Here is a 57,671-nt window from a genome sequence, read left to right as displayed (position 1 = left end):
CTTTACTTTAGGGTATATGTCTTCTAAAATTTTAGTTTCTTCTTCTAGTAATGGCGCACCTGCATCACCATCAATACAACAGGCTCCTTTGCATGCCGATAGATTACAAACAAAGTCTTTTTCTATAAGATCTTCTGAAACGATGGTTTTTCCTAATTGAAACATAAAAGATATTTAAAGTTGTAAGTTTATGTTAACTTCACGTAAATTTAAATGCAAAAATACTAGATTGTAACATTACTTATCTAATTTTGCACCTGAAAAACATTATAATATGAATTTTAACTTAAAAGAAATTTTTACTGCTTTCATGGTATTGTTTGCGGTAATTGATATTATTGGAAACATTCCTATTATTATTGATCTACGTAAAAAAGTAGGTCATATCCAATCAGAAAAAGCCTCAGTAATAGCAGGTTTTATTATGATTTTATTTTTATTCGTAGGAGAACGATTGTTAAGTTTAATTGGTATAGACGTTCATTCTTTTGCCGTGGCAGGAGCTTTTATCTTATTCTTTATTGCTTTAGAAATGATTTTAGGAATTACGTTGTACAAAGAAGACGAAGATGAAACCTTAACAGCAACAGTTTTCCCTCTTGCTTTTCCATTAATAGCAGGTCCAGGTAGTTTAACTACACTTTTATCTTTACGAGCTGAATTTCATATTGGAAACATTATTATAGCGGTTTTATTAAATGTATTAGTTATTTATATAGTACTAAAAACATCTTCTAAAATTGAAAAAATGATTGGTAACAATGGAATAAAAATAATTAGAAAGGTTTTTGGTGTAATTCTATTAGCAATTGCTGTAAAGTTATTTGCAACGAACATAAAAGTATTATTAGCATAGTATGAGTTTTGACACTTTAATTATTGGAGGAGGAGTCGCAGGAATGCAATGTGCTTTAGTATTGGGGTCAGCTCAAAAAAAAGAATATAGCAAAGGTAAAAAAGTAGGAATTATCTTACATCAACGATCTTCTCATTTACAAAATGCCTTATTCAATAATGTTTTAGGTTTAGCTCCTGGAACTTTAGGAAAAGATATATTAATTGATGGAAAAGAGCAATTAAAAACTCAATACCCAACCATTTCACAGTTAGAAAATGAAAAAGTAATCGCTGTTTTAGACGACAAAGAGGATACATACAAGGTAATTACCAACAAGAATGAGTATTTTAGTAAAAATGTAGTTATAGCATTAAATTATTCAAAACCCTTTGAAATAGCAGGCTTAGAGCAATATATTGAACCACATATGCGTGCTAATGCTATGAAAGACAGAATACAATTACGTAATTTTAACCATCTAATAAAAAAAGGTTTGTATGTTTGCGGAACTTTAGCAGGATGGCGTAGTCAATTTGCCATTGCAGCAGGTAGTGGAGCAAGTGTAGCTACTGATATATTAACAGAATGGAATGATAATATACCAACTAAGGTACACGATAAAATAATAACAAAGTAAATTTAAATAGTACATAGAACGATGAAAAGAATATTAATGTTAGGGGTTATAACCCTTTTATATATTAATTGTGGAGGAAATGATAGTGAAGTAGTAACCCCAACACCAGATGATAAAGTTACTGCAGTAAATGATTCTTACCAAGGAGAAGAAAATACTGCAAAGATTATCTCTGATTTCTTATCTAACGATACTTATAAGCAAGGTAATGTAAAGATAACTGTAGAACCTAATTCGTTAAAGAATGGAGCAATAACACAAAGTGGAACTAGTTTTACATATACACCAGCCAAAGATTTTGTAGGAAATGATTCTTTCAAATATACAATATGTAGTACAATTACAACATCTAGTTGTTCTACGGCTACTATTACTGTTACAGTAAAAGCTTCTAGTAACAATTCTAATAATTCTGGAAATTTCAATATTCCTTCATCATTAACTAGTTATTATAATGATGTAAACTTTAATTTAACAGGTTCTGCATTAAAAGACGCTTTAGCAACGAAAACAATTAGTGCACATACAAATCCAGTTTCATCTTATACACCTGGTGTTTGGGATGTATTAAAGCAATCAGATTTAGATCCTGCAGATAATAGCAAAGTACTTTTAATTTATGGATATGATGATTCAGATGGAAATACTGTAACGGACAGAACTAGAAGTAAAGACAGTAACGGAGGTACAGCAGGTTCTGATTGGAACAGAGAACACGTATACGCTAAGTCATTAGGAACACCAAAGTTTGAAAATAATGATGTAGCTGGTTCAGATCCACATCACTTAAGAGCTTCAGATGTTACTATGAACTCTAATAGAAATAATAAAAAGTTTGCTGATGGTTCTGGTACTGCTGGTGATGTTTCTGGTAATTGGTACCCTGGTGATGAATGGAAAGGTGATGTTGCTCGTATGATGATGTATATGTATTTACGTTATGGTAACCAATGTTTACCAAAGAACGTAGCTGTAGGTAATGTTAATTCATCAGATAGCAATATGATAGATTTATTATTACAATGGAATATAGATGATCCAGTTTCAGATTTTGAAAAAACACGTAATAATGTTATTGCAAGTAAACAAGGTAACAGAAACCCATTAATTGACAACCCATATTTAGCTACAGTTATTTGGGGTGGTGGAGATGCTGAAAATACATGGAAATAATAGAATGAATAATATAAAAGCTATTTTAAAATAGTTTTTATATTATTCTTATAAGTCCTTCCTATAGGCAAAGAAATATTATTAATAGATAAATTTGTTCCGGCAAGTTTATCTATTTTTTTTGTGTTTACTATATATGATTTATGAATTTGTACGAAATAATTCTTTTCTAAAGAATCTCTCCAATTTTTAAGAGAATCAATAATAGTTAACTTTTTTGAAGTTGTATGAAAAGTAATGTAATTTCTATCGGATTCTAAATATAAGATATCTGAAATATGTACTTTATGTATTGTTTTATCGATATTTAAAAAAAGTACATTTTCTTGTTTAATCTCTTCACGACTTAAATGTTTTTCAACTTTAGTTATTGCCTTTAAAAAACGATCAAAAGAAAAGGGTTTTACTAAATAATCAACAATAGTGTCCAGTTCAAAACTTGTAACAGCATAATCAGGATATGCAGTGGTAATAACAATTTTTGGTGGGTTCTTAATTGTTTTAATAAAATCTAACCCAGAAATGTCAGGTAAATTAATATCTAAAAAAACGGTATCAACAGTGTTTTTTTTAAAAAAATCATTGGCTGCTAGAGCTGTTTGAAAAGTATCAGTAAGATGAATACCAGGCACTTTTTTAATGTAATTTTTTAAAATATTTTGAGCAGGAAGCTCGTCTTCAATAATAATACAGTTCATAGCTTATTAACTTAAATTGAGGTTTAATGTTACCTTAAAAGTATCAGAGGAGTCAATATCTAATTTATAGTTGTCTTTGTACAATAAATCTAATCGTTTTTTTAAATTTCCTAAACCAATAGTATTATTGTTTTTAATAGTTTTTTTATCAAAGCTATTTGTAGTGATACAAACAAGAGTATTGTTTTTAGCAATAATTTCAATATCAATAATACTATTTACAGAGCTATGTTTAAAAGCATTTTCAATAATAGTTATTAAAAGTAAAGGAGCTATTGTATAAGTATCATTGTCTGAAGAAGTGTGATATTTAATCTGTTTTAATCCCTCAGTTCTAATTTTATGAAAGGTAATATAATTGTCTAGAAATTGTATTTCCTTTTGTAGACTTACCTTTTCAGCATTACTTTCATATAATACATGTTTTAAATTATCTGATAGCTTTAAAATTAAATCAGGAGTATTATCAGGTTTTTCTAGAGAATACGAGTAAATAGTATTTAAATTATTAAACAGTACATGTGGATTTATTTGAGATTTTAAAAATTTCAATTCCATAGCTGTTCTTTCCTGTTTTATTTTTTCTACTTCTTCGGATTGATCAATGTATTTGAAAAGAATCCATATAAATGAAAAAAACAGCAAGGGAGTTAAAGTTTGCCATAAATAATCACTCAAACATTTCATAATAGTACAACCGCAGCGAGTAAAAACATTACAATACAATTGTGTTGCTAAAAATGAAATAAGAATAAAAAGTAAAGAATACCACACATACCACTTCTTTTTGACAAAATAGGGTAATAAGATTTGATTATTTGTATATACAATAACTACAAGTATAAAAAAGTACTGTAAAAAAGGGTTTTCAGCCCAGTAATATTTTGTAAAGACAAATAGTGAGACAAAAGTAAATAAGACCCAGAAAAGTACATGAATTAAAGCCTCTGTGCTATTTTTTCTATTTAATGTAATCATAGGCTATGTAAGTAAGTAAAAATTCACCATTCAGCAAAAGAATAAGTACGAAAGGTTATTTCATCGGTACGTACTGCATATTATTTTGAATTTATGTTGTTAATACTGTTTTTTAAGCAGTATATACTTCAAGTTTTTTTCTAGAGTAAGAATGAAATAAATTCGAGTATAATTCAAAAAAAATGAAAAAAATATTACTTGGTAGCTTCTTCTTAATTAGCTGTATAATTAGTGCTCAACAGATTAATAAAACTACTTTAGACAGTAAAGGTAGAGTTATGTTGTTAGGAAAAACTAACAAAAAAGCTTTTGAAACAAAAGACTTTTCATGGTTTCAAAAAAACTATGAAGACTATATCACAAACAAAGATGTAATAAAAGAATTTAAAGAGCAATTAAAAGATTATACGATCAAGGTTTTTTATGGTAGCTGGTGTGGAGATAGTAAACGTGGAGTCCCAAAATTTTATAAAGTATTAGATGAGGCTGGATATGATTTAAAAAATTTAGACGCCATTGCGGTTGATAGAAAACCTGAAGCATACAAAGCATCACCTAATGGAGAAGAAAAAGGACTGAACATTCATAGAGTACCTACCTTTATTTTTTACAAGAATAATAGAGAAGTTGGAAGAATTGTAGAGTCTCCAAAGCAAGATTATGAAAGAGATATGCTTGCTATTACTCAAGGAAAAAGATATGCACCACAATATATCGTAGCAGAAAATTTACATAGTTTAATGAATTTTAAATCTTTAGAAGATCTAAAGAAAGAGGAAGAAAAATTGATAGTTTCTTTTGCTGAGTTTACAAAGGGGAGTAGGGAGTTAAATACTTTTGGATACAAGCTATTGCGTTCTAAACAAATAGAAAAAGCCTTATTTGTATTTCAATTAAACACAAAGATGTATCCATATAAATACAACGTTTTTGATAGTTTGGGAGAGGCTTATTACACAAATAAAAACTATGAAAAGTCGCTGCAAAGTTATCAGAAGGTTTTAAAACTTAAACCTAACGATGAAAATGCTATTGAAATGATTGAAAAAATAAAAAAAGAAATGATTTAATAATTTAAAACAGAAAATATGAAAACAATTTTACCTTTTTTAGTGCTTTGTTTTATTGGAGTAACAATGAATGCACAAGAGTTTAAGTTTGTAACAGAATCTATAGATTACGGAAAAATAAGCCAAGGTTCAGAAGGAACAAGAACATTTGAATTTACCAATATAGGAGATGCGCCTTTAATTATAACTGGAGTTCAATCTACTTGTGGTTGTGCTATACCGAAAAAACCAGAAAAACCAATTATGCCTGGTGAAAAAGGACAAATACAAGTTTCCTATGATACTTCAAGAATGGGAGGGTTTTCAAAAGCTGTTACTATTATATCAAATGCAAAACAATCGAGAAAAATGATAAAGATTAAAGGGTTTGTTAGTAAAGAGAAGCTTAATAAAGAAAAAGTTTAATTTACTGTTTGTAGAAAACCGAGTTGATTTCAACTCGGTTTTTAATTTTTATAAGTGATTTACATTTTAAATATCTCGTTTTATTTTTCAGAAAAAACGATAATTAAACCAATAATTGTAAGTATTAATAAACATAAGAAAAATATTTTCCAGAAAGAATAAGGTCTATTTCCTGAAATCTTACCAGTTTGACCATTTACATAAAAATGATACTTTTTACTATTAAATAAATAAGAAGAGATATACACTGGTAATAATATATGCTTAAAGGTTTCCTCAGAAAGCGTCATGTCTAAACTACTTACACGCTGTGTATCACCACCAATATCTCTACAAGCCCAATTAGTTGCTATTCTCTCAGCTTCTTGTTTAGATTTTAAATGACCATCTTCTAAAGGTAATGTATACTTCTCAGTAACAAAACCTGCTAAATATTTAGAATTAAAGGTTTCTAAGGCGGTTAAATCCCAATTAGCTATATTGTTTGGTAAAGAATTGTTTCTTTTCTTAGAAGCGTTAATAAGGGTGTCGTCGATAAAACCGCTAACAGATCCATAAGCTGGTGTCCATCTAGTTTTTCTAACTTGCCTTGTTTTTGTTACACTTTTTCCATTTTCAACAGTATTATAACTTTCAGTTACATAATAATAATCTCCTCGTTGACCAGTATAATTTGCAAATAATTCAGCATCAAAAGTCCAATAAGGAACATACAAACCTTTTGTTTTTTGTGGATCTAAAGCTGCTTTTTGAAGTTTATTAGGCGCAAACCATAAACTTTTTACCCATTTTCTAAAAATCTCATGAGATTGTTTATGTGTCAATTGAAAAGGAAGAACAGCACCAGGTAAAATCCAATCTTCGTCATAAGCATCTTCTACAACAAGGGGTTGACTACAATATACACAGTGTAAAGATTTATAGTTTTCTTCTATATGTTGATTTGCACCACAAGATTTACAATGCAGCATACTTATTTTTTCAGTATGAGATTGTGCCCCCATTTTTTCTAAATAAGGGTAAAGCTCTAGCTCTTCAAATACAGAATCTGTTTTTTCTATTGTTTCTTCATAACCACAATATTCACATTTAATTTCAGAAGAACCAGGTTTATATAGTAATTCAGCACCACAATTAATACATGGTTTTTTTTGTTCAGAATGTTGTATTGTTTCTTGATTCATTGATATTAGAATCATATAAAACTAACCCATTATTAAAGAATAATAGGTTAAGTTCTAATTATAGATTGATATTTTAATTATTTGGTAAAGGTGGAGGTACAGAACCTAATAAGTTTTGTAATTCAGGCACACTTTGTAAGCTAGTCCAATTGGCCATTCCTTGTTTCCAAACTAAGGTTTCAGCGTTTATACTTCTAGCCGCAAATAAATTTTTAAGTGCTTCAAAATTAACAGGTCCAGCTTGCTGACCGTTAGCAGCATAATAGTATTGAACTTGATTTGGCAGTGGTGGTGGAGTAGCTCCAGTTGAAGCAGGTTGATTTACTGTTTTTGACTGCGTTTGTTGGTTAAATAAGGTTCCCATTTGTTGAGCCATGGCAAAGCCCATTCCCATTCCCATACCAGCACCAGCAGCACCAGATTCATTAGAAGCAGCAGCTTCCATTGCTTTAGCAGCTTTGAATTTGGCTAACTTGTCTAAATCTACTTTATTAAGTCTACTGTATTCAAAAATTTCCTTTTTCAGTTCTTCTGGCATTGAAACATTTTCAATGAAAAACTTTTCTAAAGAAATACCTACTGAATTAAATTCAGGATTCATTACCTCTAAGCAAGTTTCCGATAACTCGTTTGTATTAGCAGCATACAATTCAATCGGTAAATTAGCTTCACCTATAGTATCAGTAAAACGAGTAGAGATTAAACTTTTAAGGTGTTCATTTATTTCATAATTGGTAAAATGGCTATCAGTACCAACAATATCTGTTATAAACTTACCGGCATCGTTAATTTTAAAAGCATAAGTACCAAAAGCTCTTATTTCTACAAATCCAAAACGATCATCGTTTAAAGTAATAGGATTTTTAGTTCCCCATTTTTCGTCTGTAAACATGCGTGAACTAACAAAATATACTTCAGCTTTAAAAGGACTATTAAAACCATATTTCCATCCTTTTAGAGTAGCTAGTATAGGTAAGTTTTGAGTGTTTAAAGTGTAGGTTCCTGGTTTAAAAACATCGGCTAATTGCCCTTCATTTATAAATACAGCGATTTGCCCTTCTCTTACTACTAATTGAGCACCATTTTTAATTTCATTTTGGTAGCGTTCAAAACGATGAACAATAGTATCATTTGTATTGTCAAGCCATTCAATTATATCAATAAACTCGTGGCTTAATTTCTTTTTAATTTCATCGAAAATTCCCATTTGATTCTTTTTAATAGATTACCTCTACAATATAAGTATTCTTAGCTTATTTTTTGTTACAAGTTTAACCAACAAAAAAACTCAAGCAAATAGCTTGAGTTTTTTAATTTTATATAAGGTGTTTTTTATCCTTTTAAAGAAGCTTTTATAAACTCAGAGTTCATACGAGCTATATTTTCTAAAGAGATTCCTTTAGGACACTCAATTTCACAAGCACCAGTATTAGTACAGTTACCAAAACCTTCTAAGTCCATTTGAGCTACCATGTTTTTAACACGTTCTGTAGCTTCAACTTGTCCTTGAGGTAATAAAGCATATTGCGAAACTTTAGCACCTACGAATAACATTGCAGATGAGTTTTTACAAGTAGCAACACAAGCACCACAACCAATACAAGTAGCAGCATCCATCGCTTTATCTGCAGCTTCCTTAGAAATTGGAATAGCATTAGCATCTTGTGTATTACCAGAAGTGTTTACTGAAATATATCCACCAGCTTGTTGAATACGTTCGAAAGAACTTCTATCAACTACTAAATCTTTAATTACAGGGAATGCAGCTGCTCTCCATGGTTCAATAGTAATTGTATCACCATCTTTAAACATACGCATGTGTAACTGACAAGTAGTTATCCCACGGTCAGGACCATGAGCTTCACCATTAATATACATAGAACACATACCGCAAATTCCTTCACGACAATCATGGTCAAATGCAACAGGCTCTTCACCTTTATTAATTAATTGTTCGTTTAATACATCCATCATTTCTAAGAAAGACATATGCTCAGAAATATCGGTCACTTTATAATCGACCATTTTTCCTTTATCACTTGCGCCTTTTTGACGCCAAATTTTAAGTGTTAAATTCATAATACTATCTTATTTGTATGAACGTTGTTTTAATTCAATATCGTTAAATTCTAATTCTTCTTTGTGTAAAACTGCATCAGCAGGCTCTCCTTTATATTCCCAAGCAGATACGTATGCAAAGTTTTTATCGTCACGTTTAGCTTCTCCTTTTTGAGGACCATCTAATTCTACAGATTCTTCTCTAAAGTGACCTCCACAAGATTCTGTTCTGTTTAAGGCATCTTTAGCAAATAATTCTCCTAATTCTAAGAAGTCAGCAACACGACCAGCTTTTTCTAACTCTGGGTTCATTTCGTTTGCACCTCCAGGAACTGTTACATTTTTCCAGAAATCTTCACGTAAAGCTTTAATTTCTGTCATTGCTTCTTTTAAACCTTTTTCGTTACGAGCCATTCCACATTTTTCCCACATAATAACTCCAAGTTTTTTGTGGTAGTAATCTACAGAATGCTCTCCTTTATTGTTTACGAAGAAATCGATACGGTCTTTAACAGCTTTTTCAGCTTCGTCAAATTCTTTAGTATCAGTAGGGATTTTTCCAGTACGAATATCTCCCGATAAATAATCACCAATTGTATAAGGTAATACAAAGTAACCATCGGCTAAACCTTGCATTAAAGCAGAAGCTCCTAAACGGTTAGCACCGTGATCAGAGAAATTTGCTTCACCAATAGCATAACAACCATCAATAGTAGTCATTAAGTTATAATCTACCCAAATACCACCCATTGTATAGTGAGTTGCAGGATAAATCATCATTGGTGTTTTATATGGATTGTCATCAACAATCTTCTCATACATTTGGAATAAGTTTCCATATTTAGCCTCAACAATTGCTTCACCTAATTCAGTAATTTTAGCAGCTGAAGGGTTTTCAATACCTTTTAATTTAGCTTGCTCTTTACCGTAACGCTCAATTGCCGATTTAAAATCTAAATATACAGCCTCTCCAGTAGCATTTACTCCGTAACCAGCATCACAACGCTCTTTAGCAGCACGAGAAGCAACATCACGAGGTACTAAGTTACCAAATGCAGGATATCTTCTTTCTAAGTAATAATCTCTTTCTTCTTCAGACAAATCAGTTGGTTTTTTACGACCTTCTCTAATTGCCATTACATCATCCATATTCTTAGGAACCCAAATCCTACCATCATTACGTAATGATTCAGACATTAACGTTAATTTCGATTGGTAATCTCCAGAACGAGGAATACATGTTGGGTGAATTTGTGTATAACAAGGATTTGCAAAATACGCTCCTTTTTTATGAATTTTCCATGCAGCAGTAGCGTTAGATCCCATTGCATTTGTAGATAAGAAATATACATTTCCGTATCCACCAGAAGCAATAACTACAGCATGCGCAGAATGACGCTCTATTTCACCAGTAACTAAGTTACGAGCTATAATACCACGCGCTTTTCCGTCGACAATAACTACATCTAACATTTCATGACGATTGAACATTTCAATCTTACCACGAGCTATTTGACGGTTCATTGCAGAGTAAGCACCTAATAATAATTGTTGTCCAGTTTGTCCTTTAGCATAAAAAGTACGAGATACTAATACACCTCCAAACGAACGGTTATCTAATAAACCACCATAATCACGAGCAAAAGGAACACCTTGTGCCACACACTGGTCAATAATATTTGCAGAAACTTCAGCCAAACGATATACGTTTGCTTCACGTGAACGGTAATCTCCTCCTTTTACTGTATCATAAAATAAACGGTAAAAAGAATCACCATCACCTTGATAGTTTTTAGCAGCGTTAATACCTCCTTGTGCAGCAATAGAGTGTGCACGACGAGGTGAATCTTGATAAGCAAATGCTTTTACATTGTATCCTAATTCAGCTAATGTTGCTGAAGCAGAACCACCTGCTAAACCTGTACCAACTACAATTACATCTATTAAACGCTTGTTGGCAGGATTTACTAAGTCAATTTTATCTTTATAAGATGTCCATTTATCTTTTAATGGACCTTTTGGAATTTTTGAATCTAAAGTAGCCATACTTATTAGGTATTAATGATTGAAATGGTGAAATAAAGCAATGATGATGAATCCTACTGGAATACCAATTGCATAAATTTTACTAAATGTTTTCAATCCTTTAGTATATTTATTATTTGCTCCAACTGATTGAAAAGCTGAATTAAAGCCATGTAACAAGTGCATTGCTAAGAATACAAATGCAACAACATAAGCACCAACTCTAATTGGACTTAAAAACTTGTGTTGTAACTCGTGGAAATATCTAAATTCTCCATCGTGTAAACCACTCCAGTCACCTTGAATAAACTTAGTGTTGATTTCTGGAAACCAAAAATCGATAAAGTGTAAAACAACAAAAGCTAAAATAGCTGCACCAGACCAAATCATGTTTCTACTCATCCAAGTAGAATTGGCTGCACCATTATTTTTAGCATAACTTACTTTTCTTGCACTCCAGTTTTTTGCTTCTAATACAAATCCCATTACAAAGTGAAAAATTACACCAAAAATTAAGACAGGTTGCATTACGTATTGTACTAACGCATTAGTCCCCATAAAGTGGGATAACTTGTTAAATGTTGCTCCATTGTCTGGAAAAATTGAAGTAATGTTAATTGCAAAGTGCTGTAATAAGAAAAACATCAAGAAGAACGCCGAAAGTGCCATGGCAAATTTTCTTCCTATCGAAGATTTTAATAATCCCATTATTTTGTTTATTGATTATATTATAATACAAATTTAAGAGCTAAAGGCTACACGGACAAACTTTACGAATTCTTTTCTTAAATATTTAGAATGGGTTTAAATAGAGGGTATAGTTTCTTAAAAAATAATTGATTAAATAATCTTTTCCTCTGACGAAATTATCATTTACTCAGTCTTTACGGGTTTGTTTATAGTAATTAGCAGCATAATTATTAAAAATAAATACCATGCTTAAAAAATATCCAAAACTAAAATGGACCTTAATTTCAATCCTTAGTTTAGTAATTCTTATTGTTTCTTTTGGACTTTGGTTTATAAATCTTTTACCTCTTGAAGAAATGAAAAAAGATTTAACAAAGAGCAGAGCAGAAAATATTACGTACTTATCTCAAAATGTAATTTCTAATAGAGGGAAAATATTAGCAGTTGTTACTAGTGCTAATACTATGGGGAATAGTGGAAAGAGTACAGGGTATGAATTAACTGAATTATCAAGGGCTTATTATGTTTTTAAAGCAAATGGTTTTGAAGTAGATGTAGCAAGTCCGTTAGGAGGAAAACCACCTGTAGTAATAGATAAAGATGATATGAGAGAATTTGACTATGTTTTTTTAAATGACCCAATAGCACAATATAAAACAAGTAATACAATTGCTTTAGATAATGTAATTGCTGACGATTACGAAGCAGTATACTTTGTAGGAGGTAAGGGAGCAATGTTCGATTTTCCAAATAATAAAGCAATTCAGGAAATTGTAAAAAAAATATATCAATCAAGGAAAGTTATAGGAGCAGTTTGTCATGGTCCTTCAGCATTAGTAAATGTAACTCTTGATAATGGAAAACATCTATTAGAAAATAAGACTGTAAGTAGTTTTACGAATAAAGAAGAGTTATTGTTAATACCTGATGCAGAATCAATATTTCCATTCCTATTACAAGACAAATTAGTGTCTAAGGGAGCTAAGTTTCATGAAGGAACGATGTATTTAGAAACGATAAGTCACGATAATAATTTAATTACTGGGCAAAACCCATGGTCTACATGGAAACTAGCAGAAACAATGGTGAAACAATTAGGATATATGCCTAAATACAGAAAAATAACAGGAGAAGAGAACGCCGTAAAAGTTTTACAGGTATACGAAAATGAAGGATCAAAAAAAGCAAAAGAGTTAATTGATAAGCTATTAATACATGAAAATAAATCAATAGATAGATTATTGTTAGCATCTCATAGTGTTATTGCAGGAATGAAAGGAGAGGTAGGTCGTTTCTTTGGTTTACTTGGGTTAACATCTTATGCTAAAGACAAAGCTAAAAATAAATAAAAAACACTTTTGATTGTTTTTAGAAGCATAGACCTACTATAAGGGTTTGTGCTTTGCTTTCTAGTAAATATTTATAAATTTGATAAAAATATTCTATTGAGTTTTTTAGAAATACTTCTTATCATTATCAGTAGTGCAGGTTTATTGCACGGAATTTTATTTGCATTTTACTTATGCCTTTTTAAAAAGAAAAAAACATTAACTAATTTATTATTAGGGTTGATTTTGATTTTCATGGCATTTAGAATAGGAAAATCGGTAATGATGAATTTTGGTGACGACTTGGAACCTATATTTATCTTTGCTGGACTTGCTTTTTTACTATTAATAGGTCCTTTTCTTAGGTGGTACACTTTAGGAATGACTAAGCCAAATTTTAAGTTTTTAAAGACTTATTTTTTAGAGTTAATTCCTTTTTTTCTCGTATTTGTAATGAGTTTTTTTATAACCAAAGAATCATTTGAAAATGATAGGATAGTTATAATTTTACTTTCAAGTGTACTTCTGTTCATTTATTTACATTTTGCTTTTTATATAGGGTTTTCATGGAAAATATTAAGAGATAAAAGGAGGGAAGTAAAAAATGAAGCACAAACAAAATCGCAAAAAGCGATATTTGATTGGTTAAAGCTAGTTGTTATAGGTTTTGTTGTTATTTGGGTTTCCTACTTTTTGAACCTTATAGAAGAATCAGTTCCTTATATTATTGGTCCTATAATGTATTCAGTAATTATTTATTTTCTCAGTTATAAGGCTTTTGAGTTAAAAGCTACAGAAATAGATGGAGATGTATTTAAACTTAATAACGACTTAGTATTATTTAATCAAATATCTAAATTGATTATAGATGATGAGTTGTATTTGAAACCAGATTTAACACTTTCCAAATTAAGTAATCTAATAGGGGAGAGCACACAAAAAATATCATCGATAATTAATGAATATGGAAAACGAAATTTTAATGATTTTATTAATTATTATAGGGTAGAGGAAGCTAAAAAAATGCTGTTAGATTCTAAAAACGAAAAGTTTACCATTTCATCAATTGCGTTTGAAATAGGGTTTGGAAGTTTGTCTTCTTTTAATAGTGCGTTTAAAAAGTTTGAGGGAATAACACCTTCCAACTTCAGAAAGAATAGATAGATTGTTTAATCTTTCAAGACAACATTCAAAATACCAGATAACTCTTTTGGTTTTTCTAAAGGAATCATATGACCACAATTTTTAATACTAATAAATTTTCCTTTCAAAGTATTATTAGCAGTTTTTTTGATTGCTTCTGAAGGAACCAAGGTGTCGTTTTCAGCAGAAATAAATAATATTGGAATATTTAATTGAGTAATTTGTTGAGATATGTCTACTCTAGAAGAAGTAGCTTTTAACTGTTGGATTAAAACTTTTTTTCCTAAATCACTATCCATTTTTTTTATAATTCCAGTAATTTTTGGATTGCTATGATTATCTGGATGTAAAAATTGTTGAATTCTAGCTTGAGATATTCCTTTGTAGCTGTGTTTTTCTAAAAAATCAATAGTGCTTTTTCTTAATGAGATTTCCTTATCATTTAAACCATTGGTGTTTGCCGCAACAATAATTAACTTTTTAATCTTATTAGGAAAATGAATAGCAAAATTTAAAGCAGAAAATCCACCTAATGAGAAACCAACAATAGTTACAGGTGTTTCAGTTTCAATTTTTGATAGAATTATACTGTTTATGTCTTCAAAAGAGTTAGCATTACTAATGTCAATATGGATAGGGACAATGTTTTCTACGTTTGGAAATACAAATTGCCATAAATCAACAGTACACATAGTACCAGAAATAAAATATACCTTTTGCATTATCTGTCAGTATTAGAGTTTACCAAACATTTATTGTTTTCCCATTTCCCTTTTAATGATTCCTGACTAATGAGCTCATTTTTACAGGTTAAGAAACGACCGTTTTTATCTTTTTTAATAATTTTTAATTTTCCAGCATGTATAGCGCTAATAATTCTATAAATCAATCCGTTTTTAGGAGTTTTACTTCCTTTGTAAGTAAGTGATAATCCGAATTCATTATTAAACAAATCCATTGTGGTCGAAATTTTATCAGGAACAACTCCGTCTTCTAGTTTTCGTTTCTTATAAGTTTTGTAATTTTCTCTTTCATGAGCTTTTCCTAGAGAACGTGCTGCATTAAGACCTATTTTTTGTCGTAAACTAGCCATCCAAAAAGCATGACGAAAGGCGTCTACTTGTCCGCCAGAAGGATCTCCGTCTAATAAAGGAGACTTTTTAATAGAGTCAGCAATTCTATTTGCTTCACGTGAAACATCCAAAGCTTTTTTAGCTTTAAATGGATGAAACATTACCCACATCTTTTTCTGATGAGATAATTTTTTAAACTTTTTCCAATTAGATTGTGAGAAAATAATGCTGTGAGAAATTAGAAAACAAATAAATATAAATCTCTTTATAAACATGTAATTAATTTTAGCCCAAATATAGCTTTGTTTTGTTAGCTAATCGTTTTTTTTCGACCAAGAATAAAACTATGCAAAACTATGGCTATACAAGAAGTAACCTCACACTCGTACAAAGATATCTTTAGTTTACAAACAATTCAGTTTGAACGAACTTGTGTTATAAACAAACCGCAACGAATAGATGAATATAAAATCTTTTGGATAAAAGAAGGTAGTGGAAAATATAGTATAGATTTTGAAACCTATTCTTTTGAAGGAAATGTATTGTGTTTTTTATCGCCAGGACAAATATTTTCAGTTGAATCAGAAAATATCAACAAAGCACATATGTTAAGTTTTGTTAGAGACTTCTATTGTATTCAAACACATGATTCAGAAATAGCCTGTAATGGAATTTTATTTAATAATATCTATGAAACACCATTTGTAAAACCTTGTGAAAAAGATACAGAAAAGCTAAACTTTATTATTGAAAGCTTAAAAGATGAATTAAAGAATACAGATACGGCTCAATATGATATGTTACAGGCGTATTTAAAACAGTTTATAATTCATTCGGTAAGAATCAAAAAAGAGCATGATATTATTAAAGAAGATTCCGAAACAAAGCTTTTTAAAGACTTTAGTTTGTTGGTAGAGCAAAATTTTAAAAAACTACACAGTGTAACCGATTATGCAAACCGTTTAGGTATTTCTCCAAAATCATTGGCAAAGCACTTTCAAAAGATAGGAGCAAAAACACCAAGTGATTTTATTAAAGATAGAGTGATAACTGAAGCAAAACGGCAACTTTTATATTCAACAGAAGCTATAAAAAATATTGCTTTCGATTTAGGATTTAATGATCCTGCATACTTTTCTCGCTTTTTTACAAAAGCAACAGGGCAATCGCCAAAACAATTTCAAAAAGAACAAAAGGCATAAAAAAACTCGCAACACACAAGGGCTACGAGTAAGGGGTATTATTAAAGGGGGTATAACATAAGGGGATATGTTATGTAATAATGAGACAAATATAACATTCTTTTTCAATCAGCCAATTAACATAGGTTAATATTTTAAAAAAAGTCCTAATCATAGGAACCTTTGTCCATTTTTAGAAGAGCATTCTCGTCGCATCTTTGTACTAGAATTTTAACCGATGGTTTTCACGGTTAATTAAAAACAAAAAAGATGAAGACAAAAGAATATCAATGCCCTAATTGTTGGGGATACCAAGAATACGAAAATCAATTTTCTGAAGGAGAATTGTGTGACAAACAAAAATAAGAACCTAAAAAAAATAAAGAAATGAGTACAAGAATTGAAACATTAAACCCAGAAACTACAACAGGAAAATCAAAAGAATTATTTGATGCAGTACAAAGCAAATTAGGATTTATACCTAATTTAATAAAAGTGTTTGGTAATTCACCTGCAACATTACAAAGCTATTTAAGCTTAGGAGAGTTAACTGCAAGTGGAAACTTTTCTAATAAGTTTAGAGAGCAATTAGCTTTAGCAATAGCAGAAGAAAACGAATGTAATTATTGTTTATCAGCACATACAGCTATTGGTAAAATGAATGGTTTAACTGAAGAAGAAACTGCTCAAAACAGACAAGGAATAGCAGCTGACGCAAAAGTACAGGCAGGATTAAACTTTGCACAAAGTGTAACTAAAAATAGAGGTAAGGTAAGTTCTGAAGAAATAGCAGCAGTAAAAGCAGCAGGTTATAACGACGGAGATGTATTAGAAATAGTATTAAACGTAGTATCAAATACATTAACAAACTATGTTAACCATATTGCTGAAACTGAAATCGATTTTCCTAAAGTAGAATCAGGAAAATTTAACGTAAACGCATAATAAAATTTGAGTTAGTTCTTGTAGTAATATGTGAGGCATAACTATAATAACGGAGTTATAGGCTACAAGGCTGCTCAACCCTTAAATAAATCATCCATAATTATAAAAACAAATCAAATGAAACGTATTATCGCAATTTTAGTATTAACATTAGGAATCGCTTTTCAAGCAAATGCACAAGATGTTAAAACAGTAGCTTTAGAGCAAACTAAAGGAGAGTTTACTCAAAAAGCATTAACCTTAAAAGAAGGAACTTATATTTTTGAAATCTCTAATAAAGGAGTAGGGCATGATGTAGGTTTTGTATTAGCTCCAAAAGGAAAAGTAGAAGCAAAAGATCATATCAAAAATGCATATGTAACTTCTTTAGTAAAGAATAACGGAAAGTCTACTTCTAAGAAAGTAACTTTAAAAAAGGGAGAGTATGTGTACTTTTGCCCATTAAACCCAACACCACAATACAGCTTAAAAGTAGAGTAAGCTTTTTTATATAGAAAAGAAAACCCCGCAATATTTGCGGGGTTTTCTGATTTTTATGTGAAAAGAGAATTCAATTTAATCAACTTGAATTACTTCTTTTTTTAATGTCAAGTCACTAACATTTGATGTCGAAACTTGAAGATAACCATTTTTGGTTTTCTTAATAATTTTACAAGTTAAAATCATTTCAGGAAGATTTTTATTCTGTGGATTTAATAAGTCCTCAACAGGCTTAAGTTGATAAGTACAATCGTTAATCCAGGTTACTACTAATTTTATCTTGTAATTATGTTTTTTATTTTCTTCAATTTGATATTTTGACGTTCTTTTGATATTAGTAATACCACTTAAATCATCTACTATTTTAAAATTACCAACTTTAAAAAGAGAACAATTTAAGTCTTTAATATTACTTTGGGAATAAGCAATAGAAGTAATGAAAAATAGTAATAATATTAGTTTTTTCATTTTTAATTATTTATTCATAATATCTTCAATCTCATCAGCTTCTATTGGAATATTACGCATTAAGTTGAATGGTTCTCCAGTTTCTTGGATAACTACATCATCTTCCAAACGAATACCAAAGCCTTCATCTGGAATATAAATACCAGGTTCAACTGTAAATACCATATTAGCTTGCATTGGCTCATGTAATAAACCATAATCATGAGTATCTAATCCCATATGGTGAGAAGTCCCGTGCATAAAGTATTTTTTATACGCTGGCCAGTTTGGATCTTCGTTTTGTACATCAGCTTTATCTAATAAACCTAAGCCTAGCAATTCAGAAGTCATTAGTTTACCAACTTCTACATGATAATCAGCCCAAATAGTTCCAGGAACTAATAATTTTGTAGCATCGTTTTTTACTCTGTTTACAGCATTATATACAGCTTTTTGTCTATCAGTAAAACGACCAGAAACAGGTACAGTTCTTGTCATATCAGAAGAATAGTTAGCATATTCAGCACCAACATCCATTAAAACTAAATCGCCAGCTTTACATTGTTGATTGTTTTCAATGTAGTGTAATACGTTTGCATTGTTTCCTGAAGCAATAATTGGTGTATAAGCGAATTTTTTAGAACGATTTCTAATGAATTCGTGGATAAATTCAGCTTCAATTTCATATTCCCAAACACCAGGTTTTATAAAATCTAAAACACGTCTAAAACCTTTTTCGGTAATATCACAAGCAGTTTGTAATAAGTCTAACTCAATTTGATCTTTTACAGAACGTAAACGCTGTAAAATAGGATTACTTTTAGCTACTGAATGTGCAGGGTATTTGGCTAATAACCATTTGTTAAAACGAGCTTCACGAGTTTCTGTTTCTACAGAAGCACGATAGTGCTCATTTGTGTTAATATAAACTGTGTCTGCTAAAGCCATCATTTCAGCTAATACTTTTTCTAAGTCTTGTAACCAAAAAACAGATTTAATACCACTTGTAGCTAAAGCTTTTTCTTTAGTCAATTTTTCACCTTCCCAAACAGCAATGTGCTCATTGGTTTCACGTAAAAATAAAACTTCACGTAAGTTTTCTTTTGGGCAATCAGGGAACACTACTAAAATACTTTCTTCTTGGTCTACACCACTTAAAAAGAAAATATCTCTATGTTGTTCAAAAGGTAAAGTACTATCGGCACTTACTGGATATATATCATTCGAATTAAAAACAGCTAAACTATTAGGCTTCATTTGTGCCATAAAGTTTTTACGATTTTTAATAAATAAATCTCTATTTATTGGATGGTATTTCATAATAAATTCAAATTAAATTATAAACTTGTTCCAAAAATAAGCAAACAAAATGTGCAAATATTAGCCATTTGGCGTTATTTTACATTTTTACGAATTCTACTCATATGCCTTGTTGAAATTCCTAAAAAAGAGGCTAAATACTGCAACGGAACTTTTTGTAATAATATAGGTTCGTTTAATAATAACTTCTGGTAACGTTCTTCAGGAGTTAATGTAAGTAAATTAATACGATAGTCGTCAATTAAAAAAATTTGATTTTCAATTAAATTGAAATAAAACTGATGAAAGCCTTTGTTATTTTTTAAAAGAAGTTTAAAATTAGTAACAGAAATTACCCACAAATTACAATCGCTTAAAGCTTTTATGTTTTTACGAGAAGGAGTTTGTTGTAAAAAGCTTTTTAAAGAGGTGGTACAAGTATTTTTTAAACCTAAATAAGTTGTTTTTTCTTCGTTAGAAACTTGAATAGCATGTTGTAAAACGCCACTTTCTATAAAGCAAAAGTGTTTACAAATTTTACCTTCTTCAACAAAGTATTCGTTTTTAGTAAGGGTTTTAAGAGAAAAGTGTTTTACAATTTCAGGTACAAATGAATTCAAAGTTTCATTGTTTATGATAGTTTGTATGTACTGTGTAAGATTTTCTTTTAAAACACTCATAGGTAGCTAATTTTGGTTTAAAAGTATAAAAAAAGGATGCTTAAACAAGCATCCTTTTTATAAGGTAATAGTATTATTTATTTAAACTCTCGGAAGCTCGCCTTTCTAATTCGGCTTGAAATTCTTCCATAACAGGTTTAACAGTACTGTCAGGAATGTCGGCTACTTTAATATACATTAATCCATCTACAGCATTGTTAAATTTAGGATCTACGTTAAAGGCAACCAATCGTGCATTTTGTTTTACATATTTCTTAATTAATACAGGAATACGTAATGCTCCAGGTTCAATTTCGTCAATAATTTTATCAAATTTTTGCATGTCTGCTTTAGTAGCATCAAAAACAAAATCTTTATCGGCATCTTTCAGACTTACCTTGAATTCTTTTTTAGGATGTATGTACTGAGCTACATATGGATCGTAGTAATGAGATTTCATGAATTCAATCATTAACGATTTTGAAAATTCTGAAAACTGATTACTAATACTTACTCCACCCATTAAGTATTTGTACTTAGGGTAACGTAAAGTAACATGAACAATACCTTTCCATAAAAGGAATAAAGGCATTGGTTTTTGCTGATACTTTTTTGATATAAAAGCTCTACCTAATTCAATAGTACTCTGCATCATTGAATATAATTCAGGTTCTATTCTAAATAAGGTATGGATATAAAATCCGTTGATTTCATATTTCTTAAAAATATCTTTTCCAAGTCCCATTCTATAGGCGCCTACCAATTCATTCTGCACATTATCCCATAAGAATAAGTGGTGGTAATACCTGTCAAACTTATCTAAGTCAATAGCTTTGTTAGTACCTTCTCCAACATCTCTAAAGGTAATTTCACGTAATCGTCCTATTTCATGTAAAATATTCGGAATCTCTTTCGCGTTAGAAAAAAAGACTTCATAGTTTTTACTTTGCAATAGTCTACTTCCTTTGTCTCTAAGCTCATCAACTTCTTTAATGAAAAGAGCAGAAGATTTTTGTGAAGTAACTTTTTTTGCCTTTTTAGGTATTTTAAGGTTTTGTGTTGATAAAATCTTTTGAGGTGTTTTCTCAAAAGGATTCGCCAACATGTATGTTTTTTTACGTAAGAATTGGTAAAATTCTGGAATTTCAGTGTAGGTATCTTGATCTTTTACTGAAATAGGTTTTCCAATTCTAACTTTAATTACTCGGCTTTTTTGTGAAAGTAATTCCGATGGTAATTTGGCAGTACGTAAAGTGTCGCTAATTTTAGATAAGAAATAAAATAACTGACTATTCTTAGCGTGGAAATAAATAGGGATTACAGGTACTTTAGCTTTTTTAATTAAACGTACAGCTCCTTCTTCCCATTCTTTATCAACCATTAATTTACCATCTCTGTACGTAGAAACTTCTCCTGCTGGAAAAATCCCTAAAGGTTTTCCTTCACGTAAGTGTAATAATGCATTTTTAATACCAGCAACACTCGATTTAGCATCCTTATGATTTTCAAAAGGATTTACTGGCATTACATAAGGCTTTAAAGGCTCAATTCTATGCAGTAAAAAATTAGCTATAATTTTATAGTCAGCTCTGTGTTCAACCAACAATTTAAGCAATAAAATACCATCTATACCACCTAATGGATGGTTAGAAATGGTAATGAAAGGCCCTTCTTTAGGAATACGTTTTAAATCTTCTTCAGGAATTTCAAATTCAATTTGAAATTCATTTAAAAGGCCATTTAAAAAAGGTAAATCCTTCTTATGTTTATGTTTATTATAAATTTTATTGGCCGTAGAAATGCGCAAAATTTTCATTAAAAGCCAACCAGAAAACGTTCCAAACGCTCCCAGTTTATCAGCTCCTATTGCCTTTGCAACTTCTTTTGGTGTTACTAATCCCATACACAGATATCAATTCGACTAACTGCAAATATAACGGAAATTTGCGAGCTTTAATAGCTTTTATTCGATGACCAATTGAGCTGTTTCTGTATTGATTTGACGTATAATAGCTTTACCTCTTTTTTGTATGGTTTTTATAGCTGTATCATTGAAATGACGAATGGTATAAAGCGTTACATTTTTGTATGATTTAATATTGAAATTTGTTTGTAAATCATTGTAAAAAGCATCGAAACGATCGTATTTATCTTCTATACAAACAGAAAAACTAATGGCTGAATTTTGAATTAAATTTACCTTCAATTTATACTCATGTAATTTTTTAAATACATCGCTAATGTTGTGTTCAACCATAAAAGAAAAGTCTTTAGCAGAAATTGAAGCTAAAATTTGATTTTTCTTCACGATAAAACAAGGTACTTCCGGTGTTATTTTTTTTCCTCTTCCCACACAAGTTCCGTTTTTAGTAATATCCTTAAAAGAACGAACAAATAATGGTATGTTTTTTTGTTCTAAAGGCTGAATTGTTTTTGGGTGTATTACAGAAGCTCCATAAAAAGCCATTTCTATAGCTTCGGTATATGATATTTCATGTAATAACTCCGTTTCAGTAAATACTCTAGGATCTGCGTTTAACACTCCGTCAACATCTTTCCAAATAGATACATTTTCAGCGTCTAAACAATAAGCAAAAATACCAGCAGTGTAATCAGATCCTTCTCTTCCTAAGGTTGTAGTTTCTTTTCCGTTACTACCTAAAAAACCTTGAGTTATATTTAGTTGAGAAGTATTTACATTTTCACTGATTTTCTTTTCAGTTAGTTTCCAATCAATTTTTGCATCCCTAAAATTAGAATTGGTTTGTATATAATCTCTTACGTCCAACCATTGGTTATTTACTCCAATTTTAGTTAAATAAGCACTTACAATATTTGTAGATATAAGTTCACCAAACCCTACTATTTGATCATATACATAATTATAATCAGTTGAGGTATTTTTAGCCATAAAACCACTTAACTCACCAAATAAAAGATTTACTTTATTAGTAATCTCATTATTTTCTTCAAACAAATCATTTATAATGTCTTGGTGATAGTTTACTACAAAATCTATTGAGTTTTGTAAGCTGTCTTTTTTATAAAAATAGTTGTTTATAATTTCTTCAAATGCATTGGTCATTTTACCCATTGCAGAGATAACAACTAAAAGATTTTCAGTTCCTTCGTGTTGTAAAACACGAGCTACATTTCTTACACTTTCTGCATCTTTAACAGATGCTCCTCCAAACTTAAATATTCTCATTGTAAAATTCTCTTAAGTTATCTTCACTCATATGGCATACTCTCCACTCATCATAAACGGTAGCACCAGTGCTTTTATAAAAATTAACAGCGCCAAGGTTCCAGTCTAATACTTCCCAAGCAACTCGTTTAAAGTTGTTTTCATGAGCGTATTTCATAATTGAAGTATACAAAGCTTTTCCAGCACCGATTCCTCTTTTAGATTCTGTTACCATTAAATCTTCTAAATGAATTGCTTTACCTTTCCAAGTTGAATAGCGTTCATAAAATAATGCCATTCCTATAATTTTCCCATCTGCTTCTTCAGCAACAAAAGTTTTAAATTTAGGATTGTCAGAAAAACCATCACGTAACAAATCGTCAACAGTAACTTTTACTGCATCTGGTTCTTTTTCAAAAACGGCTAATTCGATAATTAAATTTAATATAGCTTGAGCATCCTTACTTTCTCCGGACCTAATTATAAAACTCATGGTAAAATTTTTGTGTAAAGATACTTCTTAAAAAACTACTCAAAAACAAATAGAAAATTAAAACACATCATTTTAAATTGTTGAATTTTTCATAAACGATATAAAAGTAAAAAATATGATTAGAAGGGTTGCGTTTCTTTATTTGAATGTATTTTAATTTTAAGATTACATTGATAGTTAGGGAATGTAAAAAAATAGTTGTTTCTTTATATAAGAGTACTGGCTTCCGTTTATTGATTGCTAGTGTTCTAAAAAAAATATAAACGAAATCGTTGTAGTAACCCCAAAAAGGTAGCATCTTTGTGCGGAACATACGCAACACACAAAAATTTGAGATGAATAACAAACACATGACCCTTGGCGAGTATATTATTGATAACCAAAATCATTTTAAATACTCTTCTGGTGAGCTTTCTCGTTTAATAAACTCGATAAGATTAGCGGCAAAGGTAGTTAACCACGAAATTAGAAAAGCTGGTTTGGTTGATATTACAGGAGCTTCTGGAGATATAAATGTACAAGGGGAAACTCAGCAAAAATTAGATGTTTTAGCAAACGATTTATTTAAACAAACTCTTATTAATAGAGAAATAGTTTGTGGAATCGGAAGCGAAGAAGAAGACGATTATATTGTTGTTGAAGGAAAGAATAAAGGAAACGATAACAAATATGTATTGTTAATGGATCCTTTAGATGGGTCGTCGAATATTGATGTAAATGTATCTGTAGGTACTATTTTCTCTATTTACAGAAGAGTATCTCCAGAAGGAACACCGGTAACTAAAGAAGATTTTTTACAAAAAGGATCAGAGCAAGTAGCAGCTGGTTATGTTGCTTATGGAACTTCTACAATTTTAGTGTTTACAACAGGAAATGGAGTAAGTGGATTTACCTTAAATCCAGCTATCGGAACCTTTTATTTGTCACATCCAAATATTAAAATTCCAGAGCAAGGATCTATATATTCTATAAACGAAGGAAACTATGTACATTTTCCACAAGGAGTAAAAGAATATTTAAAATACTGCCAAGAGGAAAAGGAAAACAGACCATATACTTCTAGATACATTGGTTCATTGGTTTCTGATTTCCATAGAAATATGTTAAAAGGAGGTATTTATATGTACCCAACAAGTACTATTGGACCTAAAGGAAAATTACGTTTGTTATATGAATGTAATCCAATGGCATTTTTAGCAGAACAAGCAGGAGGTAAAGCAACTGATGGTTACAGAAGAATTTTAGACCTAGAGCCAACTGAGTTGCATCAAAGAGTTCCTTTTTTCTGTGGAAGTACCAACATGGTAGAAAAAGCAGAAGAATTTATGGCTAAATATCCAGAAGATGCGAATTACTAAAACGCATTAAAACAATAAGATTGATATAACTTATAGTTAAATAAATTTTCAATAAGGCAAACGGTTGTTTGCCTTATTTTTTTAAGTTAAATTTACAATCGGAAAAACGAAATTTTAAACTATTAAAAAACAAATAATTATGGCTTTTGAATTACCAGAATTAGGATATGCTTACGATGCATTAGAACCACATATAGATGCAAGAACGATGGAAATTCACCATGGTAAGCACCATAACGGATATACAACTAAGTTAAACGCTGCTATTGAAGGAACTGATTTAGAAGGAAAGTCTATTGAAGATATTTTAACAAACTTAGATATGAGCAACGGAGCTGTTCGTAATAATGGAGGTGGATTTTACAACCACTCTTTATTCTGGACAGTAATGAACCCAGAAGATAGAGGATACTTATCTGGAGAATTAAAAGACGCTATCGAAGCTGAGTTTGGTTCTAAAGAAGCTTTTATCGATGCTTTTTCTAAGGCTGCTGCAACTCAATTTGGTTCAGGATGGGCTTGGTTATGTGTTCACAAAGGAGGAAAAGTAGAAGTTTGTTCTACTCCAAACCAAGACAACCCATTAATGCCAGGTGTAACTTGTGGTGGAACTCCAATCTTAGGATTAGATGTTTGGGAGCACGCTTACTACTTAAACTACCAAAACCGTCGTCCTGATTATATTGATGCTTTCTTTAAAGTAATCAACTGGAACGAGGTTGAAAGAAGATATGCAGAAGCTAAATAATAACAAAGTTATTAGCTAACATATAAAATAAAACCCGCTAAATAGCGGGTTTTATTATGCTTATACTTTTTGAAAACGTAAGCTTTTAATTCTTTCTTCAAAAGATGTCTCTTCTACTGGTAAAACTACACTTTCAAATAAATTTAATAAATCTTCAGAGTGCTTTTCAGAAGCTAACTGTATTAGGTTAAAATAAGCAAAAGAGCTCCATAAAACGGCTTTCAATTCAGTTTTTGCCTCGTTCCACATACGGATTTCAACTAACAATTTTCTATCTCCGTAATTAATTAATTGAGAGTCAATAGTAACTGTTTCCATTAGAGTAGCAGGTTTCAAATAAGAAATTTGATGAGAAGCAACGACCCAGCTTTTTCCTTTGTTTTTTCCATGTGCATAGATGTCTAAATTGTAATTTTCAATTAGCTGATCTTCTCTAGCATTGATAAGATAATTAAAGTATGAAGCATTGTTTAAATGGTTAAAAGGATCGCAGTCTTGAAACCTTATTTTTGTTTTGCTTTCTAAAATTTTTGGTAATTCCATAGTTAATAAGTTTAAATATACCAATTGGTATATTTTTAATTAAAAAAATAGTTATAGTTGTAAATCTTGTTGTATAATTTGTTTCATGGTTAGTGATAAATCTGTAAGAAAACTAGGGTCTTTCATTATATATGACATGTATACAGCACCTTCAATCATATAAAAAAAACGTTTTGCATAAGTAGCATTATCTATAATAGGTTTAATTTCATTAGCTTGCTTTCCAGTTTCGATTAATAAAGAAAATTGCTCTAAAATTCGAGTATTATAAGAGCGAACTAAATTAGAAATAGCTGTATTTTGATTGTTAGAATCTACTCCAATGTTTAAAATAGGGCAACCTCCAAATTGTTTACTATAGTTATAATAGTTTTCGTAAAAAGAAGCTATATTATATAACTTTTCTATAGGAGAAGCGTCTTTATTAATATGTGCATTTAAATCTTTTAAAACATTTCTTACAGAAAAACGAAAAGCTTCAATAGCTAACTCTTCTTTGTTTTCAAAATGACCATAAATAGCACCTTTTGTTAAACCAGTAGCCTGAGTTATTTTTGATAAACTCATTGCCGAATACCCATTCTTGTTGAATATTGGAGCAACCGTTTCAATAATAAAAGCTTTTGTTTTCTCTGATTTAGACACAATAGTACTAGATTAAAGTGTAAATATATAAAAAATATACCAATCGGTATTTTTTGTAATAAAAAACAACTCCTCATAGTAAGGAGTTGTCAATTTTATATCTCTAAAGCTTGTGATAAATCAGCTAATAAATCATCAATATCTTCTATTCCAATACTTAAACGAATTAATGAATTCGTAATTCCTAATTTTAAACGTTCAGCTTCTGGTATCGATGCATGTGTCATTGTTATAGGATGACTTACCAAACTTTCTACACCTCCTAAAGATTCAGCAAGTGTAAAAATTTTAGTGTTTTCTAAAAAAGAAAGCGCTGCTTCTTTGCTTTCATCTTTTAAACGAAAAGAAACCATTCCACCAAAATCATCCATTTGCTTTTTAGCAATCTCATGATTTGGGTGGCTTTCTAACCCTGGGTAATAAACATCGCTAACCTTTGGGTGTGTATTCAAAAATTCAGCAACAGCTTTTCCGTTTTCACAATGGCGCTGCATACGCAAGTGTAAAGTTTTAACACCTCTTAAAGCTAAAAACGAATCCATTGGTCCAGCAATAGCGCCGGCTGCAAACTGTATAAAATGTAACTCTTTAGCAAGTTCAGCATCTTTTACCATCAAAGCACCCATAACAAGATCGGAATGACCTCCTAAGTATTTTGTTGCCGAATGCATTACAATGTCTACTCCTAAATCTAAAGGGCGTTGTAAATAAGGTGTTGCAAAAGTATTATCAACACCAATTAAAATATTGGCGTTTTTTGCTTTTACAACTTTGGTAATTGCAGCGATATCTGCAATTTTCATTAACGGATTGGTTGGTGTTTCAATCCATATTAATTTGGTGTTGTTAGAAATAGCATTGGTTACATTAGCTATTTCATCCATGTTTACAAACTGAAAATTTAACCCGTAGTTTTTAAAAAGTCTCATAAACATACGGTAAGTACCACCATAAATATCATCACCAGCAATAACTTCATCGCCAGCTTTTAAAGTTCTTAAAACACAATCAATAGCAGCTAATCCTGATGCAAATGCAAAGCCATGTGTTCCGTTTTCCAAAGCTGCAAACGAATTTTCTAGTGCAGTTCTCGTTGGATTTGCACCTCTAGAATATTCATAACCTTTATGTACTCCTGGACTAGCTTGTGCATATGTTGAGGTTTGAAAAATGGGAGTCATTACAGCACCTGTAGACTCCTCATGTTTTTGACCTCCATGTATGGCTTTGGTATTAAATTTCATGCGCTGCTTTGTTTTATACCAACTTAGTTAAAGCCATAATATTACCTAAATGAATACCTTCATGTAAATTATTAAAGGCAATAGCACTTTCAATAGAATCTAAAACAAATCCAGTACTAGTTTCGTAAGTGGTGTAGCTTGTAAAAATTCCAGCTTCAAAATCTTCTTTTAAAGTATCAGGTAAACCGATTAATAAATCTTTTACTTCTTCAAATTCTTCTTCAGTAAATGTTTCCGTAGGAAAAGTACCTTTTCTGTATTTTTCAATTAATTCATCTGAAGCTAAACAGTTTAATCCAGATAACTTATAATGTAATAACTGCTGAGTTACTACTAAATGGGCTACATTCCAAGCAATATTGTTTTTAAATCCTTCTGGAATTTTATGTAATTGCTCACTTGATAAACCTTCTATTTTTTTTAAAACTAATTCTCTTGATTTTTTTAAAACTTCAAATTGTTTGTTCATTTTTCTACTTATTTTAGCTAGCTCAAAGATAATTATTTACCCATGAAGAAAGTTTATTTTTTACAAACTTGTGATACTTGCCGTAGAATTTTAAAAGAAGTAAATATTGACGGTTTTGAAAAGCAAGAAATTAAAACCAATGCTATAACTGTTGAGCAATTAGAAGAAATGCGAAAATTGACGGATAGTTATGAGAGTTTATTCAATAAAAGAGCAAAACTATACAAGGAAAGAGATTTAAAAAATCAGAACTTAACGGAAACTGATTATCGTCAATTTATTTTAGAAGAATACACGTTTTTAAAGCGTCCAGTTTTTATAGTAGACAATGAGATTTTTATAGGAAACAGTAAAAAAGTAGTAGAAGCTTTAAAAGAAAGAGTGAATTAAGACTTTTTTTAAAGAATAAATAAACATTAAAAACTGCCTTAGTAATGAAGTGGTTTTTTATTTTTAAAAAAAATATTAATATGAAAAATACTTTATGGATTAGCTTGATTTTTCTCGTTTTTCTTTCGTGTAAAAAGGAGAACTCAGAGGTGAAAACTTTAATATTCTCTAACGATGCCAGTACTAAGATTTTTAACGAAGAAATTAATGAAATAAGACGGTTTTTTAAAAATAAAAGTGAAGAACAACAAGTGCTTTATTATGAGTATTATGATAAAATAATAATGCTTGAAAAAGAAATGAATGTATATTCAAAATTAGAAAGTATTGAGTCAAAAAAAGAGTTTCTACAAAAAATTAAAGATAATCTGGAGAAAAATTATGGTGTTAAAGGAGTTGTGTTTAATAGTTTGAAAATGAATGTGAAATCAGATGCTTTAACATTTAATTCAGTTGCTAATAATGATATAAGCAGAACTTTATATTCTTTTTATAAGACAATGTATGTGTACTCTCCTGCAAGAGAAGGACTTTAAGATGTATGAGACGAGATAGTTTTTTAGTTTGATTACAAAATGAGTTTAATGAAAAAATTAAAAAGTTTATTAATTGTTTTTGTTTTAAGTGCAATTACTTATTTGTTTTTTAATCCAATACTTGTTTTTATCAATTTGGAAAATTAATCATATTCAAATAAAAAAGATGAATAAAAAAAATAAATTAAAAACTTGGAGCTTTAGCCTTGTATTAGGAATGGGATTATTGTTTATTTCATTTATTTCTTTAGTTTCAATATTTGCTATAGGACATGAATTAAATATCAAAAATTTAGAAACATTAATTATGTTCGTAATAGTCTTTTTGCATTTTATTTGCGGCTTATTATTAGTTGTCTTTTTTAACAAAAATGTAATGTATATAAAAAAAGTTGTAACTATTCTTTTAGTTTTTACAGCATTATCTTTAATTTATATCTTATATGAACTTTCAAGTGTAAAAGTTGAAGGTTATGTTGTAGACCCACTTTTGTTAATCCCATTGTCAATTTTGTTGTTAAATATCAAGGTGTTTTTAGACTTTATAAAATCTAAAAACACTATATTAAATTAGTAATAGACATTGCTCCCGCACGGTTATATCGTGTGGTAAAAGGAAATATAAATTACTTATGTTTATCGCTATTCAGAGACTAGCGAGAGTAGAAGCCTTAATAACAAGGTGTTTTTTTTATTTTTAGAAAAAAATGAATAGAATAATAAGAAATTTAGTGTACTTGATAGTGTTCTGCTTAATATCAGTAATTGTAAAATATCTTTTTACAACGATAAAAGGGCAAAATGTAGAGAGTATAGATTATATATTGAGTGCTGGTTTTGGCTTTGTGATGTGGTTATATTATTTGTTTTCTGGGAAATTAAAAAAATCAGAAAAGAAGAGAGTCTAAATAAAATATCTTTAACCATAAGCTTTTGAAACTCTTCTTATTCGAGTAAATAATATTTTGTCACTAGTGAAAGAAGTATTTTGCTTATAAGCAAAGTGTTTTGGTAAGTCTAATGATATTAAAAGAATAACGAGGGTTATAATCTGTATATAACCCTCGTTGTGTTGTTTAAATAATTACCGTTATGGTGTTTATATAAATATAGTTATTCAAAGTAGTTGCTGTACTTTAAAAAATAAAAGTACTTACGTTTGCTTTTATCTAGAAGCTACTTTGTTTTTAGAAGAAGCTAATAAGCTAGCTAACTCGTCTTTTGTAATTTTAGTCTTAATACCTAATAATACTAATTTATCGCTATCGCCACTAGCTCTTACAATAATCTCTCTTACATATCCCTTCTTTTCTAAGAATAAAATTTCTGCTTTACCACCTTTATCTTTAGCTCTTACCAAAGTTTTTAAACTGTTTTTTCTAGAAAAACGTCTAAAATCTTTAGAAACATTATTGTTGTTATTATCAAAAATCATAATCTTAAAGTCGCTCGATTGCTCTAAAAGATTTTTTAATTCTTTATTATCAGTGTCATCTAAAAAAGAACCAGCAAAAGAGCTAGATAAGTTTATAGAAAAAGCAGATTTGTCTTTATGACTCTTGTAAAATTGTTTGAACTTAGCTTCTTGTGCAGATAAGCTTACTAAGAAAAAGCAGAATAATGCTGTTAAAATTCGTTTCATAATGGTTTGTTTTAGTTTTACAAGGGAGACGACCAGCTTTAAAATTTGTTACAATAAAAATTATTTTGGAAAATTATAGAGTTATTTTTTATTAGATTCAAGCTATTGATAATGAGTTGGAAACTTGTAACAAAAAGAAGGGTTTATAGTCTTAACTATAAACTTTGTCCATGGCTAAAAAAATTATTTTTGCAATTGTGTTATTCTCCGTTATTTATCTTTTTACCTATAGGATTTATCATTCTTGGCTAAACAAAAGATTTGAACCAAAGGATGTTTATATTTTAAAATGGATGTATAAGATTGTTGTTGTATTTGCATTCTTTTCGTTTTTATGGGCACCTTATAGTATAAGTAGTTCGGTAGTATTTATTTTTAAGTTAAGTTCTGTAGCATCCATCTTTTTTATAGCGACTCGCCTTGGCGCTAAAACCTTTTTTAAACCAGAAACAGTACCGCTAAAAAATAGTGAGGATAGTATAAGAAAAGAAAAACCATCAGAAGAAATCTACAAAAAAGCATCATGGTTAAAAGGACAAATGATAGCAAACCAGTTTTATCTAAATCCTGATCTAACATTAAAATCTTTAGCAGAGAACCTAAATATGACTCCGCATGTTCTATCAAAAGTAATTAATGATGGGTTGAATAAGAATTTCTCCGATTTTGTAAATGAATATAGGGTAGAAGCAGTAATAGAAAAAATGCGTAACGAAAAATACAATCATATAACACTGTTAGGTTTGTCTTTTGAATGTGGTTTTAATTCAAAAACAACTTTTAATAGAGTATTTAAAAATATAAAAGGAGTTACTCCTTTAGTTTATAAAAAATCAATAAAAGATACTTCAGAACAACTAAAAATGAGTGCCATTTTATAGTTTGGAGCTATTGCTGTCTTGTGTGAATATATGTTTGTTAAAAATTTAAATTAAAAACATGAGATTGAATTATTACTTAGTGCTTATTGTTTGTTTAATGATTTCTAACAATACGATAAGCTTCGCACAAAAAAAATCAGAAGAAATAGCAACTGGAAAATTATTTTTCTCCAAAATTGATTTTCAGAAAAGTAAAATAACTTCAAAAAATTATACTAATAGTTTCACTTTACATAAGGACAAATACTTAAATATTCACTTTGCATTAGATAAACCTCTTATTGAAAGTCTTAAATCGTTAGCTCCTAATTTAACAGATGATCAATTACTAAATAAAGGAAACTTTCAGTTTTCAATTATAGTAGATGGAAAAAAGGTACATACTGAGAATTTAAACAAAGGAGCAGGAACAGTTGATTTTAAAACCAAAAAAAGAAAACACTTTATTCCATTAATGTATCCAGAACAAATTGATTTTTGGGGCTGGTTTATGTGGATGAAGTTCATGAAATTAAGTGGAGGACAAGATGTGTTGGTAGGAAGTAAACGTTCTTTAACTTTTGAGGTTCGACCTTATATAAAAACAGAAACATTAAAAGAGGGGCCTGTATTAGCTAAAGGAAATATTACCGTTGAGGTGGCTAAAATTCCTGTGGATGAAAGTTTGATTCCTATTCAAAAAATAGAACCGAATAGTGGATGGGAATTATCAAAAAGCACTTTTAATGCTAAAATAATAGAAGATCTGAACAGAAAAATAGCAGAAAAAAGATTTGAAGATATCAATGGGATTGTAGTTATAAAAGACAATAAATTATTAATAGAAGAATATTTTAATGGAGAAACTAGAAATAGTTTACATGATGCAAGGTCGGTAGGAAAATCATTTGCTTCTACAGTATTAGGAATAGCAATTAAAGAAAACTATATACAAAGTGAAAATGTGTTGTTGAAAGAATTTTATGATTTACAATCTTTTGAAAATTATAGTAAAAAGAAAGACTCGGTAACATTAAAATCTCTCTTAACAATGAGTTCAGGATTTGTTGGAGATGATAGTGATTACAATAGTATAGGGAACGAAGAAAAGATGTATCCAACGAGTAATTGGGTTAAATTCTCACTTGATTTACCTATGGAGAAGGAAAAAAAGATAGGTGAAGATTTTTCTTATTTTACTGCAGGAGTCGTTATTTTGGGAGATGTTATTCATAAATCGGTACCAAAAGGGTTGGTGTCTTATGCAGAAGAAAAATTATTTAAACCATTAAATATAACTAACTATAAATGGCAATACACTCCACAAAAAGTAGGAAATACAGCCGGAGGAATACAACTAAGGGCTATTGATTTTGCAAAGTATGGTCAATTATATAAGAATAAAGGAATGTGGAATGGTAAACAGATTTTAACCAAAGAATGGGTAGATAAAAGTTTATCAAAACAAGTTAGTCAAATTAATGCAGGGATAGAAAACGGTTACTATGGTTATCTTTTTTGGAATAAAGAATACAAAGTAGAAGGCAAGAGTTACGAGGTTTCTTTTTGTAGTGGGAGAGGGGGGAATAAGATTTTTATTTTTAAAGACATTCCATTTGTGGTAGTTATAACTTCTTCGGCGTATAATAACCCCATTGCTCACCTTAATGCAGATAAGATTGTAAAGGAATATATACTGCCTGCGGTAATTGAAAAGAAGTAAAAAGAATCAAAATATATTGCAAAAAAAAGACTTAACATTATCTGTTAAGTCTTTTTAGTTGGCCTACAAGGACTCGAACCTTGAATATCGGTACCAAAAACCGGTGTGTTACCATTACACCATAGGCCAATTGCGTGATTGCGGATGCAAATTTACATACTTTTTTCGTTTACACAAAACTTTTTTTGATTTTTTTTTCTTTAACAGAAAATTATCTGATTTACACCACTACAAATATAATCAAAATTATATTTTTGCTAGAAACAAAAACAGACTAGTTATTAGTACATTCACAATAACTTTATTAAAAATCTATGGACGAATTTAACTACAAAAAATGGAACACAATTTTAGGTTGGGTTACATTTGCAGTGGCATTAATCACTTATACTTTAACATTAGAACCTACCGTGAGCTCATGGGATTGTGGTGAATATATCTCTACAGCAGTAAAATTAGAAGTAGGGCATCCACCTGGAGCACCTTTATTTCAAATGCTAGGAGCTTTCTTTGCAATGTTTACCAGCGACCCTAGTCAGTGGGCTATGATGGTAAACTTTATGTCGGGCTTAGCTAGTGCATTTACTATTCTGTTTATGTTTTGGACTATAACTGACTTGGCTAAGAAAAAGGCCACTAGAAATGGTGAGTTTGGTAAAAGTGCAGCTATAGCTGTTTTAGGAAGTGGAGTAGTCGGAGCTTTAGCATATACATTTTCAGATAGTTTTTGGTTTAGTGCAGTAGAAGGTGAAGTATATGCAATGTCATCATTTTTAATGGCGTTGTTATTTTGGTTAGGATTACGTTGGGAAAGTGAAATTAATACACCAAGAGGTAATAAATGGCTAGTATTAATAAGTTTTGTTGTAGGACTTTCATTTGGAGTACATATATTATCGTTATTAGTAATACCATCAATAGTATTATTATACTTCTTTAAAACGTATAAAGATATCAATGTAAAAACTACAGCAATAGCAACGGTAGTTTCAATATTAGTATTGGCATTTGTATTTAAGTTTTTATTTCCATTCACACTTAAGTTCTTTAGTGTATCAGAACTTTTCTTTATCAATCAAATAGGATTACCATATAATTCAGGAACTATTATAGCCGGAATAGTATTAATTGTATTGTTCTATTTTGGATTAAACTATACTCGTAAAAAAGGTTTAGTAACAGGAAATACTTTAGTGTTGTCGATATTATTTATCATGATTGGTTTTTCATCATGGTTAATGTTACCAATACGTGCAAATGCAGATACAGTAATTAATGAGAATAATCCTTCTAGTGCAAGAGAGTTGTTAGCGTATTACAATCGTGAACAATATGGTGATGCAAATGTATTTTACGATAAATACTATTCTGTAGCTTACGACCGAGAGCAAGATCCAGAAAAACCATATAGAGATGATAAACCTAAATACGAAAAGAAGGATGGGAAATATGTAATTGTAAATAAATACAAAAATGTACTACCTAATTACTCAAGTAAACACAAAGGGTTTATACCAAGGATGGTTGATCCAGGTTCGGAACAGCATTATAAAAGAATAGCAGGAATACCAGCAAGAAGTAAAAGACGTCCAACCTTTATAGAAAATATGAGGTTTATGCTCGATTATCAGTTCGGTTATATGTATGGGCGTTATTTTATGTGGAATTTTGTAGGTCGTCAAAATGATATACAAGGACATTTAGATATAGAATCAGGAAACTGGTTAAGCGGAATTAATTTTATTGATGAAGCTCGTTTAGGTTCGCAAAAAAACTTACCAGATGATGTAAAGAATAATAAAGGACGCAATACTTATTTCTTTTTACCATTAATTTTAGGATTAATTGGGTTGTTATATCAGGCTAAGAAGGACAAAAAGAATTTATATACACTTGCAATGTTTTTTGCATTCACAGGGTTTGCAATTATATTCTATACCAACCCAAAACCATTTGAGCCAAGAGAAAGAGATTATGCAGTAGTAGGTTCGTTTTATGTATTTGCTATTTGGATAGGATTTGGAGTGTTAGCACTGTATGAATATTTTAAGAACTATGCGAATAAAAGAGCAGTAGCTATAGGAGTATCAGTGGTTTCGTTACTAGCAGTACCAGTATTAATGGGAGCTCAAAACTGGGATGATCATGATAGAGCAGATAGATACATTGCACAGTTAAACGCACAAACATATTTAGAAAGTTGCGATCCGAATGCAATTATATTTACTATTGGTGATAACGATACATTCCCGTTATGGTATATGCAACAAGTAGAAGGTGTTCGACCAGATATTAAGATTGTAAATACAAGTCTTTTTCAAACAGATTGGTATATTGACCAAATGAAAAAGAAAACATACGATGCTGATCCTATACCGTCAAAATTAACACACGACCAGTATAAATATGGAACTTTAGATGTAGCGTATTATTATCCATTACCACAATTGAAAGATTCAATTTGGCCAATAGATACCTTTATGCGTTGGATTTCTAGTGATAGTGATAGAACATATTTAGAAACAGGAGAAGATTCTAAAGAAAAATTTTATCCATTAAATAGAATTAGAATTCCAGTAAATAAAGAAAATGTATTAAAAACTGGATTGGTAGCTAAAAAAGATGCCGATAAAATTTTACCATATATAGATATTACTGTCGATGAGCAAGGGCTAACAAAGAATAGAATTTTAATGTTAGATATCTTAAATAATTTCGATTGGAAACGCCCAATTTATTTTACAGGAGGAGCAAATGCAGATGAAGAGTATATTTGGTTAAAAGACTATTTGCAGCTAGATGGAATGGCATATAAACTAGTACCAATAAAAACACCAAACAAAGGAAAGTCTATATTTGATATGGGGCGTATTGACCCAGAAAAAATGTATGCTAATGTTAAAAAATGGGATTGGAAAACCATTAATAATGGTAAAATCTATTTAGATGAGCAAAGTAAGCGTAATGCAATATCAATTAGAAACAACTTAATGCGATTATCAGAAGAGTTTATGAAACAAGGAGACTCGGTAAAAGCAAAAGATGTGCTAGATTTATCATTATACAAAATGCCAATTAAAGATTTTGACCATTACAGTATTTCTTTAGGATATCCTGAGTTGTATTACCGCATGGGAGATATTGATAAGGCCAGAGAAACATCAGAAACATTAACTGAAATTTTCCAGCAAAAATTAAAGTATTACCATACGTTTGATTATGAAGACTTAGATTTAGTGAAAGAGAATATAGAAACGTATTTGTACATGTATCAAAATGTAATGCAACAAATTATGCGTTATGATGATACAGAATATGGTAAAAAAGCGCTTAAAGATTATTTAATTCATGAAGGTTTGTTTAATCCGTCATCGACAGAAGAAAATGAGCGATTTATGCAACAATTAGATTCTATAAAACCTTAAAATTAATGAGGTTGTATTTTATAAAAACACCACGTATACTTAAAAAAATATTTTCTAAGTATACGTGGTGTTTCTCTTCTAATAAAAAAGAAATTTATCTAACTTTTGATGACGGGCCTATTCCTGAGGTTACAGAGTTTGTGTTAGATGAATTGCAAAAATATAATGCAAAAGCAACCTTTTTTTGCATTGGCGATAATATTAGAAAACATCCTATAGTTTTTTCTCGAATAGTAAAAGAAGGACATTCGGTAGGGAATCACACATTTAATCACCTAAATGGTTGGAAAACGAATCAAGAAGACTATATAAAGAATGTTGAGCTTTGCGAAGAGATTATTAATAATGAGATTTCTAAAATAAAGGAGTCTAATGAAACAAAATTGTTTAGACCTCCTTATGGTAAGATAAAAGGAAAACAAGCAAAAGAAATGCTTAAAAAAGGGTATAGGGTTATAATGTGGGATGTCCTTTCTGCAGATTTTGACACCTCAGTAACTAAAGAAAAATGCTTAAAAAACGTGTTAGATAATACTGAAAAAGGAAGTGTTATCGTTTTTCATGATAGTATAAAAGCAAGTGGCAGGCTGTATTATGCTCTTCCAAAGTTTTTGGAAGAATATACAAAAAAGGGGTATGAATTTAAGGCTATACTTTAAACGTACTGTTGTACTAAGCCGATTAAAGTGTTAGCATCTTGCTCACCGGTCTGGCGCCATTTCATTTCGCCATCTTTATAAATCATAAAAGTTGGGTTTCCTTTAACGCGCAAAGCATCAGCAAGAACTTCATTCTTTTTAATGTCTATTTTAATAACTTTAGCTTTATCTCCTAAAGCAGCAGCGACATCACGAAGTGTGTCTAAGCTAGGTTCTACCTCGCTCCAATCTGTATAAAAGTCAATTAAAACAGGTTTGTCAATACTTATAATTTCACCAAACTTTGTCATTTCTATAAAGTTTTATATAAAAAATTTATCAAAATTACCGATTTTTTTTTAAATAGATATTAACATTTGTTTAAATTCCTTTAAAAATCAGGCTTTTTTTAGCTCTATTACAGTAATTTCTGGCCAAATACCCACTCTTCCAGGAAAAGCATGGTATCCAAAACCTCTATTTACGTTAATATAACGCCCAAATTCCTCATATAAACCAGCCCATTGCTTGTAAACATACTTGGCAGGGCTCCATTTGATAAATCCTGGGATTTCTATACCAAATTGTAAACCATGTGTATGTCCGCTTAGAGTTAACTGGTAGTTAAAATCGTCTTTTTTAACTTTATATTCCCAGTGACTAGGGTCGTGACTCATTAATACTTTAAAATCGTCTTTATTAATTCCTTCAGAAGCCTTTTGTAAATCGCCAGCTTGATTAAAACCTTTTCCCCAGTTTTCTACACCAATTAAAGCTATTTTTTGACCATCTTTTTCAAGATATCTATTCTCATTTAGTAATAAGTCAAAACCAATTTTAGGATGAATTCCTTTAATGGCGTCAAAATTTGCAGTTTTCTCTTCTTTGCTTTCCCATTTTGAATAATCACCATAATCATGGTTTCCAAGGATAGAATATTTTCCCGAAGGAGCTTCTAATTGTTTAAAAGTGTCAATCCAGTTATCCATTTCAGTAGCAAAATTGTTTACAATATCACCAGTAAATAAAATTACATCTGATTTTTGCTCGTTTATTAAATCAACACCATATTGAATTTCTTCTTTATTAGTAAAACTACCAGAATGAATATCGGTAATTTGAGTAATTGTAAAACCATCGAAAGCATCAGGTAAATCACTAAATTTTAATTGATATTTAAGTACTTTATAATTGTATTTACCTTTAAAGATTCCATAAAGTAAACTTGCAAAAGGAATAGCAGCAATACCTATAGCTAATTTGGCAATAAAACTTCTTCTTCCAGCCAATTCTTTAGTGTCATTTGAGGAAAAATACGAGATAGCTTTTTGAATCCATCTTACTAAATCTTCTCCAAGCATAAACAATAAAATAAATAATTTAGGAACTAAAGCTAGTAGTAAAAAACCAAATGCCCATTGAAATTGCTTGGTTTGACCAGAACTTCTATCGGAAGTAAAAATTACATAAAAAAAGTTGACGTATGCTAAAACTCCGAAGAGTAACCATCCGTAACGAATAAACTTATTTTTAGTTACTGTTTTAATGGCTTGAAAAGCATAAGTTTCAAGTAAAATAATAAGTAACGAAATGATAATGATTGTTATAAGCCAACGAGACATATTTATGTTTTTTTAAGTCGAACAAAGATAGGGGGATTCTAAAAAATCAATTTTTAACATCTTGTTAAAGTTTTGTAGCTTTACAAACGGAGTTCGCAGGAACAATTTCTATAGGTTATTTTTCTTAATTCAATCTATATCAGTAATTTATTTCATTAGGCTTTAAACAACAAAATGGCAGAACAAAAACGACTTTTTTTACTTGATGCATTTGCACTAATATTCAGAGGATATTATGCTTTTATAAAAAATCCACGTATTAATTCAAAAGGAATGGATACATCGGCAATTTTAGGATTTACAAATTCTTTAATTGATGTAATAAAGCGTGAGAAACCAGATTATTTAGCTGTTTGTTTTGATAGAGGAGGAAGTGTAGATAGAGTAGAAGCTTTTCCTGAGTATAAAGCGAATAGACAAGAAACACCAGAAGCTATTAAAATAGCTGTCCCGTATATTGAAAAGATATTGGAAGCAATGAATATTCCTGCAATTGTAAAAGAAGGGTATGAAGCGGATGATATTATAGGAACCTTAGCAAAAAAAGCAGAGAAAGAAGGTTTACAAACTTATATGGTTACACCAGATAAGGATTTTGCTCAATTGGTTTCGGATAACATTTTTATGTACCGTCCACCAAGAATGGGGAATGGTTATGAAAAATGGGGGATTGAAGAAGTAAAAACAAAGTTTGGTGTAGAAACCCCAGAACAAGTCATAGATTACTTGGGGATGATGGGAGATTCAGCAGATAACATCCCAGGGTTACCAGGTGTTGGAGAAAAAACTGCTAAAAAATTCCTTGCTGCCTATGGAACTATGGAAGGCTTACTAGAAAATACCCATGAGCTGAAAGGAAAGATGAAGGAGAAAGTAGAGGCGAATGCTGAACTAGGATTACTTTCTAAAAAATTAGCAACTATAATGCTAGACGTGCCTGTTGAATTAGAACAGGATAAATTGATTTTTGAACAACCAGATATTCAAAAAACAACAGAAATATTTAATGACTTAGAATTTAGGCGCTTAAGTGATAATTTCTTAAAAACATTTGGAGCAAAATCTGTAGCTGAAGAGAGTTCAAGTAAAACAACTAAGAAAGCAGTAGCAGATGGAGCTAACAATACAGGTCAGTTCGATTTATTTGCAGCACCAGGAACTGGAAAAGTTAGTGAAGAAAATAATATTAATGGTTTTAGAACTATTGACAATACAAATCACTTTTACCAATTAATAAATACGCCAGTATCTAGAAAACTGTTGTTGAATAAATTAATGCAACAAGAATCGGTATGTTTTGATACAGAAACTACTGGGTTAAAAGCTTTAGAAGTTGAGTTGATAGGTATTGCTTTTTCTTGGGAGGAAAAGAAAGGATATTATGTTACATTTCCAGAAGACCAAGAAGAAACACAAACGATACTTGAAGAATTCAGGCCGTTTTTTGAAAATGATAGCATAGAAAAAGTAGGGCATAATTTAAAATACGATATCAAAGTATTGTCAAATTACAATATGCCTGTAAAAGGAAAATTGTTTGATACTATGATTGCGCATTATTTGATAAATCCAGATATGCGTCATAATATGGATGTTCTTTCAGAAACTTATTTGAATTATCAGCCAGTATCAATTACCGAATTAATAGGGAAAAAAGGAAAGAATCAGCTATCAATGCGTCAGGTAGAGCTTTCAAAGCAAAGTGAATATGCAGTAGAAGATGCAGATATAACCTACCAGTTAAAAGAACATTTTTCAGAAGAGTTAGAAAGTGGCAACTTAACAGGGTTATTTAAAGATGTTGAAGCACCGTTGGTGTCTGTGTTAACAGCAATGGAGATAGAAGGGATTAACTTAAATACTGATTTTTTAAAGTCTTTATCGGTAGATTTAGCAAAAGATATTGAGCAATTAGAGCAAAATATTTATAAAGAAGCAGGAGAGGAGTTTAATATAGCATCACCTAAACAGTTAGGAGTTGTTTTGTTTGAAAACATGAAATTGGTAGACAAGCCTAAAAAAACAAAAACAGGACAATATTCAACTGCCGAAGATGTGCTTTCAGCATTAGCAAAAGATCATGAGATTATTGCTAATATTTTAGAATACCGTCAGTATAAAAAATTACAAAGTACTTATGTAGATGCTTTACCAAATGAGGTGAACCCTAAAACAGGACGTGTACATACAGTATATGCACAAGCTGTAGCTGCAACAGGTAGATTGAGTTCTAATAATCCGAATTTACAGAATATTCCAATTAGAACAAAAAGAGGGCAAGAGGTTAGAAAAGCTTTTATTCCTAGAGATGAAAATCACGTATTATTAGCTGCCGATTATTCTCAAATTGAATTACGAATTATAGCTGCTTTAAGTGAAGAAGAAACGATGATTAAAGCTTTTCAGGATGGAGAAGATATTCATGCTTCAACAGCAGCAAAAGTTTTCAATGTAGCTATCGATGAGGTAACTAGAGAGCAACGTAGTAATGCTAAAACAGTAAACTTTGGAATTGTTTATGGAGTTTCGGCATTTGGATTAAGTAATCAAACAGATTTATCAAGAAAAGAAGCAAAGGCTTTAATTGACACATACTATGAAACATATCCAAAGTTGAAAAGCTATATATCAAAGCAAGTAGATTTTGCTCGTGAAAATGGTTATGTGGAAACAATTTTAGGGCGTCGTAGGTATTTAAAAGATATTAATTCTCGTAATGGTATTGTACGTAGTGCTGCCGAACGAAACGCAGTAAATGCACCAATACAAGGTAGTGCTGCAGATGTTATAAAGCTTGCAATGATTAATATTCACAACAGATTTGAAAAAGAAAATTTCAAATCAAAAATGTTGTTACAAGTTCATGATGAATTGGTGTTTGATGCACATAAAGATGAATTAGAGATTATTCAGCCAATTATAAAAGAAGAAATGGAAAATGCATTTAAAATGTCAGTTCCATTAGATGTTGAGGTTGGTTTAGGAGAAAATTGGTTAGAGGCACATTAAAAACTAAAGAATGGAGCTAGATTATTTGGAGAATGTAAATGGTCTTAATGAGAATGTTGTTAGATTGTATAACTTTAATAAGGAAGAAGCACAGAAGCTTAGTGAGCTAATTGAAGATGTAATAATTAATAAAAAACAACGATTAGATTTATCTACTGTAGATTTTATAAAACCTAGGAATTGTAATCTAATTTTAGGATTGTTCAAGTCTGATGAAGGGATACTTACAGAAGATTATAAAACCTTTTATTGTGTCCTTACATTAAGAGGTTTTATAAATATGTTGAATCTTATAGAGCCTTTTTGTAAAAAAGAAACGAGGAGCTATCAATACTTATACGATATTGATAACCCCACGGATTTATTATTTTCTCCAACAGCAAGTTGGTAAAATGTAATTTACTTAATAGTAAAGATTTCTTCTTGTACCCAATTAGCTCTTAACTTGAAAATTTTTTCAAAGTAAATCACTTTTTCAGGTTGTTTTCTAGATAGGAAACTACCAGTATCCCATTGATTATTATTGTTTTCATCAATAATTACCCTAACAGTGTATTCTCTAGGTTCAAGTAATTCAAACTCTACTTTTTTGGAGGTGTTTAGATATCTAGTTTTAATTACAATGTCTTTATTTATAAGTTGTAATATAACTGGGTGTTTTGTTTCTTTTTTAATATCTAATACAATAGTTCCATAATCTTCAGGAGTTAGTGTATTGTATCTATAATTTAAAGAATCATTAGAAGTTTCAAAAAGATCGGTAATTCCTTTAGGTAAAACATTGAAATTATAATCCATTTTTGTTTTTTTCGAGAATAAAACAGCAATCTTATTAATATCTAGTTTTTTAACTTCAAAAGGAACGTCAACTGTGTCTTTATCTACTAGAGAAAATTTTGTTTTATCAATGTTTACAATAGGATTGTTTGTGTTAAGAAATAAAGTGTCATTTAGATGTAGTGTTCTACGAATATTTGAAGAAATAGAAAGAGAATCTATTTTCTTTTTACGTAAACGTACGGTAATAGTATCTTTAAAATCAGTATTACTAACTATAAAGTTCAAAGAATCTTGTTCAATTATTGGAGTATACCAATAGTTAAGAGTGTCTTTATCTTTTTCAAACTTAGAAAAAGATTTAAAATCAGTAGGAACAGACGATAATAAATCGACTTTCATATTTTCTTTTTCACCGTTAAAACCAAATAAAATTTTCCCTTTGGTTATTTCTTTTCCTCTTTTAAATTTAAAAGGCTGTAATTCTTTAAAAATACGGATAGGTTCTGTAATCAAGGTATCTTGAGGTAAAGAAATAGTGTCTTTAAAAAAACCAATCTCATCATTTTGACTATTGAAAAGGTAGTTTTTTGAAGACTGTTTTAAACCAAGTAAAAGATATTTTCCTTCTCGTAAATTGGTAAACTCAAAATTGGTAGAGTCTAATGTACTAGTTACATAGCTTGGCTTTTGTTTGTAAACAATAGAATCGTTATAAGTACTGTCTAATTTATATAATAATACACTAATGTCTTTAATTTTTTCTTTTTTAAAAGCTGGTGCAACAGAACCTTTTAAACTCAATGAGTCAATATAGTTTCCGGTAGAGAAAACATATTTAAAGCTTTCAAGTTTGTTATTTTCATTATTGTCTTGTACAGCATTACCAAAATTAAAAGTATAAGTAGTATTAGATTTTAGAGTGTCTAAAATTTTGATGTTAATATACTTACTAGGTGTACCTTGTGGAGTAATTAAAGGAGGATATTTTAAAGGAGGTGAAACAACAAGTTGTTTAGAAAGATCCTTTAAAACAATATATTCATCAAATTCAATTCGTATATTTTCTTTATTGAAATTGATAGATTCATATGGGGGTTTAGCAGTAACCATAATAGGAGCATCTTCATCTTTTGGTCCACCAGTTGGGTTACCTTGTTTTGCACAGCTAGCTATAAAAAGGGTAAATAAAATAACAAAAAGAGTATGTTTAATTTTCACAAATTAATATTTAAAATATAACATCAAAAGTAGTAAAATAAGACGAATGAAATCTATACATTTTTAGTGTAAGCCATAGTAGCTATGCTAATGGTAATATCTTTTGTTTTTAGTAATTCTTTACAACAGTTTTCAAGTGTAGCTCCAGTGGTAATAACATCGTCGATAAGTAAAACGTGTTTTTTTTCAAAAAAAGTATAACTAGTTAATTTAAATTTGGTTTTATTGTTTGAAAAACGATCAAAACGTTTTTTAAAAGTTTGTGTTTTTGAAACAGAAACTTTTATAAGAATATCAGGAATATATTTGATATCTAAAACTTCACTTAAAGTTTGACCAAATTTGGTAAGTTGATTGTAGCCACGATTTTTTAATTTTTTAGGGTGAAGAGGAACTGGAAGGATATAATCAACATGATTAAAAATATTAGATTCTTTTAATAAGTATCCAAATCTATTAGCAAGAAACACACCTATTTGTTGTTGGTTTTTATATTTTAACTCGTGAATAATTTTTTGTGTTATTCCGTGTTTTTGATAGTATAAAAATGAGCGAATACTTTTTATAGGTACTTTTCCATAAAAAGTAGATAACATTGTAACATTTGTATAAGGGTTGTCGTCGATAATAGGTAAATCATTATTACAAGTTGTACAGAGGTGCTTTTCGTTTTGCAATAGCGTTAACGTACAATTAACACATAGATTAGGATAAAATAAATAGAATATTTCTTTTAAAAGTCGCATCTTTACAAGCCATTTTTTAATAGAAAGATACAAAAAACTAACAAAAAAAGCATTTTGAACAAGAAACTTAATTTTTTTAAAGAAGCAGTAAAAAACTATAAAACATCTGGGACTGTAGTTCCTAGCTCTAGGTTTTTAGCAGATAAAATGCTAAAAGAAATAGATTTTTCAGAAGCTAGAGTTATAGTAGAGTTAGGACCTGGAAATGGAGCAATTACTCATAGTATATTAAAAAAAGTTCATCCTAGTGCTGTTGTTATATGTTTTGAAATTAATGATGCTTTTTATGAAGAATTAAAAGAGATAGATAATCCTCAGTTAATTGTTTTAAAATCTTCAGCAGAAAAAATAAAAGAAGAAATAGGAAAGTTAGGATATGATAAGGCAGATCATATAATATCTAGTTTGCCACTAACAATTATTCCTAAAAAAATATCGTCTAATATTTTATTAGAAAGTTATCATTTTTTGAAGCCTAATGGGATGTTTATTCAATATCAATATAGTTTAACTTATTACAAAAAATTGAAAGAAGTTTTTGGGAAAAATATATCCTTAAGTTTTGAGCCTCTTAACTTTCCACCGGCATTTGTGTACAAGTGTGTTAAAAAATAGTATATTAGCGCAGAACACAGTAAAATGTTCATCATAATTCCCCAAATGATGATTACTATACCAAGATTGAAAAATAACGGCATTGTTGCCTTTTTGATGGTTTTAATAATTACCATTGGATATTTGTCATACCAAAATGCGAGTGATTATGCAGAATTAAAGAATGTTTTTGAGTTAGAAAAAAAGGAGCTAGAATCTGAACTTAATATTGTTATTAAGGATTATGAAGATGTAAGCTTTGATAAAAATGAAGTTTCATTAAAACTTAGAGAAGAACTTCATAAAATAATAAAACTTAGAGACACCATTCAAAATTTAAAAGCGATAGATTATGGATTAATTCGTTTTTATAGAAAAAGAATTGCAAATCTAGCTACACAAAATAAAATACTTTTTACACAAATAGATTCATTAAACCTTCTTAATAATGAACTAGAAACTAAAAATGATAGCGTAAAAGAAGCGTTGTTAGAAAAAGAAAATCTAAACACAAAATTAAAGCATAAAAATTATTTCTTAGGACAAGAGAAAAAGGTTTTAAAGGAAAAAATTGCCGTCGCAGAAATTATTGAAATATCTTCAGTAAAGGTAGAGGCAATGAAAAAAAGAAGGAAAGATAAATATACATCTACATCAAGATCTAGTAGAACAGATGCTTTTAAAGTAGAATTTAATTTATTAGAAAATAAAATTATTTCAGAAGGAGTAAAGCCTATTTATATTCAAATATTAGATGAAAATAAAAAGGTAATAGCTCCTGCAAAGGAAGTAAGATTAAAAAATAAAGAGAAAATAATAAGTAGTGATATTTTAATGGCAGAATATCATAATAAGCAAATACCCGTAATTTCTTTTATTTATGTAAATAGAGAAAATATACACAAAGGATCTTACTTAGTTAAGATATTTGTAAATGGTGTTTTTGCTGGTAAATCAATTGTGAAATTAAGATAAAGAAATGAAGTAGAAAACTATTAATTAACCCCAATAAACCCCCTTAATTATGACTCCCCACAAAAGAAAAAGCATATTAATTGTTGTGCTTTTAATGCTTACACTTTTTTTAACGTTGTACTCGTTTCAGAAATCTAGCCAATACGAAGACTTGAAACAAATCTTTCAACAAGAAAAGACTGATTTAGAAAAAGAGTTAGACGAAATGATAAAAGATTATACTGATGTTGTTGTAAGAAAAAAACGTCTCTCTAAAAGATTAAAAGTAGAGTTGGTAAAAATGAAAGAATTACGTGATTCTATCAAAAATTTACGAACTGATAACTATAATCTAATTAGAAAGTATAGGAGAAAAATTGTTACGTTAGAAAGAGAAAATAGAAACTTATTTATTCGAGTAGATTCACTTAGTACAGTTAACAACGCTTTAGCTCAAGAGAATGTTATTACTAATGAAATTTTAAAGCAAAAGGAAACAATAAATGTTTCGTTAACAGAAAAGAATAAAGAGTTAACTGAGAAGCAAAAATCACTTGAAGAGAAAATTGCAATTGGAGGAATTATAAAGACAAGTCCAGTAAAAGCAATTGCAATGAAGGAGCGTAGTAGTGGAAAATTAACTTCTACATCGAGATCAAGTAGAACAGACGCATTTAAAATCAATTTTGATTTGCTAAAAAATGTAATTACTGAAGCTGGAGAGAAATCTGTTTATATCCAAATTATAGATGAGAATAAAAAAGTAGTAGCACCAAAAGGAGTTACGAACTTAAAAGATGGAGGTAAAATTCAATATTCAGATTCTATAGAAGTAAATTATAGTAACGACAGATTAAGCTTAGTATCGTTAGTTCTAGTAAATAGAGATGATATAAACAAAGGAAAATATACCGTGAGTGCTTTTGTTGATGGTGTTTACTCAGGAGCCACAACTTTAAAGCTCAGATAAGTAATCATTAAAAAAAATAATAGAAAGTGAAGAATTAAATGAATTCTTCACTTTTTTCTTTTAGAATAGCGTTAGTTTAAATCCTTATTTTATTTTTGCACCATGGCAAAACAAGAAGATCAATTTAAAAAGGTATTATCGCATGCTAAGGAGTATGGTTATGTATTTCAATCATCTGAAATTTACGATGGTTTAAGTGCGGTATATGATTATGCTCAAAATGGAGTAGAGTTAAAGAAAAACATTAGAGATTACTGGTGGAAAGCAATGGTGCAAATGCACGAAAATATTGTAGGGATAGATGCGTCTATTTTAATGCATCCTACTACATGGAAAGCATCAGGTCACGTAGATGCATTTAATGATCCATTAATTGATAATAAAGATTCTAAGAAAAGGTATAGAGCAGATGTTTTAGTAGAAGATTATTGTGCTAAAATAGAGGGTAAAATAGAGAAAGAAGTAAAAAAAGCAGCAAAACGTTTTGGTGATGCTTTTAATAAAGAAGAATTTCTTGCTACTAATGGCCGTGTTTTAGGGTACCAAGAGAAGATAAACACTATTTTAGGTCGACTTGGAAAATCTTTAGAAAATGAAGATTTAGCAGATGTAAAAGCGTTAATTGAAGAATTGGAAATTGCCGATCCTTTAACAGGTTCTAAAAATTGGACAGATGTTAAGCAGTTTAACTTAATGTTTGGAACAAAATTAGGAGCTTCAGCAGAAACCGCAATGGATTTATATTTAAGACCTGAAACTGCACAAGGAATTTTTGTAAATTTCTTAAATGTGCAAAAAACGGGTCGTATGAAAATTCCTTTTGGAATTGCCCAAACAGGTAAGGCTTTTCGTAACGAAATAGTAGCGCGTCAGTTTATTTTTAGAATGCGTGAATTTGAGCAAATGGAAATGCAATTTTTTGTAAAACCAGGAACTCAAAAAGAATGGTATGACACTTGGAAAGAAACTCGTTTAAAGTGGCATTTAAGCTTAGGTATGGGAGCTGATAATTATCGTTTCCATGATCATGAAAAATTAGCACACTATGCTGATGCAGCTGCAGATATTGAATTTAAATTCCCATTTGGATTTAAAGAATTAGAAGGAATTCATTCTCGTACTGATTTCGATTTAAAAGCACATGAAGAGCATTCAGGAAAGAAATTACAGTATTTCGATCATGAAGAGAATAAGAATTATGTGCCATACGTAGTAGAAACATCAATTGGTTTAGATAGAATGTTCTTAGCAGTTTTCTCAAAATCTTTACAAGAAGAAGAATTAGAAAATGGTACAACAAGAACAGTTTTAAAATTACCAGCAGTTTTAGCGCCAACTAAAGCGGCTATTTTACCATTAGTTAAAAAAGATGGATTGCCAGAGATAGCACGTAAAATTGTTGATGATTTAAAATGGGATTTCAATGTGTCTTATGATGAAAAAGATGCTGTAGGACGTCGTTACCGTCGTCAAGATGCAAATGGAACGCCATTCTGTATTACTGTAGATCACGATACTTTAAATGATAACATGGTAACAATTCGTCATAGAGATACTATGGAACAAAAACGTGTAGCTATTTCTGAATTAAGAGATATTATTAAAGAAGAAGTAGATGTTAAAAATTGGTTACAAAAAATGTAATTGATATTTATATAAAACTTGAAATCCTACCAGTCTAAAAATGGTAGGATTTTTTATTTTTGCGCTATTAAATAGAAAACAATGAAGACTTTATTAAAAATACTATTCGTTATCTTTTTGTTATGGATGATTGCTGGAGTTTACCTTTTAAATACCGAGCACCCAAAAGCACAAGTAGTAATGGGATTAGGAGTTCTATTTATGTCGTTTATTTTAATGCCTTTATTTATTTATTACCGATATAAAGATGGAAAGTACAAGAAGTACATTATAAATAATAATCAAAATAAAAAAGCTGAGGATTAATTCTCAGCTTTTTTATTATTTCTTCTTCTATTGTTTCTTTTACGCGTTTTGTTATTAGAACTAGGAGAAGATTGATTCTTTTTGTTATTTCTAGACCTTCCTTCTTTTTTATTTGAAGGCTTGTCAGAGTTATCTTTTGTAAGTTTTTTGCCCGAGCTACCTCTATGAGTAGTGCCATCACCTTTTTTCTTTTTAAAAGATTTCTTTTTTTGAGTAGAAGCTCTTTTAGGTTTAGCTGTATCAGTTGGTTCAAACCCTTCAATAATTTCAGTCTTCAGCTTTTGATTTAATATTTTTTCTATCTCTTTTTGATATTCAGTTTCTTCACTGCAAACTAAAGAAATAGCCTCACCTTTAGCACCAGCTCTACCAGTTCTACCAATTCTATGAACATAATCTTCAGGAACATTTGGTAGTTCAAAGTTTATAACATGTGGCAATAAAGGAATGTCAATACCACGTGCAGCAATATCGGTAGCAACTAAAACTCTATTAGTATTGTTTTTAAAATTAGCAAGTGCTTTGGTTCTGGCTCCTTGACTCTTATTTCCATGAATAGCAGCAGCAGTAACACCTGCTTTAATAAGCTTTTCGGTTAGTTTGTTAGCTCCGTGTTTGGTTCTAGTAAAAATTAAAACCTGACTCCAATTACCTTCTTTGATAAGTTTGATAACAACCTCTGTTTTCTTTTTCTTGTCAATTGAATACACTTTTTGAGCAACTTTATCAGCAGTAGAATTTTGCGGAGCGGCTTCGACAGAAACAGGATTTTTTAAAATACCTTCAGCAAGTTTTTTTATTTCTTTAGAAAAAGTAGCAGAGAATAACAAATTTTGACGTTTTTCTGGCATGAAACTTATAATTTTGTTAATGTCTCTAACAAAGCCCATGTCTAACATTCTATCTGCTTCATCTAAAATAAGAACATTAATTCTTTTGAGAGATATAGCTTTTTGCTCGTGTAAGTCTAATAATCTTCCTGGAGTGGCAACCAGTATATCTACCCCTTGACGTATAGTTTTAATTTGACCAGATGCTTTTACACCTCCAAAAATTACTGTAGATTTTATATTTAAATAAGTACTATACTCTCTTATGTTATCGTAAACTTGTGCAGCTAACTCTCTAGTTGGAGTTAATACTAAAGCTCTTATTGGACGATATTTAGGATGCTTAGTTTCTGCTAAATATTGTAAAACGGGTAGTGTAAAACCAGCAGTTTTTCCAGTACCTGTTTGTGCGGAAGCCAATACATCTTTTCCTTCTAAAATATGTGGAATTGCTTTTTCTTGAATTGGAGAAGGAGAATTGTATCCTTTTTCTTTGATGGCTTTTAGTAAAGCATCAGATAAACCTAAAGATTTAAATGTCATATATATTTTTTCAGAGATAGCTATAAAAAGTATAACTATGAATTTGCAAAGGTACTGCTATTTATTAGGATGTATCATAAATTACAAAAGACGCTGAAATAGCGTCTTTTATATGTAATATGTGTTTAACTTATTATTTTTTCATTGCTCCTTTAATAAGTCCAATGATTACCATTAAAACTCCACCACCAACACCACTACCTACAATGTTTCCAATAATACCAGAAATATCAATATTAAGCATACCTAATAGTTGGGCTCCTAGTCCACCACCAAGAATCCCTACAACAGAATTCCAAAGCGTACCCATAGAATATTTTTTTAATAATGCGCCGGCAATATTTCCTCCAATAGCACCACTTAATAAGCTAATAATTAATTCCATAATTTGTTGTTTTTTAATTAGTTAATTGATTCTAAAGAAAATGAAAAATAATTAATAAAACAAATAGATACAGTTAGTTAGGTAGTTCCAATATGGAATAAGGCATCTCCCATGTTTACAATTGGAAAGTTGTTTTTAGAAATAATATATCCATCAAAAGGAGCTTTGATATCAAAGTTAGTTTTACCGTAAGTATCCATAATATTACCTAATACTTGTCCTTTTTTAATTGCTGCTCCGTTTTCAATTTTGGCATTGAATAAACCAGCAACTTTTGCACGAATCCATTTTCGCTTATGAATAGCTATAGTAATAAGATTTTCAGGAACTTCAACACTATTATTAATCATTTCAAAGTGTTTTAAAATTCTAAGTGTACCATCTATTCCCTGTTGAATAGCATTTTCATCTAAACGTAAAGATTCACCTCCTTCATAAACAATTACAGGGATGTTGTTTTTATAACATTGGTTTCTAAAGGATTTAGGAATTAGTTTAGAGCCAAACAAAAAAGGAGCATTAAAAAGTTTGGCTAATTGATATCCTCTTTCATCTTCAGGAGTATATCTTATCTGAGGAAAGTTATTTCTTTGAGCTCCTCCAGTATGAAAATCAATAGCAAAATCGATATTTTTAGTAAGCTCTTTCATTAAATAATATGCCATTCTACTGGCCAAAGAACCAGATTTAGAACCAGGAAAACTTCTATTAACATCTTTCCCATGCATATATCTAGATAAACTTAAAAAACCAAAGATGTTTAATAAAGGAACAACAATAACACAACCTCTATGTATTTTATAAGATTTGTCAATAAGCATTCTTCTAACAAGTTCAATACTGTTTACTTCATCACCATGTAAACCTCCTTGTAATAAAATGGTAGGGCCTATTTCATCACCGTTAAAAACGTACACAGGAATTTCAATAAGAGTACCAGTAGGTAACCTATCAATGGGAATTTTAATTAGTTTAGATTCACCTAAACCAATTTTATTTCCACGTATCTCTACGATTTGGTTTTTAAACTCTTGTTTAAACATTTTTCTTCTAAGAATTTAATAATAGCCTTAGCTATATTGTCTTTAGTATAAGCTTCAATACCTTGGAGTCCAGGAGTAGAATTTACTTCAATTAATAAAGGGCCTCTTTTTGAACGTATCAAATCAACACCAGTAACTGGTAGTTTTAAATATTGAGCAGCTTTTATAGCTATTTCTTTTTCTTCAGGAGTTAAGGTTACTTTAAAACCATTACCACCTCTATGAATATTTGAACGAAAATCATCTTCTAACCCTTTTCTTTTCATAGAAGAAACAACTTTATCTCCAACAACAAAAGCACGAATATCTTCACTGTTACTCTCTTGAATAAACTCTTGCAATAAAATATTGGTATTCGTACCATACATGGTATCGATAATAGATTTAGCAGATTTTTTACTTTCAGCTAAAATAACTCCAGAACCATGCGTACCTTCTTGTAATTTAATTATAATTGGAGCTCCTCCTAATAAATCTATTTGTTCGTTAATGTTTTCTGGGTTAACAGAGAATAAAGTGTCTGGAATAGGAATGTTTTTACGGTTCATTATTTGTAAGGTACGAACCTTATTTTGAGCACGTAAAATACCTAAGGAAGTAGCGGCGCTATATACACCATTCATTTCAAACTCTTTAACAACTGCTGCTCCATGTCGAGTTGCAGAAGCACCAATTCTTGGGATAATTACATCGGGAATATTAATAATATTTTCACCCTCATAAATAATTTCAGGTTTACCATTTGTAAGTTTTATAGAACATCTTAAATGATTTATAATTCTAACATTATGTCCTCTACGATGCGCTTCTTTATATATTCTTTGAGTAGAATATATTTGGTCACTAACAGAAAGAATAAAAATATTCATAGCTATGCTGTTCAAATTACACAAATCTAATATTTTTTTGAATAGAGAGAATTGTTTTTTAAATCGATAAGAGAATCTATTGTTAATTTTTTTGATATGAAGTTTACATAGAGTACTTTCATAAGCTCTAAAACCAAGATGATGAAAACAATTTGTAAAGTTTTTATAGCATTAGTTCCTTATGCGTTGGTAGCACAACAGGCTACTACTTCAAAAAAAATAAAAGAATCGCTAGTACAAAAAGAATCGCTAGCAAAAACATCAATAGTAAAAAATGTTTCTTTTGAAAACATTGGACCAACAGTAATGAGTGGTCGAGTAGTAGATATTGATGTAAATCCAGAAAATACAACTGAATTTTATGTAGGTTATGCATCAGGAGGTTTGTGGTATACTAATAATAATGGAACAACTTTTACACCAGTATTAGATAATTCTCCAACGCAAAATGTAGGAGATATTGCAGTTGATTGGAAAAATGGAACATTATGGGTAGGTACAGGAGAAAATAATTCATCACGTTCCTCATATGCAGGAATAGGAATTTTAAAATCTACGGACAAAGGAAAAACGTGGGAAAATGTTGGTTTACATGACAGCCATCATATTGGTAGAATTTTAATTAATCCAAATAATCCAGATGAGGTTATAATTGGAGCTATTGGTCATTTATATTCTTCAAACAAGGAACGTGGTATTTTTAAAACGACTGATGGAGGAAAAACATGGAAAAAAACCTTGTTTATCAATAAAAATACAGGGATAATAGATGTACAACAAGCACCTAATAATTTTAATGTTTTATATGCTGCTGCGTGGGAACGTAATAGAAAAGCATGGAATTTTGATGGAGATGGAAAGAATTCAGCAATATATAAATCAACCGATGCAGGAAGTACTTGGAAAAAAATATCCGACAATAATGGTTTTCCAAATGGAAAAAGTGTTGGAAGAATTGGATTAGCAGTTTTTAATGAAGATGTAGTATACGCTTTTCACGATAGTCAGTTTAGAAGAAAAAAGGAAAAGAAAGATGATGAAGATTCAAATGCGTTAACAAAAGACGATTTTAAAACAATGCCTGTAGAAGACTTTTTAAAATTGAAAGATAAAAAGCTGAATACCTATTTAAAAATGAATGGTTTTCAGGAAAAATATAGAGCTGAAAATGTAAAGCAAATGGTACGTTCTGGTTCTGTAAAACCAAATGATTTAGCTAAGTATTTAGAAAACGCGAATACTTTGTTGTTTGATACTCCGGTAATTGGAGCAGAAGTGTTTAAGACTACCAATGGTGGGAAAACATGGAAGAAAACACACGAAGGGTATTTAGATGACTTGTATTATTCGTATGGATATTATTTTGGAGAAATACGAGTAGATCCACAAGATGAAAAAGGAATTTATGTATTAGGGGTTCCTATTTTAAAATCGAAAGATGGAGGAAAAACATTTACGTCAATTAGCAAAGAAAATGTGCATGCCGATCATCAAGCATTATGGGTAAATGCAAAGAAACAAGGACATTTAATTGATGGTAATGATGGAGGTTTAAATATTTCATATGATGATGGTGAAAGTTGGACAAAACTGAATCAACCTGCAGTAGGGCAGTTTTATACGGTTTATGCCGATAATCAGAAAAACTATAAGGTATATGGAGGTTTACAAGACAATGGTGTTTGGGTAGCGAGTCATAATGCTAAAATAGATAAGCGTTGGAAGCAAACAGGAAAAAATCCATATGAAAGTATTATGGGAGGAGACGGTATGCAAGTGGCTGTAGACGATAGAAATCCTAATATTGTGTATACAGGATATCAATTCGGGAATTATTATAGAATTAATAGAAAAACAGGACAACAAAAATATATACAACCAAAGCATAAGTTAGGAGAAAACCCATATCGTTTTAATTGGCAAACCCCTATCCAGTTATCAAAACACAATCAGGATATATTATACTTAGGAGGAAATAAATTACATCGTTCATTAGATAAAGGAGATACTTGGGAAACTATTTCAGAAGATTTAACCAAAGGAGGAAGAAAAGGAAATGTAGCTTATGGTACATTGACAAGTATTTCAGAAAGTCCATTTCAATTTGGTTTAATTTATATAGGAACAGATGATGGATATATACAGCTTACTAAAAATGGAGGTGGAAGTTGGGAGAATATCTCAAATACATTACCTCAAAACTTATGGGTAAGTAGAGTAATTGCTTCAAAACATAAAAAAGAAAGAGTGTATGTTACGTTGAATGGCTACCGTTGGGACGATTTTAATGTATATGTATATATGTCTGATGATTATGGGAAAACATGGAAAAACATAAGTGGTAACATTCCGGCTTCACCAGTAAATGTGATTAAAGAAGATCCTAAAAAAGAAAACATTTTGTATGTAGGAACAGATAATGGTTTGTACGTATCTTTTAATAAGGGAGCAGAATGGCAATTATTCCAAAAAGGATTACCTAATGTGGCGGTACACGATTTAGTAATTCAGCCAAAGGCTAAGCATTTAATTGTGGGAACACATGGACGTAGTTTGTATAAAGCAAATATAGCGCCGTTGCAAGACTTTAAAAATGAAGAAACATTATTTGCTGTAAAGAAAATTAGAAAAAGTAATTTTTGGGGAAGTTCATGGAGTAAGTGGTTAAAGCCCAATACACCTAAAATTTCAATTCCATTTTACGTGAAAGAAAATAAAAAGGTTAGTATAAAAATTTATGCAGATGATATTCTAATTAATACAATTGAAAAAAATGTAGAGAAAGGGTTTAATGAAGTAACATATGATGCTTCTTTTTCGGATGAAGGAAGAAAAGAATACTTGAAAAAACATAAGGATGCAATTGTGAAAAAAGCAAAAAACGGAGTTTATTATTTGCCAAAAGGAAAATATACTATAAAGTTTGAAGACAAAAAGCAGACATTAGAAATTAGGTAAGTTGTAACATTTTTTTATTTAAGTACTCTAATAAGTATAAAAAATCAAAGAAAATGAAAAAACCGTTAAACTATACTTGTCCAAAATGTAATAATCATACTTACGAAATAAGTGAAATGAGAGCTACAGGAGGAACGTTGTCTAAAATTTTTGATGTACAGAATAAAAAATTTACTAGTGTAACCTGTCAAAGATGCAGTTATACAGAGTTTTATAAAGCAAGTACAAGTGCATTAAGTAATGTTTTTGATTTCTTTACAAATTAAGAAACAATAGTATCTTTGCCTATATGGGAATTATAAGAGTAAATGATATTCGTTTATTTACCAATCATGGATGTTTAGACGAAGAAGGAAAGATAGGCTCAGAATATAGAGTAGATGTTGAAGTAAAAGCAGATTTACAAAAATCGGCAAAAACGGATGAGTTAGTTGATACAGTAGACTATGTTCATTTAAATCATATTGTAAAAGAAGAAATGGCTATTCGTTCTAAATTATTGGAGCATGTAGCACAAAGAATTATAGATAGAATCTTTAGAGAGATACAACTTGTTGAAGAAGCGGAGGTTAGCGTTTCAAAAATTAATCCACCAATAGGAGGAAATGTAGGCGAAGTTGTAATTATTGTAAAAGATGTACGTAAAAATTAAAAAAAGCTTGCAGAAAAGGATAAAAACTGTAAATTTGCAGTCCTTATCAATATAAGGTGTCGTGGCCGAGTGGCTAGGCAGTGGTCTGCAACACCATGTACAGCGGTTCGAATCCGCTCGACACCTCAGAAAGAAAAAACCTTCCATTATTTTGGAAGGTTTTTTTGCGTTACAGAAGTATTATATCACATGGCTTAAACCTTTTAGGAATAATTTATAGCTATAGGTTTTTGTGAGATATAAATAAAGGTTATACTTTTGTTATGCTATAAAAAAACAAATTGCTAATTCAATATAAACTTTATGAAAAAAACGATGGTAAGCATTATTACAATG

Annotated in this window: 59 protein-coding genes and 2 tRNA genes (1 of these 61 running past the window's edge); 31 read left to right on the top strand and 30 right to left on the bottom strand. The window is 30.2% G+C overall.

The genetic code is table 11. The annotated features are described in order from the left end of the window. On the bottom strand, positions 1-165 hold the 5' portion of the coding sequence (locus MHN29_RS04255) for a DUF3109 family protein (RefSeq protein ID WP_235274554.1). 405 nt of this gene lie to the left of the window's left edge; 165 of the gene's 570 nt are visible here — the first part of the coding sequence; it begins with the start codon at positions 163-165; its stop codon lies beyond the left edge, outside the window. A 109-nt stretch (positions 166-274) separates the two neighbouring features. Here MHN29_RS04255 and MHN29_RS04250 point away from each other — a divergent pair, with 109 nt between their 5' ends. Genes MHN29_RS04250 through MHN29_RS04240 form a run of 3 tightly spaced genes read left to right on the top strand, consistent with a single transcriptional unit; the run spans position 275 to position 2,648 of the window. After that, a complete protein-coding gene (locus tag MHN29_RS04250) occupies positions 275-856 on the top strand; it encodes a MarC family protein (RefSeq protein ID WP_150898001.1) in 582 nt (193 codons plus the stop codon). 1 nt (position 857) lies between these two features. Then, positions 858-1,475: an FAD-dependent oxidoreductase gene (locus MHN29_RS04245; RefSeq protein WP_235274555.1), complete on the top strand. Its 618-nt coding sequence runs from the start codon at positions 858-860 to the stop codon at positions 1,473-1,475. A gap of 21 nt (positions 1,476-1,496) precedes the next feature. Then, positions 1,497-2,648: an endonuclease gene (locus MHN29_RS04240; protein WP_235274556.1), complete on the top strand. Its 1,152-nt coding sequence runs from the start codon at positions 1,497-1,499 to the stop codon at positions 2,646-2,648. Between the two features lie 20 nt (positions 2,649-2,668). Here the strand turns inward: MHN29_RS04240 and MHN29_RS04235 are convergent, their stop codons facing one another. Together MHN29_RS04235 and MHN29_RS04230 are read right to left on the bottom strand one after the other, a co-directional pair. Then, the gene (locus MHN29_RS04235; RefSeq protein ID WP_235274557.1) at positions 2,669-3,346 is read right to left on the bottom strand and encodes a LytTR family DNA-binding domain-containing protein; all 678 of its coding nucleotides are present in this window, start codon (positions 3,344-3,346) and stop codon (positions 2,669-2,671) included. A gap of 6 nt (positions 3,347-3,352) precedes the next feature. After that, the gene (locus tag MHN29_RS04230; RefSeq protein WP_235274558.1) at positions 3,353-3,904 is read right to left on the bottom strand and encodes a sensor histidine kinase; all 552 of its coding nucleotides are present in this window, start codon (positions 3,902-3,904) and stop codon (positions 3,353-3,355) included. A gap of 602 nt (positions 3,905-4,506) precedes the next feature. Between MHN29_RS04230 and MHN29_RS04225 the strand changes: the two genes are divergently transcribed. Next, the gene (locus MHN29_RS04225; protein WP_235274559.1) at positions 4,507-5,394 is read left to right on the top strand and encodes a tetratricopeptide repeat protein; all 888 of its coding nucleotides are present in this window, start codon (positions 4,507-4,509) and stop codon (positions 5,392-5,394) included. 18 nt (positions 5,395-5,412) lie between these two features. Continuing rightward, entirely contained in the window at positions 5,413-5,799 is a 387-nt protein-coding gene (locus MHN29_RS04220; protein ID WP_235274560.1) for a DUF1573 domain-containing protein, read from the top strand. A gap of 80 nt (positions 5,800-5,879) precedes the next feature. Here the strand turns inward: MHN29_RS04220 and MHN29_RS04215 are convergent, their stop codons facing one another. From MHN29_RS04215 to MHN29_RS04195, 5 genes are all read right to left on the bottom strand, one after another. Then, complete coding sequence (locus tag MHN29_RS04215) at positions 5,880-6,983, bottom strand: DNA helicase PriA (RefSeq protein WP_235276244.1); 1,104 nt, start codon at positions 6,981-6,983, stop codon at positions 5,880-5,882. A 73-nt stretch (positions 6,984-7,056) separates the two neighbouring features. Beyond that, positions 7,057-8,190: an SPFH domain-containing protein gene (locus MHN29_RS04210; RefSeq protein WP_235274562.1), complete on the bottom strand. Its 1,134-nt coding sequence runs from the start codon at positions 8,188-8,190 to the stop codon at positions 7,057-7,059. Between the two features lie 125 nt (positions 8,191-8,315). After that, positions 8,316-9,062, bottom strand: a complete 747-nt coding sequence (locus tag MHN29_RS04205; RefSeq protein ID WP_235274563.1) for a succinate dehydrogenase/fumarate reductase iron-sulfur subunit — start codon at positions 9,060-9,062, stop codon at positions 8,316-8,318. Between the two features lie 9 nt (positions 9,063-9,071). Further along, complete coding sequence (locus MHN29_RS04200) at positions 9,072-11,087, bottom strand: fumarate reductase/succinate dehydrogenase flavoprotein subunit (protein WP_150897992.1); 2,016 nt, start codon at positions 11,085-11,087, stop codon at positions 9,072-9,074. Between the two features lie 12 nt (positions 11,088-11,099). After that, on the bottom strand, positions 11,100-11,777 hold the full coding sequence (locus tag MHN29_RS04195; RefSeq protein WP_150897991.1) for a succinate dehydrogenase cytochrome b subunit: 678 nt from the start codon (positions 11,775-11,777) through the stop codon (positions 11,100-11,102). A 224-nt stretch (positions 11,778-12,001) separates the two neighbouring features. Between MHN29_RS04195 and MHN29_RS04190 the strand changes: the two genes are divergently transcribed. Further along, a complete protein-coding gene (locus tag MHN29_RS04190) occupies positions 12,002-13,105 on the top strand; it encodes a type 1 glutamine amidotransferase domain-containing protein (protein ID WP_235274564.1) in 1,104 nt (367 codons plus the stop codon). Between the two features lie 96 nt (positions 13,106-13,201). Beyond that, complete coding sequence (locus MHN29_RS04185; RefSeq protein WP_235274565.1) at positions 13,202-14,248, top strand: AraC family transcriptional regulator; 1,047 nt, start codon at positions 13,202-13,204, stop codon at positions 14,246-14,248. Between the two features lie 5 nt (positions 14,249-14,253). Here MHN29_RS04185 and MHN29_RS04180 read toward each other — a convergent pair whose 3' ends face one another. Further along, entirely contained in the window at positions 14,254-14,949 is a 696-nt protein-coding gene (locus MHN29_RS04180; RefSeq protein ID WP_235274566.1) for an alpha/beta fold hydrolase, read from the bottom strand. After that, positions 14,949-15,461, bottom strand: a complete 513-nt coding sequence (locus tag MHN29_RS04175) for a hypothetical protein (protein WP_239176065.1) — start codon at positions 15,459-15,461, stop codon at positions 14,949-14,951. Before MHN29_RS04175 ends, MHN29_RS04180 begins: the two co-directional genes overlap by 1 nt. Before the next feature lie 195 nt (positions 15,462-15,656). Between MHN29_RS04175 and MHN29_RS04170 the strand changes: the two genes are divergently transcribed. The 3 genes from MHN29_RS04170 to MHN29_RS04160 all read left to right on the top strand — a co-directional run bounded on the left by MHN29_RS04170 (position 15,657) and on the right by MHN29_RS04160 (position 17,906). Beyond that, the gene (locus MHN29_RS04170; protein ID WP_235274568.1) at positions 15,657-16,502 is read left to right on the top strand and encodes a helix-turn-helix domain-containing protein; all 846 of its coding nucleotides are present in this window, start codon (positions 15,657-15,659) and stop codon (positions 16,500-16,502) included. Between the two features lie 366 nt (positions 16,503-16,868). After that, positions 16,869-17,426, top strand: a complete 558-nt coding sequence (locus tag MHN29_RS04165; RefSeq protein WP_235274569.1) for a carboxymuconolactone decarboxylase family protein — start codon at positions 16,869-16,871, stop codon at positions 17,424-17,426. A 117-nt stretch (positions 17,427-17,543) separates the two neighbouring features. Then, on the top strand, positions 17,544-17,906 hold the full coding sequence (locus MHN29_RS04160) for a cupredoxin domain-containing protein (RefSeq protein ID WP_150897970.1): 363 nt from the start codon (positions 17,544-17,546) through the stop codon (positions 17,904-17,906). 75 nt (positions 17,907-17,981) lie between these two features. Here MHN29_RS04160 and MHN29_RS04155 read toward each other — a convergent pair whose 3' ends face one another. The 6 genes from MHN29_RS04155 to MHN29_RS04130 all read right to left on the bottom strand — a co-directional run bounded on the left by MHN29_RS04155 (position 17,982) and on the right by MHN29_RS04130 (position 23,991). Further along, on the bottom strand, positions 17,982-18,374 hold the full coding sequence (locus MHN29_RS04155; RefSeq protein ID WP_150897969.1) for a hypothetical protein: 393 nt from the start codon (positions 18,372-18,374) through the stop codon (positions 17,982-17,984). Between the two features lie 6 nt (positions 18,375-18,380). Continuing rightward, positions 18,381-19,673, bottom strand: a complete 1,293-nt coding sequence (locus tag MHN29_RS04150) for an aminopeptidase P family protein (RefSeq protein WP_235274570.1) — start codon at positions 19,671-19,673, stop codon at positions 18,381-18,383. Positions 19,674-19,747: 74 nt separating this feature from the next. After that, on the bottom strand, positions 19,748-20,332 hold the full coding sequence (locus MHN29_RS04145; RefSeq protein ID WP_235274571.1) for a Crp/Fnr family transcriptional regulator: 585 nt from the start codon (positions 20,330-20,332) through the stop codon (positions 19,748-19,750). Positions 20,333-20,405: 73 nt separating this feature from the next. Continuing rightward, the gene (locus MHN29_RS04140; RefSeq protein WP_235274572.1) at positions 20,406-22,214 is read right to left on the bottom strand and encodes a lysophospholipid acyltransferase family protein; all 1,809 of its coding nucleotides are present in this window, start codon (positions 22,212-22,214) and stop codon (positions 20,406-20,408) included. Between the two features lie 60 nt (positions 22,215-22,274). Continuing rightward, positions 22,275-23,519 (bottom strand): aspartate kinase, encoded by a 1,245-nt coding sequence (locus MHN29_RS04135; RefSeq protein WP_235274573.1) that lies wholly within the window; start codon positions 23,517-23,519, stop codon positions 22,275-22,277. Further along, on the bottom strand, positions 23,506-23,991 hold the full coding sequence (locus MHN29_RS04130; RefSeq protein ID WP_150897964.1) for a GNAT family N-acetyltransferase: 486 nt from the start codon (positions 23,989-23,991) through the stop codon (positions 23,506-23,508). The genes MHN29_RS04135 and MHN29_RS04130 overlap by 14 nt, the downstream gene beginning before the upstream one ends. 335 nt (positions 23,992-24,326) lie before the next feature. Between MHN29_RS04130 and fbp the strand changes: the two genes are divergently transcribed. Together fbp and MHN29_RS04120 are read left to right on the top strand one after the other, a co-directional pair. Beyond that, on the top strand, positions 24,327-25,349 hold the full coding sequence (gene fbp, locus MHN29_RS04125) for a class 1 fructose-bisphosphatase (protein WP_150897962.1): 1,023 nt from the start codon (positions 24,327-24,329) through the stop codon (positions 25,347-25,349). Between the two features lie 139 nt (positions 25,350-25,488). Next, positions 25,489-26,097, top strand: coding sequence for a superoxide dismutase (locus tag MHN29_RS04120; RefSeq protein WP_150897961.1), 609 nt, complete (start codon positions 25,489-25,491; stop codon positions 26,095-26,097). 60 nt (positions 26,098-26,157) lie between these two features. Here MHN29_RS04120 and MHN29_RS04115 read toward each other — a convergent pair whose 3' ends face one another. The 4 genes from MHN29_RS04115 to MHN29_RS04100 form a co-directional block, all read right to left on the bottom strand. After that, on the bottom strand, positions 26,158-26,640 hold the full coding sequence (locus MHN29_RS04115) for a thioesterase family protein (protein ID WP_235274574.1): 483 nt from the start codon (positions 26,638-26,640) through the stop codon (positions 26,158-26,160). 51 nt (positions 26,641-26,691) lie between these two features. After that, positions 26,692-27,285, bottom strand: a complete 594-nt coding sequence (locus tag MHN29_RS04110; protein ID WP_235274575.1) for a TetR/AcrR family transcriptional regulator — start codon at positions 27,283-27,285, stop codon at positions 26,692-26,694. Positions 27,286-27,380: 95 nt separating this feature from the next. After that, entirely contained in the window at positions 27,381-28,529 is a 1,149-nt protein-coding gene (locus tag MHN29_RS04105) for a cystathionine gamma-synthase (protein WP_235274576.1), read from the bottom strand. 13 nt (positions 28,530-28,542) lie between these two features. Continuing rightward, on the bottom strand, positions 28,543-28,998 hold the full coding sequence (locus tag MHN29_RS04100) for a DinB family protein (protein ID WP_235274577.1): 456 nt from the start codon (positions 28,996-28,998) through the stop codon (positions 28,543-28,545). Positions 28,999-29,040: 42 nt separating this feature from the next. On the opposite strand from MHN29_RS04100, the gene MHN29_RS04095 reads away from it, so the two are divergent. The 4 genes from MHN29_RS04095 to MHN29_RS04080 all read left to right on the top strand — a co-directional run bounded on the left by MHN29_RS04095 (position 29,041) and on the right by MHN29_RS04080 (position 30,832). After that, on the top strand, positions 29,041-29,388 hold the full coding sequence (locus tag MHN29_RS04095) for an arsenate reductase family protein (RefSeq protein WP_235274578.1): 348 nt from the start codon (positions 29,041-29,043) through the stop codon (positions 29,386-29,388). An 80-nt stretch (positions 29,389-29,468) separates the two neighbouring features. Next, on the top strand, positions 29,469-29,924 hold the full coding sequence (locus tag MHN29_RS04090) for a hypothetical protein (protein ID WP_235274579.1): 456 nt from the start codon (positions 29,469-29,471) through the stop codon (positions 29,922-29,924). 166 nt (positions 29,925-30,090) lie between these two features. Next, on the top strand, positions 30,091-30,498 hold the full coding sequence (locus MHN29_RS04085) for a hypothetical protein (protein ID WP_235274580.1): 408 nt from the start codon (positions 30,091-30,093) through the stop codon (positions 30,496-30,498). Between the two features lie 133 nt (positions 30,499-30,631). After that, positions 30,632-30,832, top strand: a complete 201-nt coding sequence (locus MHN29_RS04080) for a hypothetical protein (protein WP_235274581.1) — start codon at positions 30,632-30,634, stop codon at positions 30,830-30,832. A 257-nt stretch (positions 30,833-31,089) separates the two neighbouring features. Here MHN29_RS04080 and MHN29_RS04075 read toward each other — a convergent pair whose 3' ends face one another. Beyond that, positions 31,090-31,566, bottom strand: coding sequence for a DUF4252 domain-containing protein (locus MHN29_RS04075; RefSeq protein ID WP_235274582.1), 477 nt, complete (start codon positions 31,564-31,566; stop codon positions 31,090-31,092). Positions 31,567-31,736: 170 nt separating this feature from the next. On the opposite strand from MHN29_RS04075, the gene MHN29_RS04070 reads away from it, so the two are divergent. Together MHN29_RS04070 and MHN29_RS04065 are read left to right on the top strand one after the other, a co-directional pair. Beyond that, the gene (locus MHN29_RS04070; protein ID WP_235274583.1) at positions 31,737-32,447 is read left to right on the top strand and encodes an AraC family transcriptional regulator; all 711 of its coding nucleotides are present in this window, start codon (positions 31,737-31,739) and stop codon (positions 32,445-32,447) included. A gap of 58 nt (positions 32,448-32,505) precedes the next feature. Further along, on the top strand, positions 32,506-34,149 hold the full coding sequence (locus MHN29_RS04065) for a serine hydrolase (protein WP_235274584.1): 1,644 nt from the start codon (positions 32,506-32,508) through the stop codon (positions 34,147-34,149). Between the two features lie 58 nt (positions 34,150-34,207). Here MHN29_RS04065 and MHN29_RS04060 read toward each other — a convergent pair. Then, positions 34,208-34,278 (bottom strand) — tRNA-Gln (locus MHN29_RS04060). 185 nt (positions 34,279-34,463) lie between these two features. Here MHN29_RS04060 and MHN29_RS04055 point away from each other — a divergent pair. Both MHN29_RS04055 and MHN29_RS04050 read left to right on the top strand, forming a co-directional pair. Further along, positions 34,464-37,574: a DUF2723 domain-containing protein gene (locus MHN29_RS04055; protein WP_235274585.1), complete on the top strand. Its 3,111-nt coding sequence runs from the start codon at positions 34,464-34,466 to the stop codon at positions 37,572-37,574. 5 nt (positions 37,575-37,579) lie between these two features. Then, positions 37,580-38,233 (top strand): polysaccharide deacetylase family protein, encoded by a 654-nt coding sequence (locus MHN29_RS04050; protein ID WP_235274586.1) that lies wholly within the window; start codon positions 37,580-37,582, stop codon positions 38,231-38,233. Here MHN29_RS04050 and MHN29_RS04045 read toward each other — a convergent pair. Continuing rightward, positions 38,230-38,523 (bottom strand): co-chaperone YbbN, encoded by a 294-nt coding sequence (locus MHN29_RS04045; protein ID WP_150897949.1) that lies wholly within the window; start codon positions 38,521-38,523, stop codon positions 38,230-38,232. The two genes, MHN29_RS04050 and MHN29_RS04045, sit on opposite strands and share 4 nt — an antisense overlap. Before the next feature lie 87 nt (positions 38,524-38,610). Continuing rightward, the gene (locus tag MHN29_RS04040; RefSeq protein ID WP_235274587.1) at positions 38,611-39,834 is read right to left on the bottom strand and encodes a metallophosphoesterase; all 1,224 of its coding nucleotides are present in this window, start codon (positions 39,832-39,834) and stop codon (positions 38,611-38,613) included. Between the two features lie 174 nt (positions 39,835-40,008). Between MHN29_RS04040 and polA the strand changes: the two genes are divergently transcribed. Next, on the top strand, positions 40,009-42,843 hold the full coding sequence (gene polA, locus MHN29_RS04035; protein ID WP_235274588.1) for a DNA polymerase I: 2,835 nt from the start codon (positions 40,009-40,011) through the stop codon (positions 42,841-42,843). Positions 42,844-42,853: 10 nt separating this feature from the next. Continuing rightward, positions 42,854-43,234 (top strand): hypothetical protein, encoded by a 381-nt coding sequence (locus MHN29_RS04030; protein WP_235274589.1) that lies wholly within the window; start codon positions 42,854-42,856, stop codon positions 43,232-43,234. Between the two features lie 8 nt (positions 43,235-43,242). Here MHN29_RS04030 and MHN29_RS04025 read toward each other — a convergent pair whose 3' ends face one another. Both MHN29_RS04025 and MHN29_RS04020 read right to left on the bottom strand, forming a co-directional pair. Continuing rightward, the gene (locus MHN29_RS04025; RefSeq protein ID WP_235274590.1) at positions 43,243-44,841 is read right to left on the bottom strand and encodes an Ig-like domain-containing protein; all 1,599 of its coding nucleotides are present in this window, start codon (positions 44,839-44,841) and stop codon (positions 43,243-43,245) included. Between the two features lie 53 nt (positions 44,842-44,894). Further along, on the bottom strand, positions 44,895-45,587 hold the full coding sequence (locus MHN29_RS04020; RefSeq protein WP_235274591.1) for a ComF family protein: 693 nt from the start codon (positions 45,585-45,587) through the stop codon (positions 44,895-44,897). A gap of 54 nt (positions 45,588-45,641) precedes the next feature. On the opposite strand from MHN29_RS04020, the gene MHN29_RS04015 reads away from it, so the two are divergent. The 5 genes from MHN29_RS04015 (at position 45,642) to MHN29_RS03995 (ending at position 50,055) form a co-directional block, all read left to right on the top strand. Continuing rightward, the gene (locus MHN29_RS04015) at positions 45,642-46,202 is read left to right on the top strand and encodes a class I SAM-dependent methyltransferase (RefSeq protein ID WP_235274592.1); all 561 of its coding nucleotides are present in this window, start codon (positions 45,642-45,644) and stop codon (positions 46,200-46,202) included. Between the two features lie 45 nt (positions 46,203-46,247). Then, positions 46,248-47,156 carry a hypothetical protein gene (locus MHN29_RS04010; protein ID WP_235274593.1) on the top strand — a complete coding sequence of 303 codons (909 nt, stop codon included), beginning with the start codon at positions 46,248-46,250 and terminating at the stop codon, positions 47,154-47,156. A 49-nt stretch (positions 47,157-47,205) separates the two neighbouring features. Beyond that, positions 47,206-48,105 carry a hypothetical protein gene (locus MHN29_RS04005; protein WP_235274594.1) on the top strand — a complete coding sequence of 300 codons (900 nt, stop codon included), beginning with the start codon at positions 47,206-47,208 and terminating at the stop codon, positions 48,103-48,105. A 102-nt stretch (positions 48,106-48,207) separates the two neighbouring features. Further along, a complete protein-coding gene (locus MHN29_RS04000; RefSeq protein WP_235274595.1) occupies positions 48,208-49,749 on the top strand; it encodes a glycine--tRNA ligase in 1,542 nt (513 codons plus the stop codon). Between the two features lie 81 nt (positions 49,750-49,830). Beyond that, positions 49,831-50,055 (top strand): hypothetical protein, encoded by a 225-nt coding sequence (locus tag MHN29_RS03995; protein ID WP_235274596.1) that lies wholly within the window; start codon positions 49,831-49,833, stop codon positions 50,053-50,055. On the opposite strand, the gene MHN29_RS03990 is transcribed toward MHN29_RS03995, so the two are convergent. The 4 genes from MHN29_RS03990 to MHN29_RS03975 all read right to left on the bottom strand — a co-directional run bounded on the left by MHN29_RS03990 (position 50,052) and on the right by MHN29_RS03975 (position 53,725). After that, entirely contained in the window at positions 50,052-51,428 is a 1,377-nt protein-coding gene (locus tag MHN29_RS03990; protein ID WP_235274597.1) for a DEAD/DEAH box helicase, read from the bottom strand. The two genes, MHN29_RS03995 and MHN29_RS03990, sit on opposite strands and share 4 nt — an antisense overlap. Positions 51,429-51,561: 133 nt before the next feature. Further along, positions 51,562-51,813 carry a hypothetical protein gene (locus tag MHN29_RS03985; RefSeq protein ID WP_235274598.1) on the bottom strand — a complete coding sequence of 84 codons (252 nt, stop codon included), beginning with the start codon at positions 51,811-51,813 and terminating at the stop codon, positions 51,562-51,564. A 77-nt stretch (positions 51,814-51,890) separates the two neighbouring features. Further along, positions 51,891-52,856, bottom strand: a complete 966-nt coding sequence (locus tag MHN29_RS03980) for a succinylglutamate desuccinylase/aspartoacylase family protein (protein WP_235274599.1) — start codon at positions 52,854-52,856, stop codon at positions 51,891-51,893. Next, positions 52,823-53,725 (bottom strand): RimK family alpha-L-glutamate ligase, encoded by a 903-nt coding sequence (locus MHN29_RS03975; RefSeq protein ID WP_235274600.1) that lies wholly within the window; start codon positions 53,723-53,725, stop codon positions 52,823-52,825. The genes MHN29_RS03980 and MHN29_RS03975 overlap by 34 nt, the downstream gene beginning before the upstream one ends. A 138-nt stretch (positions 53,726-53,863) precedes the next feature. On the opposite strand from MHN29_RS03975, the gene MHN29_RS03970 reads away from it, so the two are divergent. The 4 genes from MHN29_RS03970 to MHN29_RS03955 all read left to right on the top strand — a co-directional run bounded on the left by MHN29_RS03970 (position 53,864) and on the right by MHN29_RS03955 (position 57,461). Then, complete coding sequence (locus MHN29_RS03970; RefSeq protein WP_235274601.1) at positions 53,864-56,683, top strand: glycosyl hydrolase; 2,820 nt, start codon at positions 53,864-53,866, stop codon at positions 56,681-56,683. A gap of 53 nt (positions 56,684-56,736) precedes the next feature. After that, positions 56,737-56,949, top strand: coding sequence for a zinc ribbon domain-containing protein (locus tag MHN29_RS03965; protein WP_235274602.1), 213 nt, complete (start codon positions 56,737-56,739; stop codon positions 56,947-56,949). Between the two features lie 23 nt (positions 56,950-56,972). Then, positions 56,973-57,335, top strand: a complete 363-nt coding sequence (folB, locus tag MHN29_RS03960; RefSeq protein WP_235274603.1) for a dihydroneopterin aldolase — start codon at positions 56,973-56,975, stop codon at positions 57,333-57,335. Between the two features lie 55 nt (positions 57,336-57,390). Next, a tRNA-Cys gene (locus tag MHN29_RS03955) sits at positions 57,391-57,461 on the top strand. Positions 57,462-57,671 lie beyond the last annotated feature (210 nt).

It is taken from the genome of Tenacibaculum sp. Cn5-46, from assembly GCF_022347705.1.
Taxonomy (GTDB): Bacteria; Bacteroidota; Bacteroidia; order Flavobacteriales; family Flavobacteriaceae; genus Polaribacter; species Polaribacter aiptasiae.
The sequence above is the reverse complement of the archived record's forward strand: the minus strand, read 5'-3'. Positions and strand labels throughout refer to the sequence as shown.

Bases quoted from the DNA above. Each gene is read 5' to 3' on its own strand.
- MHN29_RS04250 (WP_150898001.1), top strand. From the start codon at position 275: ATGAATTTTAACTTAAAAGAAATTTTTACTGCTTTCATGGTATTGTTT.
- MHN29_RS04245 (WP_235274555.1), top strand. From the start codon at position 858: ATGAGTTTTGACACTTTAATTATTGGAGGAGGAGTCGCAGGAATGCAA.
- MHN29_RS04240 (WP_235274556.1), top strand. From the start codon at position 1,497: ATGAAAAGAATATTAATGTTAGGGGTTATAACCCTTTTATATATTAAT.
- MHN29_RS04235 (WP_235274557.1), bottom strand. From the start codon at position 3,346: ATGAACTGTATTATTATTGAAGACGAGCTTCCTGCTCAAAATATTTTA.
- MHN29_RS04230 (WP_235274558.1), bottom strand. From the start codon at position 3,904: ATGGAATTGAAATTTTTAAAATCTCAAATAAATCCACATGTACTGTTT.
- MHN29_RS04225 (WP_235274559.1), top strand. From the start codon at position 4,507: ATGAAAAAAATATTACTTGGTAGCTTCTTCTTAATTAGCTGTATAATT.
- MHN29_RS04220 (WP_235274560.1), top strand. From the start codon at position 5,413: ATGAAAACAATTTTACCTTTTTTAGTGCTTTGTTTTATTGGAGTAACA.
- MHN29_RS04215 (WP_235276244.1), bottom strand. From the start codon at position 6,983: ATGAATCAAGAAACAATACAACATTCTGAACAAAAAAAACCATGTATT.
- MHN29_RS04210 (WP_235274562.1), bottom strand. From the start codon at position 8,190: ATGGGAATTTTCGATGAAATTAAAAAGAAATTAAGCCACGAGTTTATT.
- MHN29_RS04205 (WP_235274563.1), bottom strand. From the start codon at position 9,062: ATGAATTTAACACTTAAAATTTGGCGTCAAAAAGGCGCAAGTGATAAA.
- MHN29_RS04200 (WP_150897992.1), bottom strand. From the start codon at position 11,087: ATGGCTACTTTAGATTCAAAAATTCCAAAAGGTCCATTAAAAGATAAA.
- MHN29_RS04190 (WP_235274564.1), top strand. From the start codon at position 12,002: ATGCTTAAAAAATATCCAAAACTAAAATGGACCTTAATTTCAATCCTT.
- MHN29_RS04180 (WP_235274566.1), bottom strand. From the start codon at position 14,949: ATGCAAAAGGTATATTTTATTTCTGGTACTATGTGTACTGTTGATTTA.
- MHN29_RS04175 (WP_239176065.1), bottom strand. From the start codon at position 15,461: ATGTTTCATCCATTTAAAGCTAAAAAAGCTTTGGATGTTTCACGTGAA.
- MHN29_RS04170 (WP_235274568.1), top strand. From the start codon at position 15,657: ATGGCTATACAAGAAGTAACCTCACACTCGTACAAAGATATCTTTAGT.
- MHN29_RS04165 (WP_235274569.1), top strand. From the start codon at position 16,869: ATGAGTACAAGAATTGAAACATTAAACCCAGAAACTACAACAGGAAAA.
- MHN29_RS04160 (WP_150897970.1), top strand. From the start codon at position 17,544: ATGAAACGTATTATCGCAATTTTAGTATTAACATTAGGAATCGCTTTT.
- MHN29_RS04155 (WP_150897969.1), bottom strand. From the start codon at position 18,374: ATGAAAAAACTAATATTATTACTATTTTTCATTACTTCTATTGCTTAT.
- MHN29_RS04150 (WP_235274570.1), bottom strand. From the start codon at position 19,673: ATGAAATACCATCCAATAAATAGAGATTTATTTATTAAAAATCGTAAA.
- MHN29_RS04145 (WP_235274571.1), bottom strand. From the start codon at position 20,332: ATGAGTGTTTTAAAAGAAAATCTTACACAGTACATACAAACTATCATA.
- MHN29_RS04140 (WP_235274572.1), bottom strand. From the start codon at position 22,214: ATGGGATTAGTAACACCAAAAGAAGTTGCAAAGGCAATAGGAGCTGAT.
- MHN29_RS04135 (WP_235274573.1), bottom strand. From the start codon at position 23,519: ATGAGAATATTTAAGTTTGGAGGAGCATCTGTTAAAGATGCAGAAAGT.
- MHN29_RS04130 (WP_150897964.1), bottom strand. From the start codon at position 23,991: ATGAGTTTTATAATTAGGTCCGGAGAAAGTAAGGATGCTCAAGCTATA.
- fbp (WP_150897962.1), top strand. From the start codon at position 24,327: ATGAATAACAAACACATGACCCTTGGCGAGTATATTATTGATAACCAA.
- MHN29_RS04120 (WP_150897961.1), top strand. From the start codon at position 25,489: ATGGCTTTTGAATTACCAGAATTAGGATATGCTTACGATGCATTAGAA.
- MHN29_RS04115 (WP_235274574.1), bottom strand. From the start codon at position 26,640: ATGGAATTACCAAAAATTTTAGAAAGCAAAACAAAAATAAGGTTTCAA.
- MHN29_RS04105 (WP_235274576.1), bottom strand. From the start codon at position 28,529: ATGAAATTTAATACCAAAGCCATACATGGAGGTCAAAAACATGAGGAG.
- MHN29_RS04100 (WP_235274577.1), bottom strand. From the start codon at position 28,998: ATGAACAAACAATTTGAAGTTTTAAAAAAATCAAGAGAATTAGTTTTA.
- MHN29_RS04095 (WP_235274578.1), top strand. From the start codon at position 29,041: ATGAAGAAAGTTTATTTTTTACAAACTTGTGATACTTGCCGTAGAATT.
- MHN29_RS04090 (WP_235274579.1), top strand. From the start codon at position 29,469: ATGAAAAATACTTTATGGATTAGCTTGATTTTTCTCGTTTTTCTTTCG.
- MHN29_RS04085 (WP_235274580.1), top strand. From the start codon at position 30,091: ATGAATAAAAAAAATAAATTAAAAACTTGGAGCTTTAGCCTTGTATTA.
- MHN29_RS04080 (WP_235274581.1), top strand. From the start codon at position 30,632: ATGAATAGAATAATAAGAAATTTAGTGTACTTGATAGTGTTCTGCTTA.
- MHN29_RS04075 (WP_235274582.1), bottom strand. From the start codon at position 31,566: ATGAAACGAATTTTAACAGCATTATTCTGCTTTTTCTTAGTAAGCTTA.
- MHN29_RS04070 (WP_235274583.1), top strand. From the start codon at position 31,737: ATGGCTAAAAAAATTATTTTTGCAATTGTGTTATTCTCCGTTATTTAT.
- MHN29_RS04065 (WP_235274584.1), top strand. From the start codon at position 32,506: ATGAGATTGAATTATTACTTAGTGCTTATTGTTTGTTTAATGATTTCT.
- MHN29_RS04055 (WP_235274585.1), top strand. From the start codon at position 34,464: ATGGACGAATTTAACTACAAAAAATGGAACACAATTTTAGGTTGGGTT.
- MHN29_RS04050 (WP_235274586.1), top strand. From the start codon at position 37,580: ATGAGGTTGTATTTTATAAAAACACCACGTATACTTAAAAAAATATTT.
- MHN29_RS04045 (WP_150897949.1), bottom strand. From the start codon at position 38,523: ATGACAAAGTTTGGTGAAATTATAAGTATTGACAAACCTGTTTTAATT.
- MHN29_RS04040 (WP_235274587.1), bottom strand. From the start codon at position 39,834: ATGTCTCGTTGGCTTATAACAATCATTATCATTTCGTTACTTATTATT.
- polA (WP_235274588.1), top strand. From the start codon at position 40,009: ATGGCAGAACAAAAACGACTTTTTTTACTTGATGCATTTGCACTAATA.
- MHN29_RS04030 (WP_235274589.1), top strand. From the start codon at position 42,854: ATGGAGCTAGATTATTTGGAGAATGTAAATGGTCTTAATGAGAATGTT.
- MHN29_RS04020 (WP_235274591.1), bottom strand. From the start codon at position 45,587: ATGCGACTTTTAAAAGAAATATTCTATTTATTTTATCCTAATCTATGT.
- MHN29_RS04010 (WP_235274593.1), top strand. From the start codon at position 46,248: ATGATGATTACTATACCAAGATTGAAAAATAACGGCATTGTTGCCTTT.
- MHN29_RS04005 (WP_235274594.1), top strand. From the start codon at position 47,206: ATGACTCCCCACAAAAGAAAAAGCATATTAATTGTTGTGCTTTTAATG.
- MHN29_RS04000 (WP_235274595.1), top strand. From the start codon at position 48,208: ATGGCAAAACAAGAAGATCAATTTAAAAAGGTATTATCGCATGCTAAG.
- MHN29_RS03995 (WP_235274596.1), top strand. From the start codon at position 49,831: ATGAAGACTTTATTAAAAATACTATTCGTTATCTTTTTGTTATGGATG.
- MHN29_RS03990 (WP_235274597.1), bottom strand. From the start codon at position 51,428: ATGACATTTAAATCTTTAGGTTTATCTGATGCTTTACTAAAAGCCATC.
- MHN29_RS03985 (WP_235274598.1), bottom strand. From the start codon at position 51,813: ATGGAATTAATTATTAGCTTATTAAGTGGTGCTATTGGAGGAAATATT.
- MHN29_RS03980 (WP_235274599.1), bottom strand. From the start codon at position 52,856: ATGTTTAAACAAGAGTTTAAAAACCAAATCGTAGAGATACGTGGAAAT.
- MHN29_RS03975 (WP_235274600.1), bottom strand. From the start codon at position 53,725: ATGAATATTTTTATTCTTTCTGTTAGTGACCAAATATATTCTACTCAA.
- MHN29_RS03970 (WP_235274601.1), top strand. From the start codon at position 53,864: ATGATGAAAACAATTTGTAAAGTTTTTATAGCATTAGTTCCTTATGCG.
- MHN29_RS03965 (WP_235274602.1), top strand. From the start codon at position 56,737: ATGAAAAAACCGTTAAACTATACTTGTCCAAAATGTAATAATCATACT.
- folB (WP_235274603.1), top strand. From the start codon at position 56,973: ATGGGAATTATAAGAGTAAATGATATTCGTTTATTTACCAATCATGGA.